The sequence below is a fragment of the Psychroserpens sp. Hel_I_66 genome, assembly GCF_000799465.1.
Lineage (GTDB): Bacteria > Bacteroidota > Bacteroidia > Flavobacteriales > Flavobacteriaceae > Psychroserpens.
Genome location: NZ_JUGU01000001.1, coordinates 1,780,685 through 1,838,355, shown reverse-complemented (window position 1 = coordinate 1,838,355; position 57,671 = coordinate 1,780,685). Strand labels below are relative to the sequence as shown.

The window sequence follows — 57,671 nt, the reverse complement described above, 5'->3', positions numbered from 1 at the left end:
AGCTGAAAGAAATTCGCTTCTGTTTTCTTCCGAAGTAATACCTAAAGTGGCATTAATGGAATGTTTATCATTAAAGGTTTTTTGATAGGTAAAATAGTTATCAAGAAACCATCTATAAGTATTAGTGTGTGTAACAGTAAGTCTTGTATTTGCTGGATTTTCTGAATCTCCTTCAAAGCTGCTTTCTGTATTGAAAGGGTTTTGAGCCAAGAAATTGCCTAGCCTATTTCTGAAGGAATAAAACCTACCATATTCTGTTTCGATTGAAAAGCGAGAGGTGAAAGTCAAATCTTCAAGTAATTGATAGTCTAATTTGAAAGCACCTTGTATTTTAAAGAATTTATTTTTATCTCTTTTAAAATCGTTACTTGCCTCTACTGCTGGATTAGCCACATTATTGATGTTGACCGATGAGCCATAATTACCATTGTCATCTCGTACAGGAATAATTGGTGCTTGTTTATAGGCAGAAGTGAACAATGCATAATTTTGCGGTGTCCCAGAGGCTAATTGTACACCTACATTATGTGAAAAGTTTATCTTATCGCTAATGGTATAATCTACATTACTTCTAAGTGTAAGTCTATTGAATTCGTCATTTAATAAAACGCCCTCTTCTTCATTGAAACCAGCACTAAAAAATGCTTTGATATTTTCTGACCCTCCAGATGCAGAAATATTAAAATTGGATATTAATCCTGGCTGGGTTATGACATCCAGCCAATTAGTATCATATCTTTGGTTAGTTGGTATAAAACCAAAAGTACTATCATCATTTGTTGGATCATTGTCCAGTAAATAATCTCTTCTTGCAGCTTCATTACTATAAGTGACATATTGGGCAGCATTAGCCATTTCCACCCGACTTAAAATATCTCTTACGCCAGTATATGTATCAAATTGAACAACCATTGTACCAGCTTTACCTTTCTTCGTGGTCACAATAATAACACCGTTAGCTCCTCTGTTACCATAGATTGCTAACGATGCAGCATCCTTTAAAACGTTTATAGATTCAATATCTGAAGTATTAATATTGTTAATATTATCTGTTAAAACGCCATCAACAACATATAAAGGGTCTCTGCCACCTTGAACTGTTCCCAAGCCTCTTATGATTACAGTAGATGCCTGTCCTGGCGCATCTGAAGCAATAATTTGAACTCCTGATGCTTTACCCTGTAGTGCTTGCGTAGCATTTAAAACGGGTTCTTTAGCAAGTTCTTCTCCTTTAATTTGAGAAACAGAACTCGTTAATATTGCTTTCTTCTGTGTACCGTAACCTACAATCACAACCTCATCCAGCTCGCTTAAATCTTCTTTTAGAATAATATTGTATTCGGTTTTGTCCCCAACGATAATTTCTTGATCTACATAACCAATATAGGTTATACTAAGTAAATCACCTTTACTTGCTGTTATACTAAATTGTCCATCAAAATCTGTTTGAGTACCTTTATTTTTAGATTTAATGGTAACGTTTGCACCTGGTAGAGGTATATTATTTACATCTGTAATTTTACCTGTTATTTCATTTTGGGCAGTCATTGCACAACATGAAATAAGACACATAAGACAAGTTAAAATTTGGATTTTGTAGCGCATATATATTTATTCAAATATTTTAAATATCCAGTTAATAATCTGAATGAATCAAAATTAGAGGAATAAATACAACTTATGGGCGAGTGCTAAAGATGTAGGATTAATTAATTTTTAAAAAACTGGTTTACAGTTGTTTATTTATTTAAAAAGATTAAAAATTAACAAATTGATGTGGTAATGATGGGGCTTAAAATCTGTTAAATTTAGGAAATTCGCATTAAAATTGCCTTAAAAATTCGATAAAACTAATATCGGTATCTAAATTTAGCTTTTTTCGTAATCGATAACGTTGTAGCTCTACACTTCTCACAGTAATACCTAATAAAGGAGCAATTTCTTTAGAAATTAAGCCTACTTTTATATAGGCACAAAGCTTACGATCTTTAGTTGTTAGTTTAGGAAATTCCTTAGAAAGACTTTTAAAAAAATCTTCATTGAGTTCATTAAATTTGGTTTCGAAAATATGCCAATCATTTTTGCTGTCTAATTGCTCTCCAGATCTGTGAAGTATGTTTTTAGTTCTGGTAATGTTGGGGGATATTTTTTCAAGTCTCTTCAATTCATTCCGAAGCAATATGATCGTTTCATTTTTTTTGACTATTGAAGCTGTACTGTTGGTGAGTTCTTTTTTTCTTGAATCTATTTCATTTATTAAATTGTTTTTTTCTAACAACTGAAGTTTTCTGTCTGCCTCTTCTTTTAGTTTTTGTTGTGTTTTTAAATGAGCTTTTTCTGCTTTATGTTTTTGGAATTTTCCCACAGAATAAATAGCAATTAAAATAAGGATTAGATAACATACTTTCATTACTGTGCTTAAATACCATGGAGGCAGAATCTCAATTTGAATTGTGGTTTTTTTGCTGGAATGTCCTTTTACAAAAACGTCTAAACTATAATTTCCTGCGGGTAAATTTTGAATGCTGAACCTACCTTTTGCGATATCATCATTTTGATTAATCTCTCCTGTAAGTTCGTATTGTAAAACAGTCTCAAAATTACCGGGAGTGTAAACTTCAAAAGTTACTAATTGTGCTTGTTTATGATTGAGCTGAATTGAATTTTTTTCAGAAATTTTAAATAAATTTTTGTTAACGTAGATTTTTTCAATTTTAGGATTAGAATGTTTTGATTCAATGTCCTTTTTTAAATCAACAGTTGAAAAACCGTCTTTTAGATTGAAAATTATTGTAGAATCATTTTTATAAATGATTTTTTCGTAACCAGTAACAAACTTTGAAACTAAGTTATTATTAATCAAAACAGAATTAGGCTGAAAATCTTCGTGATATTTAATAATACTTGAAGTTTGATAGTCAAGCATCCAAAAGTCATTTTTCCGCTCACTTAGTAGACTTTTATTTTTAAAATCAATTACAGAATTTGACGACTTAGTATTTGTGAGGTTTTTGTACCAATTATTGTTAATTACAAAATACAGTTGGTTTTTCAAACTTTCAATTTCAACTTTGTTTCCTGAAATAATTGAATTATCACTTAAGTCTATTAAATTCCCCAATACATTATTTTGAAAATTAATTTTAAACAAACCCTTGTAATTACCGGTAGCCCAAAGGGTGGTATCATTTTCAAATATTAATTTATCTATAGGAATATTTATGCCTTCAAGTTTTGATATCACAAATTGATTGTTGTCTTTTTTTAAAATACCAATACCAGAATAGGTAGAAACTAATAAATCTTTTGATTTTGGTATTGGCAAATAACTATAAACACCACTAAAAGAACCTTCAATTGGCAGAAGGCTATCTTCTTCTAAAATGAAAGCACCCTTATTATGCGCGCAGAATAATGTATTTTGATATTGCAAAAATCCCCAACAATGTCCTTCTGAGTTTTTTATCAAGGATAATTTATTATCGTAGAATGTATAGACTCCAGTATTGCTTGCCAAAAAGTACTTGTCGTTATAATAAGCAACATCATAAACAGCACCCAATGAACCAGTAATATCATTAAAATAGGAGTACTTGCTTTTTATGTTTATTCTGCTAATACCGTTATCTAAAGCTGCCCATAAGTAGTCGTCACTTAACTTTAAATCTAAGACCGTATTATTTCTTAACCCAGCCTGTTTATTAATTATCTGAAAATTATCTTCAATGAAATCATAAATAATTACTCCGTTTTTTACGGTACCAAATGAAAGTGTATGATTATCTATAAAAACTACTTTATTTAATGAATAGTTTTTTAGGGTTTTATTAATAGTATCTGATAATTTAGAAACTTTCTCATCTCCAATTAAATAGCCACCCTCATCTTGATCAAAAACAAATAATAAATTTTTAAATGATGAAACATGACTAACAGAGTTTAAATTATCTAATACTTTATATCGATTATAGGGTTTAATTTCAGAATTGGTAATTTCTAACAATCCACTATTTAAACTTCCAAAAACTAATTTTCCGTTGTAAATGGCTAAACTAGATATATTAAAATCATTAGCTATTTGTTTTATAACGAAGCCATCATAAGCGTAGATAGATCCAAAAGATCTGAAAATAATTTTATCATCATACTTTATAATTTGCCAAAATTCTTCACTTTTTTGGGGATAATTATCTTCAAACTTATCTTTTAATGAATGGTATTCTAATTTACCTAATGTATTGTTTTTCCAATACCCAAATTCTTCATAAGATCCCGTATAAATTTTGTCGCCATCACATAACACTGAACGAATAATCATATTTTTAGGCAACTTATGCATCTCCCAAAACTGTCCGTTGAAGGTTGATAAGCCTGAGTTATTGGCTACCGCTATAGATTGTTCCAAATTAACATCAATACTCCAATTTTGACTACTGCCAAATGAGTAATTAGTAATTTCAGGAAATAGGGTTTGGGCTATTGAAAAATTGCTTAGAAAAAAGCAAGAAAGCAAAATAGTTAACTTTAAGTTTAAAGTTGTTTCTTTTGTGAATGGTTGTTTCAATGGCTCTTTATACTTTAATCTAATTTTAGGTGTTTTGAGTATCCTTGTAATTATGATTTTAAAATTAAGGAAACTTTTTAAAAGTACTTATTAATATAAAGATTAAGAAATCCTGTTAAAAAATATAATTATTAAACTGAAACTTTCTCAAAAAGTACAGCCCCAAATAATGATTTTTAAAGGTTTAGGCATATTGTATGTTTTTAAATGAATAATAGCCTTGTAATTGTGTTAAGATTAGTGCAACAAGAATAGGTTTAAATCAATAGGTATTAATAATTGCAGTATAAAAAAATTAGAAGAACCATAAACTAAAGGTTTAGAAAAACTAAGCCTTTTGTTTCTAGCTGATTAAAAATGTAGCGAGAACGAGAATTGAACTCGTGGCCTCCGGGTTATGAATTTCAAAAAGCCATTTTAAGGATTTTTAAAATATTGGTTTTCAATTACTTGAAAATTACCGTGTTCTTAATCGTGTTCCAAAACGTGTTCAGTTTTGTGTTCACTTTTTGTTTGTACATTTCTTAATCAAATTTAAGAGAAATAATCATAAACTACTATTTTTTAGCCATATAATAATTAAAAGTATGCTTTAGCCTTATTTATAGTAATCTGATTCCGTACTTACATTGCCCATTATATTTTTAAATTGCTTAAAAATATAATTTGGTAAGTTGTTTGATAATTGATAATGATAAAAACGCTGTTGGTTTGATAAAAACTGTAGGTCATGATTTTTCTGAATTTTCTTTTAGAGATACAGATGAAGATCAAGATTGCGCTTTGAATATTATTTTAAAAGAAAAACCAGATCTTATTATAATTAATATTGAATCTTCTAACATAAATTTTTTAGAGTTTCTTTTTGAAATTCATAAGCTATGTGAGAAAAAACCTTATTTCATATCAACATCAAATTTAAAAGACCATGCGTTTGATTCTTACAGATATGATTTTTTAGATTTCATTCTTAAGCCATTGAGCGAACTCTCAATAAGAAAAAGCTTATTGAAATTCTTAAAAAGAAACCCAATTGTTCAAATAGAGACGATTTGTTTAAAATCATACAAGGACTATCAATATTTAAATATTGATGACATTCTTTACTTAAAGGCTGATAATAATACTACTGATTTTCATATGTGCGATGGAAGATTGATTGGAGCCTATAAAACTTTAAAAGTTTTTGAAAATTCACTGCCTAAAACATTTTTTAGAATACATAAGAGCTACATAATAAATAAAAAATGTATTTCAAGAATTCATTATGGAAAATCTGTTTGCATTTTAAATAATGAGCATGAGATTCCTTTCACAAAAACATTCATATCGAACATAGATTTAATCAACATTGAGTTGTCAAAAAACACAATGATTACTTTAAATTAATTTCCCTATCAAAAAGTAGTGTTTCACTCACAGACACCCATAGTTCACTATAAGTGTGGTTTAATTCTAGCTAACTCTTAACAAGCTAACTAATTTAGCCTTTGAATATTCAAACGTTCGATAAAAAAAACGTAAACAATTGTGCACAATTTTAATCAACTGAGCTATATAAATAGCTCAGATAACCATTATTAATACTAAAATTTTGTAACATGAAAAATCTAAAAATTTTATTTTCCTTAATAGTACTTTTAATATTAGTAGTCTCCTGTACTCCTCAAGCATTAGATGATGAGCAAAATAATATTACTGATAATATTCATTCAACTGGGGATGATGATGCAGTTGATGACGGAAGCAAAGATTAAAATCATTAATATATTATGATTAGATTAGCCTTTAATAATTTTATTAAAGGCTTTTTAATAGATTTGTCTTTAACATTTTAATTTTTGAAGTTTAATCGAAGATACCTACTCTTATTAACAATAGCTATTAATCTTTTTTTTCTATCATGTTTTGATAAAAAAGATAGTGGTATAGAAAAAGATGTTATAAAATTGAGAGACAGTGTTAACGTTTTGATGTCATCTTCAAAGAATAATTCCTACTCAATTTTAGAGAGGAAAAATTTCTTAAATAAATCTTATAATCTCATCAAATCTTCAGAAATAGATACTTTATTAGTAAGGAATCTAAGTGTATTAGCCTATCAAAATTTAAAATTTGGAGATACTTTATTATTTATGGAACGTAATAAAGAGGTGCTGCATATAGCGGAGAAAATAAAGGATTCTTTTGCTTTAGGCGATATACATTGGAATTTTGCTAGTTATTATAATAAAAAGCATGTTTTTGATAGCGCTTACTATCACTTTTATTTAGCTCATGAGTTTTTTGATAAAAGCAATTTTATTTTTGAGTCTGCAAAAACTCAGTATGGAATGGCTTATATAAAAGGTATATATAAGGACTATTCAGGAAGTGAAGTTTTAACTTTTAAAGCCATAAATAAATTCAAAAAAATTGAAGATAATGAATCTCTTTTTTCATGCTATAATCATTTAGGTGCACTTCAAAATGATATTTATGAATACGATAAGTCCTTGTTTTATTACAACAAGTCCTTAGGGTATTTAGATAAAATAGAAAGTAGCGAAATACAGCATGGAGCAATTCAAAACAATATTGGAAACACTTATTTAAAAAAAGGAGAATACTCTAAAGCTATAGAACATTTTAAAGTAGTATTAAATATAAATAATATTAGATCTAAAAATCCTAGCCATTATGCCAGGGTTTTAAGTAATAAGGCTTTTGCGGAACTTTTAAATAGAGATACAATTAATGTAGAAAGCACTCTACTAGAATCCCTTAAAATAAGGGACAGTTTAAAAAATAAGGGCGGAATTATAATTAGTAAAATTCACTTATCTCATTTTTATGACTATAAAAAAGATGTAGTAAAAGCTATCGAATATGCTACTGAAGCAAATATTCTAGCAAATGAAATTAAAAATAGTAGAGATTACTTAGAGAGTTTGATGTTGTTATCAAATATCGATACAGTAAATTCTTCCAAGTATTATAGAAGATACATACAATTTAATGACAGTATACAAATGATGGATCGTAAAATTCAGAATAAGTTTACGAGAATAGCATATGAAACTGATGAATATATTGAAGAAACAAAACGTTTAACAAAGCAAAACATATGGATTTTAATATCTAGTTTTGGATTAATTTCAATACTTGTTTTATTGTATTTAATTAAAATTCAAAAAACAAAAAATGAAAAATTATTATTGGAGAACGAGGAGCAGAAAGCTAATGAGCAAATCTATTTAATAACTTTAAGACAGCAAGAAAAATTAGAAAAGGAAAAAATAAATGAAAGAAATAGAATTGCAGAAGAATTGCATGATGGAATTTTAGGAAAATTGTTTGGTACTAGAGTTGGTCTAGGATTTCTAGAAATTGAAGGCAATAAAAATTTAAAAGATCAGCATCAGTTGTTTTTGGAAGAATTACAGAACATAGAGAAAGAAATAAGGGAGGTCTCTCATAAGTTAAGCGATAACTTTGAAACCATCCAAATTAGTTTTACAACTATTATTAAACAACTTGTAGAAAATAAATCAAAATTAGGCAACTTCAAATATAGAGTTGAAATCAATGAAAATATTCATTGGGAAAATATTGATAAGATTATAAAGGTTAACCTTTATAGAATAATTCAAGAGGCATTACAGAATATTATAAAATATTCATTCTCTAAGAATGTCAATTTAATTTTTTTCTTTGCAGAAAACGAACTTACAGTAACCATAAGCGATGATGGCGTTGGATTTGATATAAGACATAAGAAAAAGGGTATAGGTTTAAAAAACATGAATTCAAGAGTTAAAAAGTTAAATGGTTCATTTGAAATTCATTCGCAAATTAATAAGGGGACATTAATTAAAATTATAATCCCTATATAATTCAGTAAAAAATGGAAAAGAAGTTTTCAGTATTAATAATTGATGATCATCCATTAATAATAGAAGCCTATAAAACAGCTTTTAATTATTATAGTAAAGAAAATGACTCCATTCTATTTCATATTCAAATTGCTCAAGATTGTGACAGTGCGATTGATTTAATTAATGATATCAAAAAGAAGAATAAAAGACTGGATATAGTTCTTTTGGATATCAAACTACCTCCGTCAAAAGATGGAAAAATTTTATCTGGAGAAGATATTGGATTAAAAATAAATCAAATATTGCCAGATACAAAAATCATAGTTTCTACAACGTTCAACGATAATTATCGTGTTCATAGTATTTTTAAAAGTATAGATCCTGATGGTTTTCTCGTTAAAAATGATTTAACCCCTAAAGAACTTATAAACACAATTCATACTGTAATAAATGATCCTCCTTATTATAGTAAAACTGTTATAAAATTACTTCGTAAACAAGTTGCTAACGACTTATTACTTGACAATATTGATAGGAAAATTCTTTATGAACTTTCTATTGGAACTAGAATGAAGGATATGCCTGATGTTCTACCTCTATCTATTGCAGGAGTAGAGAAAAGAAAAAGACATCTCAAATATATCTTTAATGTAGAGGGAAGTGATGATCGAGAATTACTTCAAATAGCTAAGAATAAAGGTTTTGTTTAAAATTTTAGTAAATATAATAAGTAAAAAGTAAGGTCTAGCCTTACTTTTTTTATTGAACGTCATAATAGTTGACGATGCTATTTCTCTAAATTTACTAAAGGGGAAATGTAGTAAAAAAAAAGAATGTTTTTATCGTTTGAAGTTTACTTAACAATCTCAGAATTTCAGCCGATTAAAGTCAAATAAAAATTGACTCTACTTGTCTTGATATTATAAATCCTAAATCATAATACTACAAGCCTTATTAATCATTTAGGATTGGCTGGATTTTTTACTAAAACTAATAATTATAATTCTCCTAAGCATTAATGAATCAAAAAAACTTAAGGTGAGAGCAACCTTGCGAAGAATCAAATAAAGAGGATTTGTGGAATTTGAGGATACAAAGTGAATTTATGTATTAAACTAAGTTTCCATTAATGGAAATTATTTTAAAAAGTAATATTCATGGGTATAAAAAATAAGTCGGACTAACCGAAACAGCGACTTTAAATTTCTGAAAGTAGGTCAATTTAAATTCTTTTATTATGAATGCTAAAATTTTATTTTACAGCCTTTTCGCTTTGATGTTTGCGGGATCAATTAGTTTGACGGAAATGGACAATTCTAAACTTGCAGATGTCGTAACTGTTGCATCAACAGTAAGTTCTGATGAACTTCGTTCACCAGCAGAAAAAAGAGAAGAAGGCTATGAGCTTCAAGAATCTCAAGCTGAGTATGATCTTCCAGATGCAATTACTACTGCTCCTTAATCATTATTAATTAGTATGAACACAATACGATTCAGAAATGTCGTGCTTAAATCGACATTAAAAATCGTCTTATGTAAATTTTTAAATAGCTGTATTTTTTAAACATACAGCTATTTATATTTTAAATTAAATAGATGAAGACATTATTGAAAATAGTAGAAAAATATTTGATATGCATTTTACTAATTATTGTTGCATTAATTCAATTATATAACTCCCAGTTTGACAGCTTAACACCATGGAAAGGCGGAGGCTTCGGAATGTTTTCTACTAATAAAAGAGCAAACATTACTGCTGTTGGATACACAAAGAACGGTGATTCTATATTAATCAATGTCATAGGAAGTAAGTACGATGTACCCATATCAAGAAGTTTTCTAACATCAACTAAAAATTACCCAAAAAGAAAAAAATTAGAGAAGTTGGGTGGTCTAATAGTTAACTCGTATCTCACTCCAAAAAAATTAGAAATTCCAGTCAATATTGATACTGTTAGTGCTCAAATAATAGATAATAATAAAAGTTTCTATAATTCAATTTATGTTCCCAAATATTATCAAAGTCAAAAAATAGCAGAAACCGAAAAAGCTATTGAAGTTGAGAGTGTAAAAATTACCTTATATGAAACGAATTTTTTCGAAAAAGACCTTTTGTTTAAAAAGCGATATGTTGATGAAATACTTGTAAAAAAATTATAAAAATATGTCAAATAGAGTTTTTTCATTTGTTCAAAAATTTAATATAGTCTCTAATTCTTCTTCTGAGGATTTAATTTTAAAGTTTTCACTAATACTTTTAGTTTTAGATGGGACTACAGGTTGGGGACTAGATATTTTTTTGAGAATTATATGTGTATTAATGTTAGCTTTTAATCAATATACTTCAAACAAATTTCTTTGGCTTTTAATTGCCTGTCTTTTGCTTTTTTTTAATGGTCTTCAGTTTTACAATATAGATAACCATAAAATTTTATTTGTTTATTGGATTTTATTGTTAACTGTATATATGTGGACAAATAAGGATATGGATTACATTAGATCTAATTCAAAATTGTTGATAGGTTTGGTGATGTTTTTTGCAGCTTTTCAAAAGCTTATTAATGAGTTCACAATGCCAGGATTTCTTCATGGTTGTTTTTTGTTTGACAGTAGGTTTATGTTAATCACTCATTTTATGATAGATACACCTTATCAAGAACTCATAAATAATAGAAATTCTACAGCCATATTAAATTTAATACCAATTAATAATAGCTCTGTAAGTCTAACTTCTTCAACCTATATGGGCACAATTCTTTATGCGTTTCAAATCTTCGGTTTGATATTTGAAGGTTTAGTAGCAATGCTTTTTTTATTCAGTAAAAGGAAAAGTGTTATAAAGGATATAGCTTTAATAATGTTTTGTATTGGGACTTATTTTATTTTTCCAGTAATTGGATTCAGTTCAATACTGCTCATCTTAGGAATCGCTCAGGCAAATGCTAAATTTAGAAAATATTATATTTTCACATTTGTACTTCTTCAATTTATAATGGTTCCATGGCAAGAATTAATCTTTTATTTTCAAAACTCTTTATAAAATTAAATATATGTGGAATCGCCCAATTTTATCAATCATACTTGTTAGTATCAGCTGTTTCCTTAGTTGCAGTTCAGAAAAGGATATTTGTAATCTCTCAAGTGAGGAGGCTATTTCGGAAATAGAAAAAATAGAGATTCTTCTTAACGATAATTCTCCTTATATGAATATTAATAATGTTAGAGTCAAAAAGGCATTAGATATTTTTATTGACAATCTTAATGAAAAGGATAAAATAAGCAAAAATGAGTTTTCAAATAAACTCAAATCAGTACTGGCAGAGTTGGGTGATAGACATTTTTTATTGGAATATCAGGGAGAATGTAATAAAGAAATTAAATATTACTTACCATTTTCTGTAGCTCCTTGGGAAGGTGATAAAGCAATAGCGCTAATTAAAAAGCCAAAAATTACGTTTTCTTATTTTCTAGATAATTATCCCTTATTAATAAGTATTAATGATCAAGAAATTGAAAGTTTTTTAAAAGAGAATGATCCCGAGAATAAACACGCACCTAATTTATCTAAGCAAGCTTTGGGTATAGAGAAATTGAATGAATTTCATAAAATCAAATCTGGTTTTAACGTAGATGATAAAATTAAATTCACTTTTTCTAGTATGGATTCCAAATCAGACACTACAATGGTTTTGAGTTTGACTGAATCCAAAAATAAGTGGCGGGACGTTAATAGTTTTTTGTCTTACAGCGAGGGTAATGAAAAAATAAATAGCTTACTGTTCAAAAAATATGAAAATGAAGTCGCTTATATTAAGATCCCAGAAATGTATAGTTATTCAAAAGATGAAGATTTTTTTAAATGGCTGAATCAAAAAATGGATACAGTAAGGGATTCTAATGCTTTGATTCTGGATCTTAGAAATAATTCTGGCGGAAATAGGGATTTAATAGATTTTTTTTCCAAATACTTCATAGCACCAAATAAGAATGTCATAGGTAATTTATCTCGATATAGAGGAAATGTATCACAAGACACAAAAGAGGGTCTTCAATCAAGGAACTTGTTCGCATATGATGTTTTTAAGGATGATGAGTCAAAACAAGCAATTGATAGTTTTTCACAAATTTTTAAGCCTGCTGTTGGAATAGATGAAAAACTTTATAGTGAATATTATTACATGGTAATGAGCAATAAGGATAATGGTAATTCTCATTACTTTAATTATCCTGTCTATATCATGACGAACGAAATGACTTTTAGCGCAGCAAGTGTTTTTGCTTCTTCATTCAAGTATTTAGATAATATAAATATTGTTGGTGTGTCTACAGATGGGGCAAGTGGTATGAAAAAAACATATGAACTTCCGAATTCGGAAATACGAATTACTATGTCTCACATGCTATCTTACCAAAAAGATGGAGAGTTATTTGATGGCACAGGAACAGCCCCTGATATTGAAATTAAAAGATCAGTAGATCAAATACTTGGTCTTGAAGATTTTCAATTAAAAAAATTATTAGAGATCATTAACAGTACCGAGCAATAGAAATCCTACATGAAAAATTTTAAAACAAATCTGTTATTTTTAATACTATTCTTAATTATAACAGGGAGGTCTTTTTCTCAAGATCAAATATATACCATTAAAGGAAATATAGTAGATAAAAACGAAGATGTAGCCATCGAAGGTGCATGGGTTTCAGTCTTAGATTTAAAAAGTAATTTGATAATTAAAAAAATTGAGACAACATCTGAAGGTGTATTTGAAATTGATTTTGAAAAAGGAAAATATCACCTTTCTTTTGGTTCTGAAAAACACCAAACTTTATTGTTGCAAGTAGATTATTCATATTTTAAAGACAGGATTTATGATATGGGGAGTGTGAAATTGGAGCCCCTTGCATATACTGAGTTAGATGAGGTTATGATCACAACGAAAGACTACCGAATAGAAAATGTTAGAGGTAAAAAAGTTTTTCATATTGGTTCAGGTTTAAAAGATGTTGCAGGTTCAATGTCAAACCTTTTAAGCTATTTGCCATCAGTATTCGTTGATATTGAAGGTAAGGTGCAGTTAAGGGGAAGAGAGCCTATAATTATGATAAACGGTAGAAAATCTAATTTATCCAAATCTGAGGCTTTGCAAATGTTGCCTAGTGATATGGTTAAAAAAATTGAGATAATTTCCAATCCATCGACTAGAGAAGGTGAGACGGAACCAATTATTAATATTATAACAGATAAAAAGAGAAAAGGACTTATAGGCGGTGTTAACCTAGCAGCGGGTGCTCCTTCGACCTATAAAGGAGGTTTGCATCTTGCTTTAAATAAAAAAAAATTCAGTGGCTACGGTTTATACGGGGCTAAAAAGGAGATTGATATAAAGAGTTTTTCAAATGAAATTTTAGAAAGTAATACTGAAAGTTTAAATTATTTGGAAAAAGAAAGTAGTGAGAATAATAAAAACAGTTTTAATCATTTTGGAGAAGTACAATATGAATATCTTCCAAATGAAAGAAGCGAATTGGTAGGAAGTGTATCAATATATTCAGATGATAATGAATTTGGATATACAGGTTTAAGAACAATTAGTGAAAACTCAGTTTCATCAGATGAAATAAATCAACTTAGTAATAATACAGTGAAAACATTTTCTGTATCTAAGGAAATTGAGTACGAAATTAAGTTAAATGATGAGAAAGATTTATTTAAGGCAGAATTAGAGTACGAATATGAAGAAAAGAAAAAAATTGAAAGTTTTTTCGAAAATTCTTCTTCTCTGGATGATACAACAACTTCAAGTTCTTTTGATAAATTTAAAGGAGATGAATTAAAAATTCAAACTCGCTATGATAAAACTTTAAAAAATGAGGCTTACTTTACGGTTGGTTATAGATTAGATAGAAATGTCGTTAATCAAAATCAAACATTTGAATCAAGTAATATAGAATCAGTTTTTCTTGATAATAATGTGAAATATACTCAATATGATAACACGGGATTTGTAGATTATTCTGATGAATTTAAAGGGGTTTATTATAATTTGGGTTTGAGGTTAAAAAATACTAATCGTATTCTTGAAGACGAAAGTGCAGATGAGAATGCCAAACGAAGTTTTTTAAACTTATTACCTACCATAAATTTAAGTTATGAATATGGTGAAAATAATGAGCTTAGTTTTAATTACTATACTTTGTTGAGTCAGCCAAGGCTAAGCTATTTAAATAACTTTAATACAAGTACAGATCTACAACGAGTAAGGGTGGGTAATTCAGATTTAGATCCCCAAATGACTCATGCTCTAGAATTTCAATTTTTTAAAGAGTTTGAAAATTCTACAGTGACAACAACCTTATACTCTAAATTTACAAAAGATATAATTCAATATATTTCAACTCTAGATGAAGATACTAACATTACTTTTTCAAGACCAGAAAATATTGGAAAAGCAAATACTTACGGAGTTGATTTTTCATATAGCTTAAACTCTCCAAAATGGTTGAATACAATAGTTAAGCTAAACGGTAAATTCGGAACTATTTCAGGAAACGATAGAAGATCAGACGAATTTTATTCTTTAAATACATCTTTGATAAATATTTTCAGACTAAAGTCTTACAAATTAGAATTTAGTTGGTTTTACAATGCTCCCCAGCAAATTAATTTTCAATTAAAAGAAGAGTCTAATCAATATTTTAAATTGGGTTTAAGTAAAAGAGTATTTGATAATAATGGGAATTTAGTATTATCTGTATTAGACCCCTTTAATACGGGTAGAAGAATTCAAAATATCAATGGTTCAAACTTTAGTTATAGAAATGAGTATGATCCAAATCAAAGGAGAATTTTTTTAAGTCTTTTTCTAAGGTTCAGTGCCAAAAGTAGATTTAGAAATACTGAAAAAGACATACCAGAAAAGGGAGTGCTTCAATAATTATAGCACATACAATTTTAGTTAAAAGTTAAAAGTGAAATGAAGAAACTCATAGTTTATTATGATGACTGGTGTCCTAACTGTACAAAATTTATGAAATTCATAAAAAAACTTGATTGGTTGTGTTTAATAAATTTTAAGAAATTAAGGGCATTTGATAAAAGTAATTCTTTAGACGTTAAGCAAGCAGAAAATAAAATGGCATCTACTGTAAATAATATTTCATGGAATTACGGTTATTCTTCAATCTATAAAATATTTATAAGAACACCTTTACTCTGGATTTTCTTCCCTTTTTTGATTTTTTTAAAAATAACAAGATTGGGTGATTTTTTATATAACGAGCTAGCTTTAAAAAGAAATATTATTCCAATGCACTGTGATGAGCATTGCAGCATAAAGTAATAAATGTTTGCTTCCTACAATTAAAATTACGGAAAACTTGTAATTATTTTTACTTTCCTTTTGATACTAGCACGCTTTTTCTATCTTTAAACTCTCCCGATAAAATTAATGAAACTATTGACATATTTAAGATGTTTATAAATAGTTGTTAGATGGCAATTATTTATAAGGATTTCCTGTGATAAAAAACATAATAAATTGAAATAATTTAATGCCGAAAAACCTAACCAAAGCCGACATCAATTTCGAGCAAGAACTCTGGAAAGCAGCTAACGAACTTCGTGGCGCAGTAGCAGAAAACCAGTATAAAGATTACATCTTACCACTTATATTCTTAAAGCATGTATCTGAACGTTACGAGTTACGACGCGATATGTTAAAAAACTTATTGAACGATCCAGAGTCTGAGTACTACACCCAGGACATCGAAGAACAAAACTATGTTTTGGAAGACCCAGACGAATACCTTTCTAAAAACAGCTACATCATCCCAAAAGAAGCCACTTGGCAATTCTTACAGAATAATGCAGAACAGGATAATATCAAGGTCTTAGTTGATGATGCTTTTGATATTCTGGATCAAACCCTTGCAACATATAGACCAGATTTAAAAGGCATCCTGCCACGCATCTTTGTAAAAAGCCAGTTAACAGCCAAACAAGTGGCAGGCTTAATCAACCTCTTAGCCAATCCTAAGCTATCCGAAAAAGAAAATCCAGATAGTGATATCCTAGGGCGTGTGTACGAATATTACATTGGCAAGTTCGCCATTGCCGAAGGCTCTGGCGCAGGACAATTCTTTACACCTGGTAGTATTGTGCGTTTATTGGTTGAAATAATTGAGCCTTACGAAGGTAAAATCTTTGATAACGCCTGCGGTTCTGGTGGTATGTTTGTGCAATCGCTTAAGTTTTTACAAGCGCATGGAGTCGACAAAAAGAATATTTCCATTTACGGACAAGAACGTTACGACGGTACGCTAAGACTTTGTAAAATGAACCTCGCCTTAAGAGACCTGTCTTTTGATGTGCGTTTGGGAGATTCACTCTTACAAGATAAGTTCCCAGACCTAAAGGCAGACTTCATCATTGTTAATCCACCCTTTAACGTCAGCCAATGGCACCCAGAGGATTTACCAGAAAATGACCCACGCTTATTTGGACCAAAAGAAGAGTTTACTACAGATGGCAGTGCCAACTATATGTGGATGCAAACCTTTTGGAGCCACCTTAGCGACAAAGGGACAGCAGCTGTAGTGATGGCAAACGGCGCCATGACCTCAAATAACAAAGGTGAAAAAAATGTACGCCAGCATATGGTAGACAACACTATGGTAGATTGTATTGTGCGCCTACCAGACAAACTCTTTTTAACTACGGGCATACCAGCCTGTATATTTATACTCAGTAAAAACCGAGATGGTAAAGATGGCATCCATCGCCAACGTACTAATGAAGTCTTGTTTATAGACACCTCTAAAATGGGGACTATGGAAAGTAGAAAGCTTCGCATCTTTTCCGATGAGGACATCCAAAAAGTCACCGACACCTACCACGCTTGGCGCAACATTAATAAGAACGGTCATTTCGAGGACGAAGAACCAAAAACGCTCGAGGAAGCTAAAAACAGAATTAATAATATTCTCAATACTTCCGGAGCTTACAAAGATGAACTTGGATTTTGTTACTCCGCTACAATTGGTGATATAGCCAAACAAGACTACAAACTCACACCAGGCATCTACGTAGGCACCGAAGCCATAGAAGACGACGGCATCCCCTTTGAAGATAAAATGGAAACTTTAAAAGCACAATTGCAAGAGCAGTTTGCCAAAGGCAATGAATTACAGCAACAGATTTTAGAGAATTTTGAAAAATTATAAGAGGAAATGTTCAACTTAACAAGTTGTTCATGTAACATGAACAGTTAATAAAAATGAACAAAAAATTTTTAAATCTATGATAATCAATAAATGTTCAATATATTTGAATGTTCATGTTTCATGAACAAAACTAAAAAATGAACAAAATATGGATTTTGTATATATTATAGAATGGTTTGACAAATTAGATTTTAAAATAGATGTTATATATCAAAATTATGACAAAGAAAAAGGTGAAAGCGTCTATTTACTTAATGATGAACCTGTATATATTGAAACTAAAAACGAAGTGAGACCACAAAACATAAATATATTTGAAAAAAGCAGAAGTAAAAACCTTCCCGTTTTAGTGGCCTCAAAATATATTACACCAAAATCAAAAAAAATATTTAGAGAAAAGCATATAAATTATATCGATAGTTTCGGAAATGCCTATATAGATTTAAAAAATCTAAAAGTTTATATAGAACAAGGAAATGCTAAGCCATATAACAGTGAATACTCAAACATATTCACACAATCTGGTGGACAAATATTATTTCACTTACTTAAAAACCCAGAGTTAATTAATGAAACGCAAAGGCATTTAGCACATATCAGTGATGTGTCTTTAGGTAGCGTCAGTAAGTTTTTAAAAGGTTTATTTGATGAAGGTTACAGTGTAAAATGGAAAAACGAGCAAAAATACCAGTTGGTAAATAAAGAAGCATTATTAGAAAAGTGGATTGTAATACTTAATGAAAAAATACTGCCTGCTCATAAAATAGGCAATTTTACGTTTTCTAAAACAAATAATGAAAATTGGAAAAACCAATTGATGTATCCCAATGTATTGTGGAGTGGTGAGCCTGCAGCAGCGCTAGTAACAGAGTATTTAAATCCAGAAAAGTTTTCAATGTTTACACGTTTGCCCAAATCAGAAATTATCAAAGACTTAAAACTATTGCCTGACCCAAAGGGTGAGATAAGTATATACAAACCTTTTTGGTTAGAAAACAACACAATGGATCGTCTAATTAATTATATGAATAACCAAAACGCAGTTCACCCATTAATTATATACGCACAATTAATTTATAGCGGAAACAGCCGAAATATAGAAACAGCGCAATTAATTTATGATGAGCACATCAAACCAAACATATAAAGACTATTCTTTTCAATATCATGGAGAAGTCTATGCAATTTTGGAGCAAGTATTCGCCAAAAATAATATTGTTTATTATTTAATTGGTGCGAATGCTAGAGACGTGCATTTATATAAAAAAGGTATCAAACCTGCGCGAGGTACAGCAGATATCGATTTTGCGGTAATGATTCCAGATTTTCATGCGTATAATTTACTTTTTGCTGAATTATGCGCTCTTGGCTTTAGAAAAGTTAATGAACCTTATCGCTTAATTTTTGATAAAACAAACACGGTTTTAGACCTTATGCCTTATGGCGAAATCGAAGAACAATACACGGTAAACTTTACAGAAAGAGCCCTTTCTTTATCCGTTTTAGGCTTTAAGGAAGTAGGAGAGCACATTCAAAACGTTGAAATACCTGAGGAAGGTTATATAATTCCTGTAACACCTATAGAAGGCATTTTTATTCTAAAGCTTATCTCATGGCAAGATAAACCCAATTTTAGAACAAAGGATTTAGATGATTTATCATTTTTACTAAAACACGCTTGGGATATGTATGAAGAAGAAGCTTGGGCAGACCATCCAGATGTATTTGAAGATGAAAATTTTGATATGCAAACCGCAGCAGCTAAAATTATTGGTAAAAAAATGGCACCGATTTTAGCCAAAAACAGCATGTTGTTTACTACAATTGTCACAATTCTAGAGGAAGGAGTAAAAGAAGGTGGTAATGCAAAAAACCCAGAATTGGCGGTTGCACAACATCTAAATATTACCATAGAAAAAGCCAAAACTATATTAACCTACCTACTAGCAGGTATTACACAAACTACGGTCTAATGTCCAAAAACTGGAAAACATATAAACTCTCTGAAGTTACAACCAAAATAGGAAGCGGAGCAACACCGAGAGGAGGAAAAGAGGCTTATAAAGATTCAGGAACTTCTTTAATCAGAAGTCAAAATATTTTGGACTTCAAATTTACAACAGATGGTCTTGCTTTTATTGATGATACACAGGCTTCAAAACTAAACAATGTTACAATCGAGGAAAACGATGTGCTTTTAAATATCACTGGTGACTCTGTTGCAAGGGTTTGTTCAGTTCCTAAGGAGTTTTTACCTGCCAGAGTTAACCAACATGTTGCCATATTAAGAGCAGATAATGAGTCGTTAGACAGTAATTATTTGAAATATTCATTGCTAGAAATTTCTTACAAAAATTTACTACTGACATTAGCAAGTGCTGGCGCAACAAGAAATGCATTAACAAAATCCATGATAGAAGATTTTGAATTGTTTTTGCCATCTATCTCAGAACAAAAAGCCATAGCCAACATCCTCTCAGCCATAGACGACAAAATAGAAAATAACCTAGCCATCAACAACACCTTAGAAGACATGGCGATGGCACTTTACAAACATTGGTTTGTAGATTTTGGACCTTTTCAAGATGGTGCCTTTGTAGAGAGTGAACTTGAGTTAATCCCTGAGGGATGGGAGGTGAAACGAGTTAAAGATTTTGGTACTGTAGTTTGTGGTAAAACACCATTAAAAAAGAAACCGGAATATTATGAATATGATGATTATCCATTTATAAAAATCCCTGATATGCATGGTAATGTTTGGGTATTAAATACAAATGAATATATATCAGAAAAAGGAAACGAATCACAGATAAAAAAACTATTACCTGCCGAAAGTATAAATGTTAGTTGTATTGCTACCGTTGGTTTGGTGACAATGAATATTAATCCATCTCACACAAATCAACAGATAAACTCTATTGTGCCAAGTAATATAGAGTTTAGATATTATTTGTATTTAACAATGATTAATTTGAAAGAAACTTTTCTAAATGAAGCTAGTGGAGGTTCGGCAACATTAAATATGAATACCTCGACTTTTTCAAACGTTGAATTAATTAATCCAAATCATGAAGTCATCTCTAACTTTCATAAGGATGTATCACCCTTATTTGATAATATTAAAAACAATCAAATAGAAAATGAAACCTTAACCAAGCTTCGCGACACTCTATTACCAAAACTAATCAGTGGAGAAGTGCGTTTAAAGGAATTTCAAGAACAAGTAGAAAATATAATTTAAAACATGAGTAAAGTCAACTTAGTACGGCCAAAAAAGTTAAGCCTCAAAAATCACAGTTCACTAAATGAAGCTTGGTTGCAAGACGTCATTGCAAAAGAGCCTGAGATTTTAGGTTTAGGTGACTTAATTCTTAAAGATAAAGAACGTAAACAACCTCGAGCGGGAAGATTAGATATATTACTGCAAGATCCAGAAATTAATAAACGATACGAAGTTGAAATTCAACTGGGTAAAACCGATGAGAGCCATATCATTCGAACTATTGAATACTGGGATATAGAAAGAAAAAGATACCCTCAATACGAACATTGTGCAGTAATTATTGCGGAAGAAATTACTAGTCGTTTTCTAAACGTCATTGGCTTGTTTAACGGTACAATTCCTTTAATTGCCATTCAACTGACCGCTTATCAATATGGAGAAGATATTTTCTTAACCTTTAATAAGGTACTGGATGAAATGAATTTAGGTTTGGTGGATGAGGATGAAGAGGTAAGTGTGGTAACTGATCGAAATTACTGGGAGACTAAAAAGGGAACACCAAAAACCGTAAAGATCGTAGACGAGGCGTTAAATTTAATCAAAGAGATCATCCCTGAGTATAAATTAAAATATAATAAATTCTACATTGGCTTAGAAAAAAATGGTCAAACAGATAATTTTATAATTTTTAGGGCTCAAAAAAATAATGCTCGCTTTGAAATAAGGCTAGAACAATCGGATGTATTAGAAGCTAAAATTGAGAGAGCGGGCCTAGACTTAATGGATTACGATAAACGAACTGGAAGATATCGTATTAAGATAAATACTAAGGATTTAAACAAAAACAAACTGTTTTTTCAAGAATTGATTAAACTGTCAAAGGACTTAGATAAAAGTGTATTAGTTGATCATGGGTAAATTCATGAGTTGAAAGAGATATGACCACAGAAGCCACCATAGAACAAGCCACCATAGACTGGTTATCCGATTTAGGATATACGCACCAATTGGGCACAGACTTAGCACAAAACCATAAAGAAGTTGTGCTAAAGGACCAGTTGCTGGTCTTTATAGAGCAGCAGTATCCGCATATTCCTAAAGAGATTCAACAGTTTGCAGTGGCAGAGTTTACCAATAATGTGGGTGCAGACCTAGAGCATCGCAACCGTACCTTCCATTTAAAATGTACCAAAGGCATTGAGTTTGCTTATGAAGATGCAAACGGCCATGAAAAAGCGGTGCATATCTATCCTATAGATTTTTCAAACGCTAATAAGAATAGCTTTTTAGCTGTCAACCAGTTTAGCATCACTGGCAAAAACAAACGGCGTCCAGATATCATTATTTATATCAACGGTTTGCCTTTGGTACTGTTTGAACTCAAAAACTGGTATGATGAAAATACCAACATTAAAGAAGCATACAACCAGATTCAGCATTATAAAAAGGATATTTCTTTGTTATTCGAGTACAACGCGGTAACCATTATCAGCGATGGTAACGAAGCCCAACATGGTATGTTTAGTTCGGGTATGGAGTGGTTTTCAGCTTGGAAAAGCATTAATGGCATAGACACAGTACAAGACGATGATTTCCAAATGCACACGCTCTTGTTTGGGGTGTTTCCAAAAGAGCGGTTGTTGAACTATATTAAAAATTTCATCTTTCACGAAGATCATAATGGCACACTTATCAAAAAAGGAGCCAAGTACCATCAGTTTTTCGGAGTTAACTTTGCTGTAGAAGCGGCTAAAAAATCGGTACGTCCTTTTGGTGATGGGCGTATTGGTGTCATTTGGCACACGCAAGGGTCTGGTAAAAGCATCTCTATGGCAATGTATACAGGGATTTTGCGGAGTTTGCCAGAGTTAAAGAACCCAACCATCGTCGTGCAAGTGGATCGTAGTGATTTAGATTTACAATTGTATGAAAACTTTGTTCTTGCCAAAGATTTGGTAGGCGATGTGCAGCATGCAGAAACTACAGAAGATTTACGCACCCTATTAAGTGCAGGAGCTGGTGGTGTTATTTTTACCACCATAGAGAAGTTTCGTTTAAAGCAAACCACAGACGAAGCGCTTGGTGAATTAGAACATCCTGTATTGTCCGAGCGTGAGAATATTATCGTTATGGCAGACGAAGCGCATCGCACCCAATACGGCTTGTTAGATGGTTTTGCCTCTAACTTGCGCAAAGCCTTACCTCAGGCGTCCTTTATTGGGTTTACGGGAACACCTGTAGATTCTAAAGATGCCGATACCCAAGAAGTGTTTGGGTCTGTCATTCATACCTATGATATTAAACAAGCGGTTGACGATAATGCGACCGTCAATATTTTTTACGAACCACGCTTGGCAAAACTGCATCTGTGGAATGAAAATATTGATAATGATGTTGACGCAGTCACAGAAGGTAATGAAGATAGCGACAATTTAAAATGGGCAGCTATTGAAGATGCGGCAGGAAGCAAAGACCGTGTCAATAAAATAGCGAAAGACATTTTAACGCATTTTATCAACCGTACCAATACCTTGAAAGGAAAAGCCATGGTGGTCTCTATGAGCAGACGTAATTGCGTAAAAATATATGATGCCTTAACCGCTTTAGAAGATTGTCCTGAAGTGGCTGTAGTGATGACGGGTAATATCTCAAAAGACCCTATTGCTTGGAACGAGCATATCAGAACAAAAGATGCCACCGAAGGCTTAAAAAAACGCTTCAGAAAAGAAGACGATCCCTTACAAATTGTGATCGTTAGAGATATGTGGCTCACGGGTTTTGATGCGCCTTGTGTACATACCATGTATGTCGATAAGATTATGAAAGGACATAACCTAATGCAAGCCATTACCAGAACCAATCGTGTGTTTAAGGATAAGAGAAATGGCGTTATTGTAGATTATATTGGTATTGGCGATAATTTAAAAACAGCCACTAATAAATACACAGGAAGCGGAGGTCATGGGCAACCTACCATAGATATGGAGCAAGCCTTAGAACTGTTTTTCAATCAGGTTGAGGTATGCAAAGCCATGCTTCCAGATACCATTGAGTATTCCGAATGGAAACGTTTACGTGATGCCGATAAAGTCTTATTGGTTAAGCAAGGCTTAAATGCCATAATTAAGTACGATGAAGATGCAGAAAACTTCATGAAAGCCGAAAAAACCTTGTCCAGCTTGTTATCCATTGTTAAAAGTCAGCCACAAATTCAAGAATATGCTATAGATGTCTTGTTTATACAACATGTCTCAAAAGCCGTACGTAATGCCAAATCGGTAAAGTCAAGTAGAAGTGAGCAACAGGAAAAAATTAAGGATTTAATCAGTCAGAGTATAGATTCAGAAGATATTGTGGATGTGTTCGCCATGGCAGGTATTGAAAAACCAGACATATCAATTTTGGACGAAACCTTTTTATTAGGCGCTAAGCAAGAAAAAGATAGTCATGCCCTAAAAATAGAATTGATTAAAAACATTTTAAAAGACGAAATCAAATTACGACTTCATAAGAACATTAAAAAGTACACTTCGCTAAGAGAAGAAATTGAAAAGGTAATAGACCGTTACCATAACAATGCCTTAGATAGTTACGCCACCATTGCCGAATTGATAGAACGCGCCAAAGACTTACAAAATGATGACAAACGTACCGAAGAATTAGGCTTAAGCGAAGAAGAATTGGCGTTTTATGATATCCTAGCCGCCAAACAAGATATTATCAAAGAAGAAGGTCTAGTCAAAGACATTGTACATGCCGTTGTAAAAGCTGTGAAAAGGAACTTGCAACTCGACTGGACAAAGAAAGAAAATGCAAAAGCAGGCATTCGTTTAGCGGTTAAAAAAGAACTAAGAGGAAAAGTGTCCATAACAAAACTCAACGATATCCTAGCGGAAATTATGGAACAAGCTGAGGGGCAGTTTAGTGACTGGAGTGCTTAATTAAAATAGAAACAAACAAACCTTAACAAAACCAAATCGATAACTTACAATGAGTACATTTTTAACAGGAGACAGCCTTAACAACGCTATTGATGGTATTATAACAAATGCGAAAAAGTTTATTATTATTACGTCACCATACATAAAGCTAGACGATCATTTTAAAGAACGGTTTAATTTAATTAAAAATGATCCCTCTATTTATCTTCAAATCTTATTTGGTAAAAATGAAGATAATTTTTACCGTAGTATGAAAAGTGAAGACTTAGAGTATTTTAAATCTTTTCCAAACGTATCCATTATTTACGAGCCAAGACTTCATGCAAAAAGTTACATTAATGAGTCTGATGGTATTATTACTTCAATGAATTTATATGATTACTCTGCTGAAAATAACGTAGAATATGGAGTGGCTTTCTCTAAATTAGCGTTAACCGAAAAAGTGTATCAAGAACATAAAGACCATCATTTTTTTCTATTAGAAGAAAGCGCTCATTGTATATATATAAAGCGTCCTGTATTTAAAAAGGCATTGTTAGGTTTAAGCAAAAATTATCTAAGGTCAGAAGTTTTATTAGATCTATTTGAAACTTTCGATCCAAGTAATAAAGAATATGAGCGTGTTGTTTATCAAGATATAGATGTTATTAGCTTAGATGATAAAGATGTAGTTCCTGTATTGAAAACTAGATCACAAAAGAGGTTGGAAAGAGATCCTGAATTGGTTTCTGAAACTAGAATAAAGAATGAAAACGTGGATTTTAAACCTTATAATCAAAAAGTGGGTTATTGTATAAGAACTGGCGAAGAGATTTCTTATAACCCAGAGCGACCATTTTCATATAATGCTTATAGAACATGGGTTCAGTTTGAAAATTATGATTTTCCTGAAAATTATTGTCATAAAACAGGAAAGACTTCAAATGGTAAAACCAGTATGGCTAATCCTATTTTATATTAATTTTTTATGCGGAAATAGATGTATAAAATTACTTATTTATAAAAAGTTAAAATATAAAATTAAAGAAATGTTATTATGTTGGAAATTCTTATTTAGCAAATTGCTAGTTAAGTGTCTTTTTTTAGAGGATAGGAAAATTTGACTCGTCTTGATTAAAGGTTAGAAGATTTTATACACTATGCACAGAAATGAACAAGCATTTAGACCAATTTAAAGGAAAAAAATCACTCTAATCATATTTGAAAATTTCCATTTGAAAAATAAAAATCACCTTAATTGAGTATAAGGTAATTTATAAATGCTTTTTTATTAACAAATAATTACGTAGAACTACGTATATGATATTTCGTTTATTTTCAGTTTCTTGTATGCTGAATAAAATGAAATCATAAACAAACAGTTTATGATTTATATAAAATGGATATAGGTAATTGTCTATATCTAATTGTTGTAAGTCATTAAAAACAACCATAATATGAAACTAAAAATTGTAATTCTGATTCAACTGATTTCAATATCAGTATTTAGTCAATCACACACAATTGATTTGTCTAAAACAATCAACGAAACTCAAAAAAGGACTGTTATTCATAACAAAACCTTTGAAATATCAATAGATAATAAAATACCTTTAAAAGAATACAATATCAGCATCACCAAAAAAGCAATTCCAATAGAAGAGTTAATTATTCCTTCAGAAGCTAAAGAAATTGAAACAACTGGAGGTGGAATGACAATGTGTGCAGGTTTTATTACAGAGGTTTATGAAATTTATGAACTTGATAATGAAGAAGAACTATCTTCAAAACTAAAAGATATTAGAAAAAGAATTAAGGAAATAGAAAAAGTCCTTGTCGAAAGAGATACCACAGATGAAGGATGCTTAAAAAGTCATCTCAAAGACGCAAAAGCAATAATTGAATTAACAAAAAATAAGATTTGGGAAGGTAGTCTTAAACGTGGAGAACAATTGGAAGTTGTAATAACTCGAACTAATGAAGATGGTAAGACTTTAAAGTGGACACAAATTTATTCAACAGAATCAAGAGGTCAATGGCAAGTTTCATATGGATTTTCATTTATAACACAAGGATTTAATAAAGAAAATATTTTTTATGCTAAAGAAATGGATTCAGTTTATTCCATTACTAAAACGAATAACCGAAAATCAATGAATTTTGCACCATCAATATTTTTCACTTGGATGCCAACAAAATCTATAAATAAACCTTGGAATATCGGACTTTCTGGAGGTCTTGGTTTTGATTTTGAAAGTCCAACAGTATTTTTAAGCCCAACAATTTCTTATAATCAAAATTTAAGAATACATATTGGATTAGTTGCTCATAAGCAAAACGTCTTGTTAGGACAATATGAAGAAGGACAAATAATAACTGAAAACTTGAACAAAGACCAGCTTCACGAAGAATTATATAAACTAAATCCTTTTATATCTATTTCTTTTAGATTCAATCAAAATCCATTTAACCAAAGTGATAAATAACGCCTTACAACACCGTATATAATTTATTGCTGGCTTCTTGCCTACTTGTGAAAGTCCTCGCGGACTTTCTTGCTCGGTAATTACTTACTAAATTAAGTGCTAAAAACACGCAACAAACCATATACAACAACGTTACCTGCAAGCTAAAAAAAACAAACTGAATGACAGAAGAATTAAGACTAGATTATGATGCTTTTTTAAGGTCTTTTAAAAGAAATACTGATGTTCCTCATTCAATCTTGTTAGGAGCTGGTGCTTCAATAAGTTCAGGAATTCAATCTGCATATGACTGTATTTGGGAATGGAAAAAAGACATTTATCTCTCTAAGAATATAAACGCATCTGATTATTATAAAAATTACAAAGAGGATTCTGTTAGAAAAAGCATACAAAAATGGCTGGATAGTCAAGGAGAATATCCTGAATTAGACTCTAATGAAGAATATTCCTTTTTTGCAGAAAAGGCATATCCAATTAGTGATGATAGAAGAAAATACTTTTTAAGTCTAATAGAAAATAAAGAGCCCTATATTGGATATAAACTATTATGCTTACTTGCAGAGCATAATATCATCAAGTCTGTTTGGACTACTAATTTTGACGGACTTATTGTTCGTTCAGCTCATCAGAACAAGCTGACACCAATAGAAATAAATCTAGATAATGTAGACAGAATCTATCGGAATCAAAGCAATAAAGAACTTCTTGCAATCGCTCTTCACGGTGATTATAAATTCAGTTCATTAAAAAACACAGTAGAAGAGTTAGATTCACAAAATGAAGTGTTTATTGAAAATCTATCTAATTATCATCTAGATAAAAATTTGATAATTACTGGTTATAGTGGAAGAGATAAATCTTTAATGGACGCATTAACAAAAGCTTTTACTCGAAAAGGGGCTGGAAGATTGTATTGGTGTGGTTATGGAAGTGAAATATCGGACGAAGTAGCTAGGTTGCTTAGAACTGTTCGAGATTCTGGAAGAGAAGCTCATTACGTAACAACAGACGGATTTGATAAGACTATAATTCATTTAGCTAAATCAGCATTTGAGGATAATGATTCTCTTTCACAAGAAATTCAAAATGCACTTGAAAGCTCAGAAAATGAAGAGTATTTAAAAACAGAGTTTCATTTAAATTTTTCAAATACAGGGAAATATATTAAAAGTAATTTACACCCTGTTGTTTTTCCAAAAGAGATATTTCAATTTGAAATTGACTATAAGGATGAAAAACCTTGGAGTTTTTTAAAAACCATTTGCCAAGCAAATAATATTTGTGCAGTTCCCTTTAAAAGAAAAGTATTTGCAATTGGAACACTAACCGATATTTCAAAGGCATTTAATGGTCTTTTAAAAAGTGATATTAAAAGAGAATCTATAAGTAAGTTTGATGTAGAAAATGTATCAGCTTTCAAGTCTTTAATGCTGCAAGCAATTTTGAAACATTTTGCCAATGACAAAAGAATTTCCACCAATAATAAAAATAAAATATGGTTGACTTCAAATGAAAGTGAATATAAAAGCATCAAAATTCATAAAGCGTTATTTCTTTCATTTTACTTTGATAAAAACAAAAGCTTTGGCTACTTAACTTTTACACCAACAATAAACTTAACCTCTGACCAAGAAATTTCAAAAACAGACAAACTAACTATTAGTAAATACAACTTAGAGAAATTATATAACAATAAGTATGACGAAATATTAGAAAACTGGAATAAGCTTTTATTTAATAAACCTAGAATAAAATTTGAATATCCGCTTCAATCTGGTAGTGGTCTTGAATTTCAAATATCTTCAAGTACAGCGTTTGGAGAAATAAATGTTCTAGACCCTAAATTTAGAGGTTACGCACCAAAAGAATACGATAATAGACAAACTCAATTTAAAGGTGTTCAATTTTTAGAACCACAACTTGTTTTCCGTAACATTTCATCAGATATGGAGTTCAAAGATTACCATCCAATGAGAGGTTTAGTAAATAATCGTCCTTATGATGTTAATCTAAATGGATTAATCTTATCTAATGAAATAAACTTATCTGTTATTTGTGGAGGAAAATATTCAAATAAGTTTTATGCCTTTCTTTCCCAACTACAAACAAAACACTCAACTGACAATATAAACCCTGATTACTTAATAGATTACCCAGGCTTTTCATCAATTTATAATATTCCCTTAAACATTCCATACTTTGAGAATGATGGAAGTTGGTTGGATATTGATTTTAGAGGTGAAAATGAACTTGAAGCACACGAAAATGCAATTAAACTCGCTAGACTTATAACTTCAAAAATTGAACAAATAGCGAATACCCAAAGTCAAAGTACAATCGTTATTTTTATTCCAAACGAATGGCAAAATTTTGAAAGTTTTGTAAACAAAGAAGAAAGTTTTGACTTACACGATTATGTAAAAGCATTTGCTGCTTCAAAAGGAATTGCGACACAATTAATTAGAGAGAAAACATTAGAAGACAATTTAACTTGTCAGATTAATTGGTGGTTATCATTATCATTTTATGTGAAATCTTTAAGAACACCTTGGATTTTAAATAATCAGGAAAAAAACACAGCATATGCTGGAATTGGGTATAGTATTTCAAAAATAAAAGATAAATCAGAAATTGTTATTGGTTGTAGTCACATTTATGATTCAAACGGTCAGGGTTTAAAATATAAGTTATCTAAAATCGACAACTATTTCCTTGATAAGCAAAACAATCCTTTTTTATCATTTAAAGATGCTTTTCAATTTGGAGTTTCAATTAGAGAGCTGTTTTACGAATCACTAGATAAACTTCCTGAAAGAGTAGTTATACACAAAAGAACAAAGTTTACACAAGATGAAATAGACGGAATTAAAGCTAGTTTACATAAGGCTGGAATCAAAAAAATAGACCTTATTGAAATCAGTTTTGAACCTGATGCACGTTTTGTGGCAATGAGCGTATATAATAAAGAATTACAAGTAGATAAGTTTCCCATTTCAAGAGGAACCTGTATTGTAACGAATAAACACACTGCCCTATTATGGACTCACGGAATTGTGCCTTCTGTTCGACAACCGAATTATAAATTCTACTTAGGCGGTAGAAGTATCCCAGCACCAGTAAAAATAACTAAGCATTACGGAGAATCTAATATTGACTTAATTTCAACAGAAATTTTAAGCTTAACTAAAATGAATTGGAATTCATTGGATTTATACTCAAAGCTTCCTTCAACTATCGACTCATCAAATAAGATTGCGAGAATTGGAAAATTACTTTCAAGATTTGAAGGTAGAACATATGATTACAGATTATTTATATAAGACAAAAAGCCAAACTATGGAAAATTTATTATACTATCCTTACATAAATATTCCAAGAACGGATTGGACAACTCGTTCTCTATTATATTATGAAACAGTAGGTTCGATTGTTCCTCAAAACTACTTTTACGAACCTAAAAACTATGAACCATTTATGCGAGAATTGGTTCAAAATGAATTAGTAATTCCAATAAATCCAATGGAGGTTTTAGATGAACCATTCCAATTATCAAAAACTTTTATAGATTATACAAAAAGTGAAAATTTCAAACTACAGTCACGTTTACATAGATTTGAAAGAGGTAGGTATGGAAGAATAAATGAAAATAAATTTAGGCTTAATGGACCAAGAATTAGCGTAAATAAATTTGACAATGAAATCTTTAATCACCTAGAAGAGATAGGTTTAGCTGAAAGGGAAAACTACGAATGGTTTATTGTTGAGCAAAAGACAGCTAACGAAATGATGACATACTTGGCTTCAGTAGTTGGTAAAAAACTCAATTATTTACCAACCACCGATGTTTTTTACAAACGGTTTACACTCGCAACAAAATCGAAGAAAGTTTTTAAAACCAAACAGAAAGAACAACATAAAAGAGAAACTATTTTAGACCAACTAATACCATTTCCTGAAAATATTGATTTAATGCAACTTAGAAAGTTTAAGGATAAGCATAGAGATATTTTGAACGCTTTTAAAACTAAAGTCGAATTAATCGCTTTAAATCCAAATATAGAAGAAGAAAGTCCTTTATTCATAGAAACGATTAAAGACTTAGAGCATAGTAAATTGGAACTAAGTGCAAAAATGGGAGAAAGCAAATTTGGTCAAGTCTTTTTCGGTACTGTGTGCGGAATTGTTTCAAGTTCAATTGGTTTAGCTACTGCTGGAACAGATGGAGCTATAATTGGAGGTGCAACTGCTTTAGCTGGAGCAATATATGCTGCTACTCAAATTGAAAATGATACTGATATTCCAAATCAAAATGGAATGAAATATTTAGCTTTAGTTGATAAGAGGCTGAGGAAAGCCAGCAGGTGGCAACGTGTATAAAACATAGCTATTATAGGCTTTCCGAGAGGTTTTTGCTTATATACAAAGTACGCCAAATTTTTATTTTTATATATTTATAAAGTAAAATTTAAACATAAAAAATAAAAATTCGGCTCGTTCTAAATCCAAAAAGTTAGCGTTTATTTATCCGCTACGTTTCATACACAAGACCGTTAGCAACAAGGCTAAAGAAACATTCGAATATTAATTAATGTTAGAAAAATTATTTAAAAATTGGGAATTAGATACTTGGGCAAATGTTCTTGAGATTGTTGGTTTTGGAATAACAATTATTTCTTTGATTGTAGCATTATTTGTTAAATCGGAACTATCTAAACTTAAGTTAAGTTACATATTTGATACACGAATCAAGGGACATTTAAAATCAATTCGTCAAATAGCTGGCAGACTCAATAATCTAACAAATGATTACGATGAAAATCGAGATGTAATAAAAAAAGAGCTTCGAATTTGTAGTTCAGAATTAAGAGATTTAAAAAGTAAAATGGGCTATTGGGAAAAGAAAAAAGCTAGTAATCTCGCAAAATTCATAGAGAAAAGATTAGAAAAACCTTTTGCTCAAAAAAACAACGAAGAGAAAACTTTTGTTTCGTACATTAAAAAATATCCAAATAGACTTTATAAAACAACATACGATGATGTTTGGGAAATTTATGGACGCCTTTATGAAGTTATAAATCAAGTGGATAATATTAGAAAGAATAAAGACAAATCATTATAAATATGACTAGCAAAGTATCTAGAACTGTTTTAAAGTTAAACGACTTGACAAAAGCAGACGAAATAAAATGGAAGTTATGGACTATTCCAATTGACTCATTATCTGGAATGGAAAGATTAATTGGAAATCCTTATGTAACAGTTGTTTCAGATAAAAAATTCAGAATTTACAAATATGAATTCCGACACTATACTGATGAAGATAATTGGGATTGGGTTCCTAGATGTAGATTAGAATTTATTGATGAAAACGGAAAAGGCGGATGGCAATTTCCCGATGACGAACGAATTGTTGATTTAATGGAAACTGTTTTATTTAAAGTGTCAGGAGCTTCTGATTTCTTTGATAACTTTTTAGCTGATGAATAAAAGCCCAGTTGCTAACACCGTATATAATTTATTGCTAGTTCTAGCCTACTTACGAAAATCCTCACGGATTTTCTATTCGGTTTTTATTTGCTAAAGTAGGTGCTTAAACCACCCAACAAACCGTATACAACAACGTTACCACACATTTGAGAAAAACTGAATGAATATCGACAAGCAAATAGAAATCCTAAAGAAAATATCCATTCGCGGAAGATTAGCTTACGGAATGAAATGCTTGGAACAATATGTAAAAGAGAATGAGATTAATGATGAATTGATTGATAAAGTTTTTGATATTTTATGGGAGTTTACGACTTCCGATGAATTAGATGTTTGGGACGAAAAAATAAGCGACTTCAATCCTAAACATATTCTGAATATTAAACCAGAAAAAATAGAATCTGAATACCCAACTATTACTATAAATGAATATTATGAATTGAAGAAGTTTTATGAAAATTCTGATACTGACTTTATAAGTATGATAGAAAAAGTAATAGAAATCGGAACAGGAAATCTTTATGGCGGAACTGACGAATATAGTAGTTGGACACTCGAACCAACTTTGGAAGTAATCAAAATGTCTGAATTAAAATTAGAACACATTCCAGATATTACAAAGTTTAAGTCCTTTGAGTATTCGGAAGATAAAGGTTGGGGAAAGAAAATTAATAGAGTTACTTGTGAATAAAAACGTGTGGTAACAATGTATATAAAAAATAGCGTAAGTCATTGCAAATACAAAGGCTTATGCATTTTTAGAAAGTCGCCAAATTTTTAAATTTGACGATTTCCAACAAAAAAGATAAATAGTAAAATTTAAAAATCTGGCTTGTGCTCAACCGAAAAATTATCGCTAATTTGCACGCTACGAGCCATATACAAGAACCTTAGCAAAAATTAAAGACTGAATGCAAAAACAAGAAATAATTAGAGACACAATAGTAAAAATTATTGAAAAAACTATTCATCCAGTTTCTGACAATTCAGAAATTTATAAGGAAATTATTAATTCTCAGAACCAAACATATAATTTAATAATAGTTGTTTTTTTAGGAATAATTGCTCTGTTTGCAGGAGCAACTTGGCTGTATAACAAAAAGATTGTTAAAACGGAAATCATTAAAGAGACTGATAAAATATTTCAAGAAGAAAAGGATAAATTAATACAGGAATTTAAAGCAGAGTTTGAAGGAGAATTAAATTTCGTCAAAGGAGAAAGTGCCAGATTGTTTGCTAATAGCATCAAAGGGAAAAAACCTGGAGATTATTCAAATAAGTTTTATTGGTGGATGCAATGTGTAAAATATTACAAAGCAATTGACAAAGGAAAAGGTGTAAGAATATCAACCGAAAACGCCTTACATGCTTTAGAGAAATGCATTGAAACAACGGAAGAATCCAAAAAATTCATATTAGAGACATATCCTGAATTAGCTTCTAATTTTTATGACATAATAGAAATTATTCCTAATGAATTGGATAAAGAGAAATCTGAAATAAAAAAATTAACAGACGAATTATTAAAATAACTATTGCTAACACCGTATAAAAATAATTGCGGTTTAGTGCTCAATCAAAGGGCGTTGCGTGTTTGTAACGTCTGATTTCTTCGGAAAATCCTCGCATACAAACCCGCAACTATTCTTATACATAAACGTTGGCAGTAAGTGAAGAGAACAATTTCCGAAATCAAAAAAATTAAATAGAAAAAATAATGTTAGACCAATCCTTTTCAAGTAGTAATTTTAATAAATTATTTTTAAAAGAAAACAGAAAGGGAAACTTTGATAAATCTCATTTTACTCAAGAATATTTAAATAAACATCAAGAGTTTAAAAATACTGTTGGAGAAAAATTAAGCCTAAAGAAACAAAAAACACTTTCTAAAGAAGAATTAGATGATTTTGCAGAAAGATTAGAAGTAATAAATAACGAAAAAGAAGAAATTAGGCTATCTATTTTTGAAAATTACTCTAATACAATTAATAGCCAAAACACTCCTTTTCAATTCAAAATAATATATAATTCAACAAAAGAAGTTTATACAGTTGAAAATGATCCTGCTTCATATTATGCTGTAAAGCAACTACAACTAAACATATTTAAGACTTTTAAGGTAATACAAGCAGACAGAAATAAGATTATAAAGCAAATATTTGATATTGCTTCCGATGGATTTCCTAAAATAATTATTAAGACTGATATAAAATCATTTTATGAGTCTATACCTCAAGATAAGCTCTTTAAAAAAATAGAGAACAACACTTTACTTTCTCCATTTTCTAAAAAATTGATAAAAAGACTTTTCTATGAATTTGAGGATAAAAAAGACAAAACTAAAATACCATTGGGAAAAGGTGTTCCAAGAGGTATTGGTATTAGCGCATATTTATCTGAATTATATATGCGAGATATAGATAATGAGATTAAAGCATTAGAAGATGTAATTTATTACGCACGCTATGTTGATGATATAATTGTAATTATTTGCCCTAAAACAGAATCAACAAAAAGAGATTACTTACACGAAATAAAAAATATAATTTGCGTTAAAAACAATCTTATTCTTAAAGATGGTAGTGATGGAGAATCTTCAAAAACAGAAATAATCAATTTACCCAAAAAAGGTAACTATAATAAATCATTTAACTACTTACGCTATTGTTTTAATTTAAAAAGAACTGAAACAACAGATAATAAATCAAACTTTCAATTACTTCTAGAAATTTCAGATAATAAAATTGAAAGGTATAACGAGAGATTAAAAAAATCAGTCACAAACTATAATCAAAATTCAAAATATAACGAAAAAGAAGCCAGAAATATTTTAATCGCGAGATTAAAATTCCTTACCGGAAATTTCCATCTTAACAATAACAAAAGAAATGTAAAGGCAGGCGTCTATTACTCTAATCAAATGCTGAAACTAAATAAGGTTACTTATAATAGTTTAAAAATATTAGACAGAAAACTATCTACAGCATTACGTGATTTAAATCCACCTCCTAAAATTGGAATTGATAAAATAAAATTGAAACTTTTCTTAATGCAGAAATATAGTTTCCAAAAAGGATTTAATAATAAAGAAAAAAACTTTTATTCTTTTAAACTAAACCCAAGAGAAACAAGTTTTTATTTTAAAAAATTCAAAAGAGCAACAAACAAGTTTGAGGTAATTAAATCTATTTGGAAGTAATGAGCAAAAAGAAAAAACATATAAAATACACCATAGAGAGAGCCATTATTTCTGACGTACTACCATATGAGGTTCCTATTACATTTTCAAACAGATATTTGTATCGGTTTCTAGTCAATAATGAATTAGAATTTAAAAATAATACGATTAAGTATAAAACAAATTTTAAGGATGATTACTTTGATGCTTTTAAAATAATTTTAAAAATATTATTTTCTACAAATATTTCAGACCCTAATACTAGAAAAATTCCATTTACTTATAAAATAGGTCATAAAGAAAAAGACTTTAGAGAACTTGCATTAGTTCATCCAATTAACCAATTAGAGTTGATAGAGTTTTACGAGCAATATAAAGAATCCATTATTTACTCTTGTTCTTTAAGTAATTATAGTATAAGAAAACCAGACAATGTAGCTAAGTTTACTTTCTTTAATGACAAACTTCATCAAACAAATAAAGGGGACGTTTCTGATTTTTTAGAACTAAGTGGGAAAGAATATGAAAACTTAAAAACTTTTTTTTCTTATAGCAAATACACTAACATCTATCAATTCTTCGAACATTATAGGTATCAAAGAGCAGAAAAGAAATTTAATCATTTATTTAAATTTGATATTTCTAAGTGCTTTGACAGTATTTATACTCATTCAATTTCTTGGGCTGTATTAGGTTTAGATGTTGTAAAAGAAAACGTAAATAGTTCTAAAAATACCTTTACAGGAAAATTCGATAAATTTATTCAATATGCGAATTACGGAGAAACCAACGGTATCTTGATAGGCCCAGAATTTTCTAGAATATTTGCTGAAATTATTTTACAAAAAATAGATATAACAATAGAGAAAAAGTTAAAAGAAAATAATTTTTTACTTAAAGTAGACTATGAAATGTATCGTTATGTTGATGATTATTTCTTGTTCTGCGATGATAACGTTTTAAAAGACGAAATTTTAAAATTACTTAAACACGAATTAAAAAAATATAAATTATCAATTAATAATTCTAAAACAGAAGAATATAACAAGCCAATTATAACTGAGATAACAATTGCAAAAAACAAAATTATTGATTTATTTTCTGATAACCCTAAATTTAAAATAACGGAAATAGAAGAAAAGGAAATAGACAAGAAAGATGAAGATGATGAAGTTTCTTTACTAAACCACAAATTTGAATTATCATTCAATCCTAATAAATTAGCAACACGTTACAAAATAATCATAAAAGAATCTCAAGTTGATTATAAAGATGTTTTGAATTACAGTTTAGCTCTTCTTTCGAGCAAAATTGAAAAGAACTTAATTTCTTTTGAAAATATATTTTTTAAATATCTTGAAGATAATGAAGACAAAGCATTCTCTAAATCTGATTTACTAAAACTTAGAAAAACGGAAAGTTTATTTACTTCCCATATTGAAGGTGTAATTGATTTTATTTTCTTTATTTATTCAGTTTCTCCAAGAGTAAACTCAACAATTAAAGTGAGTCTAATTCTTTCAAAAATAATTCAACTTTTTAAAGAAAAAAATAAAGCAACTAAAAAATTTAAACTTAGTCAAAATAACAGAGAACGTGTGTTCAAAAAAATACTTGATGAGTCAAGTTTTATTTTAAGGAAAAATGCTCTGAATGAGTATGCACAAGTAGAATCTCTTTATCTATTTACACTATTAAGGGATATAGGAAAAGAATATAGATTACCAGAAGAAATATTAATAAAATTCTTAAACGTTTCACAAGAAAAAGATTTAGAAAAAATCATAATTAATAATAATACATTAAATTATTTTTCAATAGTTGTCTTGTTTTATTACATAGGACATTCTCAAAAATATAAAAAGGTAAAAGAAGCTTTAATAGCATATACTTTCAATTACATAAGAGAATACCCAAATGAAAAAAGAGGCAAATCTTCGGAAATGGCACATTTAATACTTGACTTATTAGCTTGTCCATATTTAGAATTAAGAATAAAAACAAAACTGCTAGTTCATTATCGTGAGGATAAAAATTTTTCACAAATAAAAAAGACAATTTCAGACTCTGAAAAATTACTTAAATTCCATAAAAATCATAAATATTGGTTTACTAAATGGGAAAGGTTTAACTTAGCGAAAGAATTAGAAAATAAAAAGAGTCAAGAAGTTTACTCTTAACAATAATGCCAATGCCAATCTCCAGGTTATATCAAGCATTTATGTTAGATATAATTATTTTCACACACTTGCAGAGGCAACAGTCCTTGGTAAAAGAGGTCAAAAACAAAAAGGTAGCTGGAGATTTTGCTACCTTTTTAACATTTAGAACATCTGAACAAAACACCTACTGCCAACACCGTATATAATTAATGGCTAGTTCTCGCTTACTTACGAAAATCCTCGCGGATTTTCTATTCGGTTTGTATTTGCTAAATTCTATGCTTTGCCACGCAACTAAACACACACAGAAACGTTGCCAATAATGCTGCCCCGTCCTGAATAAAGGCTACATAGTCTTAATATAAACCAAAATACCATCCACTAAATCAAAATAAGGATATTCACCTTTAAAGTTCGGATTCATATTAGTTATTAAATGATATCTACCATTCAATTTTTCCACTAGTTGAATTAGATCACCTTTAGTGGCAGGTTTATTGGATTCTTTTGTGAATAATTTTGTTAAGGCTTGTGCAGCTAAAGTTCCAGTAGCAGCATTTCCAACACCAGCCATAGACATACCCTCTTTTTTAGGAGCAGGGATATTATCGGGAACTGAAATTTTTTCGGATTTGGTTAAGCCTGAAACTTTTTTTGTCTTCCTCGCATGATGAGCTTTTGAACGACAAGTATTGCTGCAAAACTTCTGTACTCGTCGTCTTTTTGGAGTAAATTCTTGATAACAATACTTACAGATATAAAATTCAGAATCTTTCATTTAGCGTATAATAAACGTTTGTTTGACGCTAAATTAGTAAATTTTTCTAAATTATTCGAATTATTGACTACAATTGTACTCAAAAATTACAGCTTAACACTAAATACAGTCTCCAACAAAAATTCATCAATCTCTTTATCAGTAAAAGATTTTTTTCTCTTCCTTTCAGCGATAGTTTTTATCTTTTTTGATTTTTTATGCTTTTCAAAAACGATAGGATTAGTTGTTTCTATAGATTTTGAAAACTGAGATTTTAACGTTTTAAAAATATCAGTATCAGTAATTGTTGGTTCTGGTTTCTCAATTCGAAATTGATGTTTCACTTTTAAGCAGTGTTGAGTGAAATAATCTGCCTGAATTTTAAAAGCATTTATAATTATGTCGTTTACATCTGGGAAAACAGATCTAATATTTTCATGCATCCAAGTGGTAATGTATTGGTGACCGTTGATGTATTTTATGTAATCTTCCAATATCATGTCAAATACAGCAGGACTAATTTTTGATTTGGTATCCAATAAGAGCACCAAGTTCTTTTTTAAAATTCTTTCCTTGGTAAGGATTTCAGGTATAATTATGCTTTCCAGATCATTTGAAATCGCATTTCCTTTTTCCTTGTAATATACAATATCATCATAGCCCTCTTTGGGTATAAAACCTTTTAATACTGAATTTTCAACTTTTGAATGTACAGAACTAGGTATATAAAATAAATATTTCTGGATGATGTTGGCGTTTAGAATATCCGTAGTATCAATCATTATTCAAATGTTTAGAATAGTCCTTTGGTAAAACAGCATCAATATCTCTCAAATACTTTTCTAGAGCATCCATGGTAGAATGTCCAGTAATCCCCATCAACTCACTTTTAGCTGCATGAGGAGATGAGTTTTTGACAAGAGATTGGTATAAAATCGTAATGAATGTATGTCTAAAACTATAAAGGGTTTGATCTTTATCTAGATTAAAATGATCCTTTACAACATTCTTAAAACGCTTAGAGAAATAATTACTCTTATTTACATCCGCAGTATCCCATTCACCGCCAATTTTTATAGGAGTGAATAGAAAAGCATCTGGATTTAATTTACTTAAATCGGGTAATTCTTCTAATATGATCTGCGGAATTAGTTTAGTCTTTAACGGACTATTCTTAGCTTTAAATTGCAGTGTTTTGTCCTTTACATTAACATCCCTTACCCTCAATCTGCAAACTTCCACTGGTCTCAATAAATTATAACTGATAAATTTAATATAGAGTAGTAGTATAGGGTCTTCACCTTTTAAATAATCAAAGATCTTTTTATGTTCTTCGGTGGTATAGGATTTATTACGTTTGGGAATACTTCGCAATGCAGGAATCTTTTTAATGGGATTGGAACTAATTATCTCATTATCCTCTAGTGTTTGAAAAAGGCTACTCAAGTGAAGTCTGATATTATTTCTGTTTCTAGAACTAGATCTCAACAATACAGAGTTTAGAAAATCCAGTGCAGCTTTTTTGTTGATCTGCTCAATAGATTTGAGTTTAGGTCTGTTTTCTTCGAGCCATTTAACTAAAGCGTTACTCGTGTATTCATAATCTTTATGCGATCGAGCACCAATTTGTTTTTCCTTGATTTTTAAACTAAAATCAAGTGCTTCTCTAATTGGCATTCCTAAATCCTCTGGTGTATCTTCTTTTAATTCGGTTTTAGAGATAGTTTCAGAAGGTTTGAGGTTAGCTGTGGCTTTTGGATATTCAATTTGCGGTACAAATGACTTTTCGGCTTTTTCAGCTAAAGAATTTTTTAGATCGGTTTTAAGCAACTGAGATTTATGAAACTCGGTATTATCTATGTTCGGGTTGTAACCTGCCTTAAGTAGTTTTAAAAGTCTTCTACGGTAGCGTGATAACAATGCCAACCTATCTTCCTTATTTGTATAGTTATTGGCATTGCCATAAATGTTGTTTTGTCTTTCAAGTTTGCCAGTATCTGGATTTCTAAAAGAGAAACGCACATACCATCTCTTAGATAGATCGCCATTGGCGCTATATATCTTAGGTACGGAAAAATCTTTTTTGTGTGCCAAATCGTGTTCTGAATCGTGTTCCAAATCGTGTTCAAAGGTAATAAAGTCATTTAATGTAATCATAAAAAAAAGGTTTAGAGTGAACTAAACCTTTTGTTTGAAACCGATTAAGACTGTAGCGAGAACGAGAATTGAACTCGTGACCTCCGGGTTATGAACTCATAGGTGTAAATATCTTAACGTATTTACTGGGGTTTCTAGCTCATAATACAGAAAAACGTATGCAGAATCGTATGTAGTTTAAACTTTCAATTATTAATTAATTTCATTGGGAATATAGATAAATTAATTGATTCTGGAAAATTTGATTAATCTTAGTAATTATGTTAATCATATACTTTGAAGTTTTGATTAAAACTCTTAATACTTTTTTTTGCAAATTGTAAATTGAAACTAGAGGTATAAAATGCCGTTGCTATAAATTAGAATAATTTTTAACGAAAATATATTCGAAATTATAGCATATAAAGATTGACAGCTTCGGCTGTTGGTGATTTGGAGACATAGTGTTTTTGAAATCGAGAGTTTTTACAATAGGTAGGTGGGAATTGAAAGCTGAACGTCGTCAATAAGAATTTTTTTTGGGAACTGGTATTTTTCAAAATTATCTGAGTTAAAATTCTAAAAAAAAATCGCTCCGCGAGAAGGTGTTAGAAGCTAGCGTTATGAGCGGTTTTGGCTATGATTTCGTTGCGGAAAAATCCGCAGGATTCTTTCCGCCGTAGCCGAAAGATAGCAAAATTGTGGTGAATTCCGATTAGGAATTCAGCCGCAATGAATTATAGCCGTTGTTGCCTACAGTATTTATTTATTCCGTTTTTTAGTCAATTCGTATTGCTTTTCCACAAAGTGATATATGTCATCCAAGTTTTTGTCAGTCAAATTCGGAAACGAAAACATTAACGCCCAACCTTGATTTCTTAATTCAATCGCAATGCTATCGCCATTTTTATACATTTCACTTGAGTTTCTTGTATAGTTATAAAGCCATTCTTTATTACGCCTTTCTGTTATTCCGCCTAATGCTGGTGCGGTCGCTATTTTGTTCATTCCGATATAATGGCAAGCAACACAATTCTCTTTGAATAAGGTTTTCCCTTTTTCGAATGAATTGTCTTGTTCCGATTTTTGATTTATCATTGCTAAATTCGGTTCGTAACTTTTTTTATCAGAGTTGCAATTCCAATTTAGAATTCCAATTATTAATATCAAAAGAGCTTTTTTCATATTGTGGGCAACGTCTCTGTATATGGCTCGTAGCGTGCAAATTATGAAATTATTTTCAGATGAAGCACGAGCCGAATTTTTTAATTTTCTTATTATCTTTTTTACTCAATAAGCCAAATTAAAAAATTTGGCGGACTTGCAAATAAGCCTTAACTTTGATTAATCAACTAACTAGCTATGAGATATATACGTTGTTGTAACACGTTTTTTATCGACTGTATATTAATGAATTCTCAATTCCTTTTACGGTTTGAAGCCAACTTTCATCTTCCAACATAAACATTTCTAATGGTAATTCTAAAGTTTCTCCATCCATAGAATTCTGTATAGTATGAATACAAGCAGTTCTCGAATTATCTGTATATGTGTCAAGTACATATCCAAGTACTAAAATACTCTCGTTATTTCGAACCATTGCATATTGATAAACTTCTTTAATCACATCAACTTTTGCGAAATTCTGCTGGAACTTTATCAGATTTTTTGCAGAAATCGGTTTCATTGGCGTTCCAACTTGTACTTCTGTTTCTTCTTGAATTGTTTCAGTTTTTACATTTTCCTTATTTCTCTCTAAAATGAACATTGTTGATGAATCTGAATCGATTACAATTCGGTCAATTCCGTGAGTTTGGCAAAAATCAATCGCATCTTTTGCGTTCATCGCTGTGTATTCAGTTTCTTTCTTTGACCATTCCAAAAGTTTTTCTGGTGTTGTAAAAGCTCCCAAAACTTTTAAGCCATCTTGATTAAAAACAGAAGTTAATTTTAATGTCGAATCTTTTTTGAGTGTTTTCCATTCGTTTTTGTCATTTCCATCATTAATGGAAGGAAGGATTAAGAAAGAATTCCCGTCAACTATTTCATTAAAAGCTTTTTGATAATTTTCTTTACTTTGGTTCTTTCCATAGCTTTCTAAAAGACTAATTAATTTGTCATTATTTGGTATTTTAACCTCAATTTTGGAATCGGTTTTTTTAGAACCAAAAAGCTTATCAAATATTCCCATAGTTTTTTTGAAATGTGTTACAACGTTAATGTGTAAAGGACGTTGCGTGCTTGCTTGCGAGGATTTTCCGCAGGAAAATCGGAAGCTGGCAAACACGCAATGCCCAAACGATTGAACTAAAATAAGCAATGTTTTTTACACGGTGTTGTACACAGTACTTTTTCGTTACCATATTTGTCCATTGGTTCGCTTTAAAGCTTTCAAAAGTGGTTCTTTGTCTCCATCTTCACTGTTATTCAGTAAATTATGTATTCCAACAAGTTCAAGCTCGTTAAGTGAATTAAGGAATTTGAACGAATCGATTTCTTTAGCCTCTAATTGTAAGTATTTCAACCTCGTTAGTTTAATCAAATACTCGTTGACTTTAAACAATTTTGGTGCTATATAGATATAGATTTTTTTAAGTTTAATATGGTTTTCTGTTATTCCTTCAAGACTTAATAAACTCCTGTTATGAAATAACTCCAAACTCTCTAATTCAGGGAAACTCTCTAATCCCTTCAGAGATGTTAATTTACTTCCTCTGATTGTAAGTTGTTTCATTTTTTTGTTTCCAGAAATTTTGTTTAAGTCCGTTTCACTATATTTATTCATAAGACTTAATCTTTCTAAATTTGTTGTCATCGATAATTTGTCGATTATATATTTGTCAACTATATTTATTCCAACAGATTTTAGATTTTCAAATTGAGTATAATCAATATTAGAGTTTTTAGAACTTATGGCTTTTAAGTTTTTCAAACTATAAATACCGTCTATGTTTTTGATTGAATCACTCAATATATCAATAGATTCAATAAAACTCAAATCATAATTTTTTAAAAAATCAATATTGTCAAGTTTGTAATTATGAGTAGTTAATCGAATGGTATTAATTCCATCTTCGTTCAATAGATTAATTACATCTTCTTTTATTGTGTCAGAATAAATAAAAATTATATTTCTTTCAATAAGATGATTTTCATTAAACCTTGGGGGTTTGCAAAATCGTGTATTGTTTTTAATATATTCTCCTTCTAACATTCAGTTTCGGGTTTGAGTGGGTATTGTGTACAACGTTTGTGTATAAGAACAGTAGGGCGGAAAATATGCTGTTACCATTCGGTTGAACACAAGCCGAATTTTTAAATTATTCTTATTATTTTTTTTTGTCAATAAGCCAAATTTAAAAATTTGGCGACATCGCAAATGCGCCCGAACCATTCGGTTTTGCTACAATTGCCCTATTGTTTTTATACGTTGTTGTGCGCTGGCTTTATTACCAATCTAGTTGCAAAGCTTTATCAGAATCAGGTTCTACTTTTAATTCTTCTCTACAGTATTGAACGGTTTTGTTTATTATTTTCTTTATTTCTCCAAAATTGTCAATTCGTTTTCCGTCAAACTTTGGTGTAACATCTAAGTTTGATTTTATTGAATTAAATGTGTTTTCATAAAGTTCAGCCGTTTTTTCGTCATTTCTAAGTATAACATACGAAACTCTAATCGCATCAAAAGGTCCGTCATTGTGATAAACTTCTTCTCCATTTATTATTGGAAATAACCAAAGTTTTACATCATCTCCATTTTCCGTTTCGTTTTTGATTGCGAAATAGTCATCAGTTTGTTCAAATCCTAATTCAGCAAGTTTTTCAAATTCTCTACTGTTCGGAATAAAATTAGGGTTTTCAAAACCAACAATTAAAAACAAATCTCCGAAAGTCGGTTTGTCCGCATTAAATTGAAAATCTATACTTATTCCCTCAAATGCTAGAGTTTCTAAATCCGCAATTTGTGATTCCATTTTATCTTTTTTTTGATTTCCATTATTACAACTTAAAAGTCCGAAAATCAGTATTATGAATGTTAGTCGATTCATTTTTTCAGCTTACGCACAACGTTTATGTATAAGGAAAGTTGCGTGTTTGTGTGCGAGGATTTTCCGAAGGAAAATCAGAAGCTAGCAAACGAGCAACTAACTTTGGTTTAGCTAAAACTAGCAATTTTTTTTATACGGTGTTGTGCATAGTATTTTATTCAGTTTTCGGTGTGTAATAAAATCGGAAGTTTTCAAAAGGCGTTCCCTCAACAGCTTTTCCAGCTGGAATAAGAGTTATGCTTTCCGCTTTTAAATCCGCTATTTTTCCATTTATTTCTCCATTGTCACGTTTCGTGTAAATGATTTTTTCATCGCTATTATATTCCCACGTTCCAGTCATATAAGTTTCATCCTCGTTGAAAAGAAGATATTCTCCATTCTGTTTGAATTCGTAGTCATTACTTGGTGATTTTGGAAGTCCGCTTATTTTTTCTCCGTTTACCATTCCGTAATCCAATTTCCAACGTTGGAAAAGTTCTTTTGGTAATTCAGAATTTGAGTTAGATTTCACATTTTTATTTACTCCGCAAGAGTAAGTAAAAAGTAGAATTCCGATTAGTAATATTGTTCTCAAAGCTTGGTTTTTCATATTATGCACAACGTTTTGTGTATGGTTAGTTGCGTGGTTCAGCAACTAATTTAGTAAACAAATACTTGCCATAGAAAATTCCGAAGGAATTTTCCAGATAAGCACTTGCCATAGCAATTAATTATACACGTTGTTACCCATAGGCTTTTTCTTTTATTTCAGTTGGAAATGTATGTGGTCATCGTGTCTTACTGCTTGACATCCGTGAAACCGTACTTTTCCGTTGTTCAAATTCAGTCGGGTTTTTAAATGCGGTTCGATGAATAATTTACCAATATTATCTTCTTTTAAAATCAGTTTTGCCAATTGTCGAGTTCCTTTTTCGGAAAACTCAATGTCTTTATTGATGGTGCCTAAAGTCAGATATTTCGGAAAATCATATTGCCAATTTCCTTTAACCTTACAAACTTCGGCTTGGTCATATTCTTTTTCCGTTGGCATTTCATAAACTCCATATCCACTAATTGATGGCTTTTTATTTGTCAATTGTCCGTTATCATTTTCGTAAATCAGAGAAACGTCAATTTTTTTTCCATCGTTGTGGCTCAAATGAGGCAAAAGAGGAAATTTGTTTATGAAAGGAAAATTGGCATCGAGATAAACCATTTTTATTCCTGTGTTCTGTATTTCAAATTCGGTTGCAATTTGTCCGATAGTTTTGTTCAATTCTGGTCTCACATAGTTTCTATTAGCAAGTTTGTAAAATAAAGAATGAGCTTTTAAAAATTCCGATTCTTTTATTTTTTCACGCCCGAAAATCGGTGCGACATTTGGAACGATTAAAAATGTTGTAAGCAAATATAGAACTGCGAAAATTCCAATGCGTTTCAATCGTTTCTTTTCCGCACTTTTCTTAACCAGCAAAATTGCAATCAAATATATTATTCCACCAATTTGAGTTACAACAGTCAAAAAAACAATAATTATTATGTGAAGTAGTATTTTCAATGGTTGGTTCAGCTTATGGGTAACGTTGATGTATATGGGCTGTGGCGTGTCTCGGCACAGACCTTTCCTGATAAAAACTGACTTTGGAAAATCCGGAGGATTTTCCAAGTGTGGACTGACCAAGCCATAGCTTATATACGGTGTTGTAAAACGTTTTTTTCTAACACCATTCTATTATTTTCGTTTCAAAATCGATTGGTGTCGGTCCCCCAGAACATCCTCCAATTTCCTCCGCATTTTGGTCATTTTCAGTTTCTCCGATAATCCACTTTCCAGTTTTGTGTTTTAATAAAATTCCCTCAATTAATATTTTTCCACCTGTCAGAGGATTTTTTTCGTTATTATATACAATTATTTTATTTCCAGTTATTTTTATTTCTACAGGCAAATTGTCCATTCGCCCACCAAATTCCGAAAAATATAATTCATAATCCATTTTTCTTTGAGGAATAGTGTCCGTTAAAATTAATTCGGATTTAGGATTCTGTTTTTCGGAAATTAAATACTCTGTAGAGGTATATTCTGTATTACCACCTCTTTTTCCTAAAGCTGTTGCAACGAAAATCGTAAAGGCGATAAGCAATAAACTTCCTATTCCAATCAGTATTAATAATATGTTCCAGAGTTTCTTCAAAATGTTTTACAACGGTTTTGTATATGGTTTGTTGCGTGGTTTAAGCACATAATTTAGAAAATAAAAACCGAATAGAAAATCCGCGGGGATTTTCGTAAGTAGGCTATAACTAGCAATAAATTATATACGGTGTTGGCAAACGTATTTATTTCGGTTTTATTCCGTTTTCTTTCATTATTTCAATCAGTTTCTTATCAGGTGACTTGTCAATCCTTATCCATTTCGTTGTGAATTTTAATCCAATTCCGTCTGTAAACGTAGTTTCTGTAAATGAGCTATTCTTCTCATATTTGTCAAGAACTATAGTTTGCGTCAAGGAATCAAATTTGCTGGTTTTATTTATAGTTTCTAATTCATAACCAGATTTTTTCCACGTTATTTTCGATAATTTGTTTCCACCAGGATGAGATTCCGAATAGATATATTGATAATCAAAATTCCGATATAAATATTTCACCGTATTTAATTCAGTCGTAGTTTTAAAAACTCCAACTTTTAATTCTTCAGGATATCCTTGAGAACAACTTTGTAAAGAAGCGAAAAGAACGAATGTTAATATTAGTAGATTGATTTTTCTCATATGTTTGCCAACGGTCTTGTGTATGAGCTGTGGCGTGGGTTCGTTACGGACAATTCCAAACCGATACTTGCCAGAGGAAAATCCGCAGGATTTTCCAAGTGGGCGAGGACAAGCCATAGCTTATACACGGTGTTACCACACGTTTTTTATTTTTCAGATTCATATCCGTGAACATTCCAAGTTTTTAAAAAATCATAACCTTTATGTCTCAAATATGTTATTCCGTCCAATTTGAATTTTGTTTTAGTTAAAGATTCGATTTCGGTCGTGTCAGAACCTCCTAAACCAACAAATTCCAGTTGGATTTTACTATTTAATTTTATTAATCCAGCAATTGTTCCACAAGAAGTCATTGGTAGTGCTTCAGTTCGTTTAATTTTTTCTGTATAAGGTATTGTTTCCCAAGTCGCGAAATTCTTCTCTTTATGAAAGTCCAACCACAATATGTTTTCTCCGTTAATATTGTTTTCAGGAATCCAAAATCCGTTTAGGTTTTCACGTACAGAATCTAAATCGGTTAAGTCAATTTCATAGTCATTAGCAACCAGAATCAAATTCTGATTAGCATTTTGTCTAACATCTTCTTTTACTCCTTTTGCAAAGTCAAACATTTGAAATCCAAAATATCCAATTCCGATAATTATAATGCCAATTATTGTTATTAAAATTCCTTTTCTCATCGGTTTTGCCAAATGTGTGGTAACGTGATTGTGTATGGTTAGTTGCGTGGTTAAGCAACTAAGTTAGTAAACATTTACGAACCCGTGAATATTCCGCAGGAATTTTCGCAAGTAGGCTAGAACCAAGCAATTAATTATACACGGTGTTGCCCACAGTTTTTATTCCACGTTGTAATTTCCATTCGCCCACTTTATTGTCGGTTCAATCCATTCATTTAATGGTTTAAATAAAAATCCGTGTCCCATTCCTGTATTCAGTTCGATTTCTTTAAAGTGTTTTATTTCGCAATTCGAGATTTTCTTTCGTTCCAATGAAGAAACTCCAAATGGGTCGGACTTTTCGTAAATCGTTAAAATATTTCCGCAAAAATTGATTTCAGGTATATTTTGAATATCACTATTCCTAAAACTTGCAATAAATACAAAATTCAAATCTTGATTATTTGCTAAAGTCGAAACGTATTGAGCAATATATCCGCCTTTTGAAGTTCCAACCACAGTTATTTTTCTCGGTTCTATTTCGTTCTTTATTAAACTGTCAATTTGGGTTACGATTCCGATTGCGTATTCTCTTGCGTTAACATTTCCATTCCGTTTTTCGGATATTACTTTAAGTCCTCCTTTTTTAAATTCAGCAATAATTTCGTTATATTCAGTCCGCCCAAATTCGGGATGCAACTCATTCAGTTCGTGTTCTTCTAAAAATCGATTGTGAAGGAAGAAAACAAATCTGTCATCATTTTTGTTTCCGCACGCAAATAAAGTTGAGCCAAAAAGAATTCCAATTAATAGACTTATTTTCATTGATTTACGATTTTTCTCAAATTGTGGGCAACGGTAACGTATAACCGTCAGTTACGGGTTGGTATGCGTTAATTTTCGGTTTGGCACAGACTTTAGCAATTCCGAGTGGATTCGGACGTATCCGAATCCGCCGTAATTGCGGTTATACAATGTTGTAGCACGTTTAATATGTTACTCTCTGGCTGACAAAATTTTCTTCTTGGTTATAACAATACCAAAGTCCTAAATGTTCGTCTCTTTCCTGTTTAACGCAATTAAGATTGTCCTCAAAGCCGAATAAAGATTCTAATTTTCCACCAGTAGAATCAAAAAACTCCCAATCGTTACGAGGAATGCTAAAGTCTATTTCTTCATTTTCATCACATCTGGTGGAAATGGTCGTCTTTACAGGAACAAAAGATCCCTTAGCTTTTAATTCTCCATTTGGATAATAGAAACTCCAAGTTCCGATCCGATATTTGTATTCAATTTTTTCAATTCCTCCAGGACCGCAATCCTCAAAAATTCCTGTTTTATAATCACCAACTGCTTCACTTTCTGATCCTGTAGATTGTGCTTTTCCATTGTGCTGAGTCGTGCCGCACGAACTTAAAAGTCCTAAAAAGAATAAAAAAATTGTTTTGAACATTTTATTTTGTTTAATGTGCTACAACGTTTGGTATATGAGCTGTGGCGTGTTTCGGCACAGATCTTTCCTAATAAAAACTGGCTTTGGAAAATCCGCAGGATTTTCCAAGTGAGGACTGACCAAGCCATAGTTTATATACGGTGTTGTGCAACGTTTTTTACGTTCAGTTTTTCAGAATTCAAATTCAAGTTACGTTATAAATTAATAATCCGCCAAATAAAAATGCAAAAGGCGAGATAAATTGGAAATAAATTGGTTTAAGAATATCTGCACTTTTCATTGAAAATTTGTGATGTATTTTTCTCGGGACAATATAAAGTATGAGAGATGTTATGAGCATTATCCATCCAAAAACTTTAAACGCAATAGGGAATTTAGAAAATTCCGAACATAATATCAAAGCTATTGCTGGAATCAATCGAAGTGTTATTTCTGCGTAATTGATGAAATTTGTACTACCAGCTTTTCTCAATGTATTTCTCGCTTTTATTGGATTAATAAGCATTACAAACCCAATGAAAATTATAAAAATTCCGAAAAGTATCACAACCCATTTTGCAATTTCAACTATCATAATTGAGGTCGTTTTTTTAGAATTTGTTCTATTATTGAACATTTTTGGTCAAATGTTGCACAACGTTTGGTGTATGGTTAGTTGCGTGGTTAAGCAACTAATTTAGTAAACAAAAACTTGCCAGAGAAAATTCCGAAGGAATTTTCCAGATGAGCACTAGCCAAAGCAATTAATTATACACGGTGTTAGCAACTGGCTTTTATTCCATTTCATATTTCCAATATAAGTTAGAATAAATTAGATAAGTAACAATTAATCTTTGCGTTTCACTTTTAAAATCTACTTTACCTATTAATTCGGTCAATATTTTTTTGTTCGGATAGGAATTTAGTTGAACCTTGTCCTTTGTTTCTAAAATAAAGTCATAATGTATTTGGTTCTTGAAGGAACTCATAACACAATCATAAAATAATTCTTCAAAAAACAATGCGGTCATCAGATTATTCTCTATGAAATAATGACTTGATTTAAATTCCTCAAACTCTTTTTCAAGAAATTCAGCTTGGTCAATTTCAGTGATTAATGCTAAATATCCATTTTTATTTAATTCAGATAAGTGTCCTGTTTTATTTAAATGATGTTCAAATTTTTTAATTGAATCAAATACACTTACTGAACTCGCTATGTCAGATTCCGACGTTTCCACTGGGTAAAGGATTCCTCTATCAAAAGTTTTGTCATTTATGCATTTTTGGTATCCAGATTCCAATTCATTCCGTTTGTCATTACAAGAGAAAAAGGTCAGAATGATTGATAATGCGATTAATAATTTCAAATTTCAGAGTTGTTTTTTCAGCTTGTTGCTAACGGTCTCGTATAACCGTCAGTTACGGGTTTAAAGTTGCTGTTTTTTCGGTTGAACACTGGCTTTAGCAATTCCGAGTGGATTCGGACGTAGTCGAATCCGCCGTAATTGCGGTTATACATTGTTGTGTGCAGTATTTTATTCAATTTTCGTTATTTCACTTTTATAGGCAAAGTCATTATCAATGTCAAATTTTGATTCTTGCGTATACTTGTTTCCATTAACATTTGTGATTTTTACAATCAAATCAGGTGTCGGTTTGTCTTTTGGTCTCGATTTCCAAAACGCTTCATTTCCGTCCAAAAATTTCAGTCGATAACTACAACCATCAATCCAGATTATTTTCAGCGTTATTTTCTTTTCTCCATATTCTTCAGTTTGGATAGAGTCATTCCTTTGAATTTTAGCTTTTAAAATTCCGTTTTCAATATTCTGAAATTCACCTATTTTAAATTTATCACAATTTTCTTGCGAGTAAGAAAGTCCGTAAACCAGAATTAAAATCGATAGTGAGATTATTCTTTTCATAAGTTTTGTTTTCATATTGCACACAACGGTTTTGTGTATGGTTAGTTGCGTGGTTAAGCAACTAATTTAGTAAACAAAAACGAACGCGAGAAAATTCCGAAGGAATTTTCCAAATAAGCACTTGCCAAAGCAATTAATTATACACGGTGTTACCATACGTTTTTATTCTGCTTTTTATTATCCAGATATTAATTCTTCAGGGATTTAATTGGTACAACAATAGTTTTTGCCCATAAATCACCAACTCTTTGATTTAAATCAGTATTCTTAATTGTTATAATTCCAACCAACCCAAAAAAGAACATATCAATAGGGTCAAGCAAATGTCTTTTAAAAGATTCGCCAAAAGTCAGTTTTCTTTTTATTCCGTTTTTAGGAATCGGTTTTAGTCCAACTAATGAATTTCCGAGTGTTGCTCCGAATCCAATTTCAAGCGCAACAGTCATAAACAACCATAGTAAAATTGGCAAATAACTAAATGTTCCACTTAATGCCAATCCGCCATCGTCTGTTCGATCTCCAAGAAAATAAATTAAAAATAAGGTTCCGAAGAATATTATTCCATAATCAATTAAGCCAGCAATAAATCGTAGAATTGTATTAGGTTTAGTTTTAATTTTAGAATGCAAGTTTGTTTGCTTTATGGGTTTACTTAAATGTATGGTAACGGTCTCGGCTATGAGTAGTTGCGTGGTTTAGCACAAAACTTTGCAAGTACACACCAAACTGAAAATCCGTGAGGATTTTCAGAAGTGGCGAGAACAAGCAATTACTTATAGCCATTGTTGTGCAACGTTTTTTATTTTCTTTACCACGAATGAAAGTAATACATAAAACTTCCATCGTTTTTTAAATATAGTGTAAATCTTTCTCCTTCAGAATACATATGAGCAACAGTTGCAACAGAATTATATTCCATTGGATTTTCGGTGAAATGTAATTCGGTTAAATTTCTGTCCGACAATCCTGTAATTGACTTTTGCCAAATTATATTTCCGTTTTTGTCTTTACTCGCAAGTATTGTTTTATCATCAGCTTTTGAAACAGTTAAAGTTCCAAATTCAGTTTCCTGCATTTTAGTTGGCTTTAATTCCGATTCCACATTATAGTCGACTCCATAAAAAGGTCCATCATCGAAAGTTGCTGTCATTTTCGGCAAATAATCTACGCTTTCTACTTGAGAATAGAAGTCAGTTCTTATGAAGTCAATTTTTTCAGAGATTGATTTTTGTTGAAATTCGGTCGAGTCAATTTCTCTAATTTTCAGATAGATTTCTGAAATTTTATTAAAATAACTCGTATCAATTTCTTTATTACAATTCGGATGATATTCCTTTAATTGATATACAATCATTGGAATAATGAAGTTAGTTTTAATTTCAGATTGACCTCTGTCTTTGTCAAAATCCATTTTCGATAGTCCGTCAAGTTCAGATTCTGGCCATTTTATAATTTCCATTTCGTCTAAACCAAAAAAGTCAAGATACTTTATTTCATAACAGTCTTTTGAATCTTGTCCAAATAAAGTCAGATTTATAGCTAAAAATAATATTGTTAAAATTCGATTTCTCATTTTTTGGTCAAATGTTGCACAACGTTTATGTATATGAGCTGTGGCGTGTTAAAGCACGAACCTCGCCAAATAAAAACTGGCTTTGGAAAATCCGCAGGATTTTCCAAGTGTGGACTGACCAAGCCATAGCTTATATACTGTGTTGTGCAACGTTTATTTCTTTTTCAATTCGGTTAGTTTCTGACTCAACTAATGGTTTTAAATTAAGTTCTCTAACTTTTTTAATATATTCAGTCGCCTTATTAAAATCTTTTCTTAAAAGTTCAATATTCGCTAAATTCAACAATACAATAGATTTATCATTTTCAGTTCTTAAACCTATATTCAGAGCTTGAGTCAAGTCAGAATGACTTTTTTTATATTCCTTTTTCTCTAAAGCAATAATTCCAGTTGTAAAATAATAATAGCTTTTGTGTCCTTTAGTCAGTTTTTCTGGATTCTTAATTTTTGAAATTAGTTCTTCGGCTTTATTTATGTTTTCCTTTTTCATTTGCTGGAAAGCAGCATACACAGTTCCGTATTTAAAATATCCATAAATGAAAAGTCCGCCCGCAATTAGCATCATTGACATATTGGTAAAATCCTCTTTTGAGTAAAAGTATGCAGCTGCTATTAGGCTAAATATAACAAGAACGATTCTTATAATTGGTGTAAACATATTTTTTCAGAATTATTCAGCCAAGTTAATTTCTAAATCAATATGTTTTTCTTTTTGCCATTCAGGAAAACTATCTCTAAAATGCATATGACAATTATCATTATTTTCGATATGATTTTTGACCGTCTCAAAAAAATCACATAATTTTAAAATATCATCTTTTGATGAAAAGATAATTCCTGATTTTCCTTGGTCAGGAAAAAAATCGTCATCATCAGAATGAGATTTTGAAAGGTATATTTTCATATTGTCTATATGTTTTTCAAATGTTGCACAACGTGCTTGTGTATGGTTAGTTGCGTGGTTAAGCAACTAATTTAGCAAATAAATCACAGATAGAATATTCCGCAGGAATGTTCTTAAGTCGGCAGTGGCCAAGCAATTAATTATACACGGTGTTACCACCAGTTATTTTTATTTAAGTTCAACCTGAATTTTATTAAGTTCAGGCTGAATTTTAATCCAATCTGTATTTTCTTTTTCAGGAATGCAGTCTATTAAACTCAATCCGTTTAAATAATTCTCAACTGCTTTTTTTCCAAGTTTTATTTCGATTTCATAAACTCCTTGTCCATCTTCTCCAATCCAAGCACGAGTCAATATCGATTTGTTTTTCTTTATGTTATCTTTTGATAGTGATTTTAAGTCAAACGGAATTGGGTCAACTCCGTCGCACCAAAACCTTTTTACACTTTCGATTCCTAAATTTTCAAAATGAAGTTTCCATTCCAAATGCGTGCAAAAATCATTGTTATAAATCGGTTCATCAAGATTATAGTTAAAGGCTCCGCATTTCGGGCATTCAGTGTTTTGGCTTTCCAGCTCGTCAAAATCACATCGCTGACATTTTCCGTTTTCCGCATTCAGATGTGTTACTATTATTTTGGCTTCTTTATGACTAAATCCGAAATCGTCAATTAGTTTTTTAATAGCAAACAGATTTAGGTCTTGCTTAACCATTCCAATAACCTCAAATTTCTGTTCTTCAGATAAATTCAGCTCATTTATTTCGTTTTTGCACTTTTTGCAGTAGAATTTCACTTGAGTGGTTTTAATTGGTGGTAACGGTTCGGTGTATGGTTAGTTGCGTGGTTAAGCCACTAATTTAGCAAATAAATCACAGATAGAATATTCCAAAGGAATGTTCGTAAGTCGGCAGTGACCTAGCAATTAATTATACACGGTGTTACCTGCTGGCTTTTATTTCTTTAAATTTCACTTCAGTTAGGATTTCGACTAATTCCAATTCGATTACTTTATTAGGAATATGTCGTTCATATTTTACCATACCAATATTTTCAGCATAAAACGTATTTTGGTAAAATCCATATTCATCGTTTTGGTCAATTGCATTGATTAAATAGTCATCTCTAAACTTTACTGCTCGGTATTTCTTTCCGTTTACAGTAATATTTTCAAGTCCAGATTTAGCTCTTTTCTTTTTAAAATCAAAGCGACCATATTTATTTACATACTTAACAGAATAAGTGTATTCATTATTTCCATTCCACTTGTAAACATCTTTATCTATTACTTTGGCTTTGATTTCTTTTCTGTCTCCATTGTCATTCAATTCAAAGTCAGAATAAGCAGTTAATTCAGCTCCGGTTTCTGTTATAACTTCGTCGAAAGTGTTATAAATATTGAAATCAGAATCATAAGAAATTGTTTTCAATTCATTCGTTTCTGGAATTGATATCACTTTCCAATACTCAATTTTTGTCGAGTCGTTTTTATCTACATATTTGTAAACTTTGGTTTCTGTTTTATTGGAAAACGGATAATAAAAGTCTTTTAAATTTTCTTGTGCAGAGCAGCTTGAAATTATAAAAATTAAAATCAGAAGTATAATGTTTTTTGGCATTCTCAATGTTTTTTCAGCTTGCAGGTAACGTTTTGTGTATGGTTAGTTGCGTGGTTTAGCAACTAATTTAGTAAACAAAAGCTTGCCAGAGAAAATTCCGAAGGAATTTTCCAGATAAGCACTAGCCAAAGCAATTAATTATACACTGTGTTGTAGCCAGTTTTTATTTATTATTATTCAGTTCGTCAAAAAAATTAGTTGGATTTTTTAAAAATCGGTCGGCATCTGAACCTTTTATTATTTGTCTTAAATCCGAAATATTTGGGTTGCATAAATTTCCGTTTCTGTCCATTAAAATCCAGTCATTTTCTTTACAGATTTTTAGCATTGAGTTTAGGAAATTCAGATTAATATCGGTTAAGTCAGTGCGAAACATAAATTCATCTATAAACTCATTTGTATTGTTTAATCCAATACTCACGTCGTGGTCAAATTCGGCTTTTTCACTTTTCCAAATTCTGTCGTCAGTCCAACTTGCACGAGTGATTATTTTGTCAATTTCCGTTTCTAATTCCGTTATATTAATCTTTGTTTCTTTCCACCAATTAATGGTTCTCGCATCTTCAAAATCAGGTTCCAAATCTTCTTTGTCAGATGAAGTATATTTTTCCCAAAACTTTTCCCATTCGGAATGTTTAATTTCCAACTGACTTGGTATCTCTCCAAATTTTGCTTCAATTGCCTTTTTTGGTAGTATGTAAGTTATAAATTGGTTAATTGCCATAGGGTTTTCTTAAATTGGCTACAACGTTTATGTATAAGATTAGTTGCGTGTTTAAGCACCTAATTTAGCAAATACAAACCGAATAGAAAATCCGCGAGGATTTTCGTAAGTAAGCTTGTACTAGCAATTAATTTTATACTGTGTTGTAGGTAGTTTTTTTATTCCACCATACATATCCAATCAGTCCAATTCCAACAACTGTCATTCCTGCTATTCCAATTTTCAGTCCTAACAGTGGATTGTCATATAATTTGTCGTTAAACAGACCAAAAATTAAAGAAATTAATCTTGTCGGTAAAAATGCTAAACTCATTAGAATTGCCAAGTATTTTGGATTTGCATATTTTGTCAAAATCGAATGAATTATTGGTGCAATATGAATTTCCGAAATTCCGAGAAAAACCAATGAAATTAAATATGTAATTGTATGATTTTCTGTTGGGATTTCTGGAATTAGAAATAATATTCCAAGTGATATTGCTCCAAAAATAAAACCAACCATTAATTTAAAAAATTGAGAACTGTAGAAAAAAGTCCAAAGAACAATTGCAACTAATGAAATAGGAAGAGTGAAAATGGAACCAATAGTTTGCCACATACTTTTAGAGATATTCCACGCTGAAATTTCGCTGAATTGCATTTGTAAGTCAAAAATCCGAATATTTGATATTTCGTAAATACCCCAAAATAGTCCAACCACAATAAAAGCAATTAGAATGTTTAAAATTCTTTTGCTTATTGATATATCGCTTTTTTCAAATTCTTCTAAATTAATTTCTTTTGAAATAATGATCGGAACAATTGACAATAACATAAGTATACCAGATAATATAAACCCAATATTGTAGCCAAATTTTTCTCCAGAATAACCAATTAATGAAATTCCAAGAAATGAGCCTAAATTTATTGCGAGATAAAAGATTGTAAATCCTGAATCCAACAATTTAGTTTTGTTCAAATATGATTTCCCAAAATTTGAAAGGATATTTGGTGTGAAAAATCCGCTACCTAAAACGACAAGAAATAACCCTAAATAAAGAC

The 57,671-nt window shown here is 30.7% G+C and carries 53 protein-coding genes (2 of these 53 running past the window's edge); 26 read left to right on the top strand and 27 right to left on the bottom strand.

All coding sequences use genetic code 11. The features are described from left to right. Both GQ40_RS08360 and GQ40_RS08355 read right to left on the bottom strand, forming a co-directional pair. On the bottom strand, positions 1–1,572 hold the 5' portion of the coding sequence (locus GQ40_RS08360; RefSeq protein ID WP_047551729.1) for a SusC/RagA family TonB-linked outer membrane protein. The gene continues 1,401 nt to the left of window position 1, outside the view; 1,572 of the gene's 2,973 nt are visible here — the first part of the coding sequence; its start codon is at positions 1,570–1,572; the stop codon falls past the left edge of the window. A gap of 250 nt (positions 1,573–1,822) precedes the next feature. Further along, on the bottom strand, positions 1,823–4,564 hold the full coding sequence (locus GQ40_RS08355) for a hypothetical protein (protein WP_047547452.1): 2,742 nt from the start codon (positions 4,562–4,564) through the stop codon (positions 1,823–1,825). A gap of 711 nt (positions 4,565–5,275) precedes the next feature. Here GQ40_RS08355 and GQ40_RS08350 point away from each other — a divergent pair. The 26 genes from GQ40_RS08350 to drt3b all read left to right on the top strand — a co-directional run bounded on the left by GQ40_RS08350 (position 5,276) and on the right by drt3b (position 38,117). Continuing rightward, entirely contained in the window at positions 5,276–5,953 is a 678-nt protein-coding gene (locus tag GQ40_RS08350) for a LytR/AlgR family response regulator transcription factor (RefSeq protein ID WP_197052660.1), read from the top strand. A gap of 212 nt (positions 5,954–6,165) precedes the next feature. Continuing rightward, positions 6,166–6,321, top strand: coding sequence for a hypothetical protein (locus GQ40_RS17590; protein ID WP_156115555.1), 156 nt, complete (start codon positions 6,166–6,168; stop codon positions 6,319–6,321). Between the two features lie 84 nt (positions 6,322–6,405). Next, on the top strand, positions 6,406–8,439 hold the full coding sequence (locus tag GQ40_RS08345) for an ATP-binding protein (RefSeq protein ID WP_047547447.1): 2,034 nt from the start codon (positions 6,406–6,408) through the stop codon (positions 8,437–8,439). A gap of 11 nt (positions 8,440–8,450) precedes the next feature. Beyond that, positions 8,451–9,131: a response regulator gene (locus GQ40_RS08340; protein WP_047547445.1), complete on the top strand. Its 681-nt coding sequence runs from the start codon at positions 8,451–8,453 to the stop codon at positions 9,129–9,131. 527 nt (positions 9,132–9,658) lie between these two features. Then, positions 9,659–9,883, top strand: coding sequence for a hypothetical protein (locus GQ40_RS08335; RefSeq protein WP_047547443.1), 225 nt, complete (start codon positions 9,659–9,661; stop codon positions 9,881–9,883). A 134-nt stretch (positions 9,884–10,017) separates the two neighbouring features. Then, on the top strand, positions 10,018–10,581 hold the full coding sequence (locus tag GQ40_RS08330) for a hypothetical protein (RefSeq protein ID WP_047547441.1): 564 nt from the start codon (positions 10,018–10,020) through the stop codon (positions 10,579–10,581). 4 nt (positions 10,582–10,585) lie between these two features. Continuing rightward, on the top strand, positions 10,586–11,461 hold the full coding sequence (locus GQ40_RS08325) for a hypothetical protein (RefSeq protein WP_047547439.1): 876 nt from the start codon (positions 10,586–10,588) through the stop codon (positions 11,459–11,461). A 10-nt stretch (positions 11,462–11,471) separates the two neighbouring features. Then, positions 11,472–12,968, top strand: coding sequence for a S41 family peptidase (locus GQ40_RS08320; RefSeq protein WP_047547436.1), 1,497 nt, complete (start codon positions 11,472–11,474; stop codon positions 12,966–12,968). 9 nt (positions 12,969–12,977) lie between these two features. Next, positions 12,978–15,356 (top strand): outer membrane beta-barrel family protein, encoded by a 2,379-nt coding sequence (locus tag GQ40_RS08315; protein ID WP_047547434.1) that lies wholly within the window; start codon positions 12,978–12,980, stop codon positions 15,354–15,356. Between the two features lie 39 nt (positions 15,357–15,395). Next, positions 15,396–15,761, top strand: coding sequence for a DCC1-like thiol-disulfide oxidoreductase family protein (locus tag GQ40_RS08310; RefSeq protein WP_047547433.1), 366 nt, complete (start codon positions 15,396–15,398; stop codon positions 15,759–15,761). A gap of 211 nt (positions 15,762–15,972) precedes the next feature. Further along, entirely contained in the window at positions 15,973–17,643 is a 1,671-nt protein-coding gene (locus GQ40_RS08305) for a type I restriction-modification system subunit M (protein ID WP_047547431.1), read from the top strand. A 148-nt stretch (positions 17,644–17,791) separates the two neighbouring features. Then, positions 17,792–18,790, top strand: coding sequence for a type IV toxin-antitoxin system AbiEi family antitoxin (locus GQ40_RS08300; RefSeq protein ID WP_047547430.1), 999 nt, complete (start codon positions 17,792–17,794; stop codon positions 18,788–18,790). Continuing rightward, positions 18,765–19,616, top strand: coding sequence for a nucleotidyl transferase AbiEii/AbiGii toxin family protein (locus GQ40_RS08295; RefSeq protein ID WP_047547428.1), 852 nt, complete (start codon positions 18,765–18,767; stop codon positions 19,614–19,616). The genes GQ40_RS08300 and GQ40_RS08295 overlap by 26 nt, the downstream gene beginning before the upstream one ends. Continuing rightward, entirely contained in the window at positions 19,616–20,884 is a 1,269-nt protein-coding gene (locus GQ40_RS08290) for a restriction endonuclease subunit S (protein ID WP_052184199.1), read from the top strand. The genes GQ40_RS08295 and GQ40_RS08290 overlap by 1 nt, the downstream gene beginning before the upstream one ends. A 3-nt stretch (positions 20,885–20,887) precedes the next feature. Continuing rightward, entirely contained in the window at positions 20,888–21,784 is an 897-nt protein-coding gene (locus GQ40_RS08285) for a hypothetical protein (RefSeq protein WP_047547426.1), read from the top strand. A 20-nt stretch (positions 21,785–21,804) separates the two neighbouring features. Next, on the top strand, positions 21,805–24,807 hold the full coding sequence (locus tag GQ40_RS08280) for a type I restriction endonuclease subunit R (RefSeq protein ID WP_047547424.1): 3,003 nt from the start codon (positions 21,805–21,807) through the stop codon (positions 24,805–24,807). A 49-nt stretch (positions 24,808–24,856) separates the two neighbouring features. After that, positions 24,857–25,768 carry a phospholipase D family protein gene (locus GQ40_RS08275; RefSeq protein WP_047547422.1) on the top strand — a complete coding sequence of 304 codons (912 nt, stop codon included), beginning with the start codon at positions 24,857–24,859 and terminating at the stop codon, positions 25,766–25,768. A 475-nt stretch (positions 25,769–26,243) separates the two neighbouring features. Then, a complete protein-coding gene (locus GQ40_RS08270; RefSeq protein WP_047547420.1) occupies positions 26,244–27,272 on the top strand; it encodes a hypothetical protein in 1,029 nt (342 codons plus the stop codon). Positions 27,273–27,433: 161 nt separating this feature from the next. Continuing rightward, complete coding sequence (locus tag GQ40_RS08265; protein ID WP_047547418.1) at positions 27,434–30,592, top strand: SIR2 family protein; 3,159 nt, start codon at positions 27,434–27,436, stop codon at positions 30,590–30,592. 16 nt (positions 30,593–30,608) lie between these two features. Further along, entirely contained in the window at positions 30,609–31,649 is a 1,041-nt protein-coding gene (locus GQ40_RS08260) for a hypothetical protein (protein ID WP_047551723.1), read from the top strand. Positions 31,650–31,860: 211 nt separating this feature from the next. Next, complete coding sequence (locus GQ40_RS08255) at positions 31,861–32,391, top strand: hypothetical protein (protein WP_047547416.1); 531 nt, start codon at positions 31,861–31,863, stop codon at positions 32,389–32,391. A 2-nt stretch (positions 32,392–32,393) separates the two neighbouring features. Then, positions 32,394–32,759, top strand: coding sequence for a hypothetical protein (locus tag GQ40_RS08250; RefSeq protein WP_047547414.1), 366 nt, complete (start codon positions 32,394–32,396; stop codon positions 32,757–32,759). A 160-nt stretch (positions 32,760–32,919) separates the two neighbouring features. Next, positions 32,920–33,450 (top strand): hypothetical protein, encoded by a 531-nt coding sequence (locus GQ40_RS08245; protein WP_047547413.1) that lies wholly within the window; start codon positions 32,920–32,922, stop codon positions 33,448–33,450. 220 nt (positions 33,451–33,670) lie between these two features. Next, positions 33,671–34,291, top strand: coding sequence for a hypothetical protein (locus GQ40_RS08240; protein ID WP_047547411.1), 621 nt, complete (start codon positions 33,671–33,673; stop codon positions 34,289–34,291). A 185-nt stretch (positions 34,292–34,476) separates the two neighbouring features. After that, positions 34,477–35,958, top strand: a complete 1,482-nt coding sequence (gene drt3a / locus GQ40_RS08235; RefSeq protein ID WP_047547410.1) for an antiviral reverse transcriptase Drt3a — start codon at positions 34,477–34,479, stop codon at positions 35,956–35,958. Next, positions 35,958–38,117 (top strand): antiviral reverse transcriptase Drt3b, encoded by a 2,160-nt coding sequence (drt3b, locus tag GQ40_RS08230; protein WP_047547408.1) that lies wholly within the window; start codon positions 35,958–35,960, stop codon positions 38,115–38,117. The genes drt3a and drt3b overlap by 1 nt, the downstream gene beginning before the upstream one ends. Before the next feature lie 328 nt (positions 38,118–38,445). On the opposite strand, the gene GQ40_RS08225 is transcribed toward drt3b, so the two are convergent. From GQ40_RS08225 to GQ40_RS17120, 25 genes are all read right to left on the bottom strand, one after another. Then, on the bottom strand, positions 38,446–38,877 hold the full coding sequence (locus tag GQ40_RS08225; protein WP_047547406.1) for a hypothetical protein: 432 nt from the start codon (positions 38,875–38,877) through the stop codon (positions 38,446–38,448). A gap of 86 nt (positions 38,878–38,963) precedes the next feature. Beyond that, on the bottom strand, positions 38,964–39,638 hold the full coding sequence (locus tag GQ40_RS08220) for a hypothetical protein (protein WP_047547404.1): 675 nt from the start codon (positions 39,636–39,638) through the stop codon (positions 38,964–38,966). Further along, a complete protein-coding gene (locus GQ40_RS08215) occupies positions 39,631–41,013 on the bottom strand; it encodes a tyrosine-type recombinase/integrase (RefSeq protein WP_052184197.1) in 1,383 nt (460 codons plus the stop codon). The genes GQ40_RS08220 and GQ40_RS08215 overlap by 8 nt, the downstream gene beginning before the upstream one ends. A 741-nt stretch (positions 41,014–41,754) precedes the next feature. Next, positions 41,755–42,177: a c-type cytochrome gene (locus tag GQ40_RS17125; protein WP_052184196.1), complete on the bottom strand. Its 423-nt coding sequence runs from the start codon at positions 42,175–42,177 to the stop codon at positions 41,755–41,757. A gap of 208 nt (positions 42,178–42,385) precedes the next feature. Further along, positions 42,386–43,183 (bottom strand): SseB family protein, encoded by a 798-nt coding sequence (locus GQ40_RS08205; protein WP_047547402.1) that lies wholly within the window; start codon positions 43,181–43,183, stop codon positions 42,386–42,388. A gap of 165 nt (positions 43,184–43,348) precedes the next feature. Beyond that, a complete protein-coding gene (locus GQ40_RS08200) occupies positions 43,349–44,206 on the bottom strand; it encodes a hypothetical protein (protein WP_047547401.1) in 858 nt (285 codons plus the stop codon). A gap of 235 nt (positions 44,207–44,441) precedes the next feature. After that, positions 44,442–44,966, bottom strand: a complete 525-nt coding sequence (locus tag GQ40_RS08195) for a hypothetical protein (protein WP_156115553.1) — start codon at positions 44,964–44,966, stop codon at positions 44,442–44,444. A gap of 229 nt (positions 44,967–45,195) precedes the next feature. Then, entirely contained in the window at positions 45,196–45,630 is a 435-nt protein-coding gene (locus GQ40_RS08190; protein ID WP_047547397.1) for a hypothetical protein, read from the bottom strand. 153 nt (positions 45,631–45,783) lie between these two features. Then, positions 45,784–46,578 (bottom strand): hypothetical protein, encoded by a 795-nt coding sequence (locus GQ40_RS08185; RefSeq protein ID WP_047551716.1) that lies wholly within the window; start codon positions 46,576–46,578, stop codon positions 45,784–45,786. A 160-nt stretch (positions 46,579–46,738) separates the two neighbouring features. After that, entirely contained in the window at positions 46,739–47,212 is a 474-nt protein-coding gene (locus GQ40_RS08180) for a hypothetical protein (RefSeq protein WP_047547395.1), read from the bottom strand. Between the two features lie 145 nt (positions 47,213–47,357). After that, the gene (locus tag GQ40_RS08175) at positions 47,358–47,909 is read right to left on the bottom strand and encodes a hypothetical protein (RefSeq protein WP_156115552.1); all 552 of its coding nucleotides are present in this window, start codon (positions 47,907–47,909) and stop codon (positions 47,358–47,360) included. Positions 47,910–47,938: 29 nt separating this feature from the next. Continuing rightward, a complete protein-coding gene (locus GQ40_RS08170) occupies positions 47,939–48,472 on the bottom strand; it encodes a hypothetical protein (RefSeq protein ID WP_047547391.1) in 534 nt (177 codons plus the stop codon). Positions 48,473–48,631: 159 nt separating this feature from the next. Then, positions 48,632–49,276 (bottom strand): hypothetical protein, encoded by a 645-nt coding sequence (locus GQ40_RS08165; protein ID WP_047547345.1) that lies wholly within the window; start codon positions 49,274–49,276, stop codon positions 48,632–48,634. Between the two features lie 163 nt (positions 49,277–49,439). Beyond that, on the bottom strand, positions 49,440–49,904 hold the full coding sequence (locus tag GQ40_RS08160) for a hypothetical protein (protein ID WP_047547389.1): 465 nt from the start codon (positions 49,902–49,904) through the stop codon (positions 49,440–49,442). Positions 49,905–50,088: 184 nt separating this feature from the next. Beyond that, on the bottom strand, positions 50,089–50,520 hold the full coding sequence (locus tag GQ40_RS08155) for a hypothetical protein (protein WP_231565557.1): 432 nt from the start codon (positions 50,518–50,520) through the stop codon (positions 50,089–50,091). A gap of 157 nt (positions 50,521–50,677) precedes the next feature. Continuing rightward, positions 50,678–51,253: a hypothetical protein gene (locus GQ40_RS08150; protein ID WP_156115551.1), complete on the bottom strand. Its 576-nt coding sequence runs from the start codon at positions 51,251–51,253 to the stop codon at positions 50,678–50,680. A gap of 168 nt (positions 51,254–51,421) precedes the next feature. Next, complete coding sequence (locus tag GQ40_RS08145; RefSeq protein WP_156115550.1) at positions 51,422–51,811, bottom strand: hypothetical protein; 390 nt, start codon at positions 51,809–51,811, stop codon at positions 51,422–51,424. Positions 51,812–51,999: 188 nt separating this feature from the next. Further along, the gene (locus GQ40_RS08140; RefSeq protein ID WP_231565558.1) at positions 52,000–52,440 is read right to left on the bottom strand and encodes an RDD family protein; all 441 of its coding nucleotides are present in this window, start codon (positions 52,438–52,440) and stop codon (positions 52,000–52,002) included. Positions 52,441–52,619: 179 nt separating this feature from the next. Continuing rightward, positions 52,620–53,384, bottom strand: a complete 765-nt coding sequence (locus GQ40_RS08135; protein ID WP_047547381.1) for a hypothetical protein — start codon at positions 53,382–53,384, stop codon at positions 52,620–52,622. 130 nt (positions 53,385–53,514) lie between these two features. Beyond that, positions 53,515–54,042 (bottom strand): hypothetical protein, encoded by a 528-nt coding sequence (locus GQ40_RS08130; protein WP_047547379.1) that lies wholly within the window; start codon positions 54,040–54,042, stop codon positions 53,515–53,517. A 12-nt stretch (positions 54,043–54,054) separates the two neighbouring features. Beyond that, positions 54,055–54,288: a hypothetical protein gene (locus GQ40_RS08125; RefSeq protein WP_156115549.1), complete on the bottom strand. Its 234-nt coding sequence runs from the start codon at positions 54,286–54,288 to the stop codon at positions 54,055–54,057. A 168-nt stretch (positions 54,289–54,456) separates the two neighbouring features. After that, a complete protein-coding gene (locus GQ40_RS08120; protein ID WP_156115548.1) occupies positions 54,457–55,083 on the bottom strand; it encodes a hypothetical protein in 627 nt (208 codons plus the stop codon). 145 nt (positions 55,084–55,228) lie between these two features. Next, entirely contained in the window at positions 55,229–55,906 is a 678-nt protein-coding gene (locus GQ40_RS08115) for a hypothetical protein (protein WP_047547371.1), read from the bottom strand. A gap of 163 nt (positions 55,907–56,069) precedes the next feature. Further along, positions 56,070–56,630 carry a hypothetical protein gene (locus GQ40_RS08110; protein WP_047547346.1) on the bottom strand — a complete coding sequence of 187 codons (561 nt, stop codon included), beginning with the start codon at positions 56,628–56,630 and terminating at the stop codon, positions 56,070–56,072. A 133-nt stretch (positions 56,631–56,763) separates the two neighbouring features. Further along, positions 56,764–57,671 carry the 3' portion of an MFS transporter gene (locus GQ40_RS17120; protein WP_052184195.1) on the bottom strand. The gene runs 307 nt beyond the window's last position, so only the last 908 of its 1,215 coding nucleotides appear in the window; its start codon lies off the right edge, out of view; the stop codon is at positions 56,764–56,766.

What these genes read in the sequence shown, in the direction of transcription:
- GQ40_RS08310 (WP_047547433.1), top strand. Translation starts at nt 15,396, where the DNA reads ATGAAGAAACTCATAGTTTATTATGATGACTGGTGTCCTAACTGTACA.
- GQ40_RS08245 (WP_047547413.1), top strand. Translation starts at nt 32,920, where the DNA reads ATGAATATCGACAAGCAAATAGAAATCCTAAAGAAAATATCCATTCGC.
- GQ40_RS08330 (WP_047547441.1), top strand. Translation starts at nt 10,018, where the DNA reads ATGAAGACATTATTGAAAATAGTAGAAAAATATTTGATATGCATTTTA.
- GQ40_RS08270 (WP_047547420.1), top strand. Translation starts at nt 26,244, where the DNA reads ATGAAACTAAAAATTGTAATTCTGATTCAACTGATTTCAATATCAGTA.
- GQ40_RS08215 (WP_052184197.1), bottom strand. Translation starts at nt 41,013, where the DNA reads ATGATTACATTAAATGACTTTATTACCTTTGAACACGATTTGGAACAC.
- GQ40_RS08340 (WP_047547445.1), top strand. Translation starts at nt 8,451, where the DNA reads ATGGAAAAGAAGTTTTCAGTATTAATAATTGATGATCATCCATTAATA.
- GQ40_RS08145 (WP_156115550.1), bottom strand. Translation starts at nt 51,811, where the DNA reads ATGAAAAGAATAATCTCACTATCGATTTTAATTCTGGTTTACGGACTT.
- GQ40_RS08155 (WP_231565557.1), bottom strand. Translation starts at nt 50,520, where the DNA reads ATGTTCAATAATAGAACAAATTCTAAAAAAACGACCTCAATTATGATA.
- GQ40_RS08135 (WP_047547381.1), bottom strand. Translation starts at nt 53,384, where the DNA reads ATGAGAAATCGAATTTTAACAATATTATTTTTAGCTATAAATCTGACT.
- GQ40_RS08110 (WP_047547346.1), bottom strand. Translation starts at nt 56,630, where the DNA reads ATGGCAATTAACCAATTTATAACTTACATACTACCAAAAAAGGCAATT.
- GQ40_RS08265 (WP_047547418.1), top strand. Translation starts at nt 27,434, where the DNA reads ATGACAGAAGAATTAAGACTAGATTATGATGCTTTTTTAAGGTCTTTT.
- GQ40_RS08295 (WP_047547428.1), top strand. Translation starts at nt 18,765, where the DNA reads ATGAGCACATCAAACCAAACATATAAAGACTATTCTTTTCAATATCAT.
- GQ40_RS08280 (WP_047547424.1), top strand. Translation starts at nt 21,805, where the DNA reads ATGACCACAGAAGCCACCATAGAACAAGCCACCATAGACTGGTTATCC.
- GQ40_RS08195 (WP_156115553.1), bottom strand. Translation starts at nt 44,966, where the DNA reads ATGGAATCACAAATTGCGGATTTAGAAACTCTAGCATTTGAGGGAATA.
- GQ40_RS08320 (WP_047547436.1), top strand. Translation starts at nt 11,472, where the DNA reads ATGTGGAATCGCCCAATTTTATCAATCATACTTGTTAGTATCAGCTGT.
- GQ40_RS17125 (WP_052184196.1), bottom strand. Translation starts at nt 42,177, where the DNA reads ATGAAAAAAGCTCTTTTGATATTAATAATTGGAATTCTAAATTGGAAT.
- drt3b (WP_047547408.1), top strand. Translation starts at nt 35,958, where the DNA reads ATGAGCAAAAAGAAAAAACATATAAAATACACCATAGAGAGAGCCATT.
- GQ40_RS08130 (WP_047547379.1), bottom strand. Translation starts at nt 54,042, where the DNA reads ATGTTTACACCAATTATAAGAATCGTTCTTGTTATATTTAGCCTAATA.
- GQ40_RS17590 (WP_156115555.1), top strand. Translation starts at nt 6,166, where the DNA reads ATGAAAAATCTAAAAATTTTATTTTCCTTAATAGTACTTTTAATATTA.
- GQ40_RS08335 (WP_047547443.1), top strand. Translation starts at nt 9,659, where the DNA reads ATGAATGCTAAAATTTTATTTTACAGCCTTTTCGCTTTGATGTTTGCG.
- GQ40_RS08285 (WP_047547426.1), top strand. Translation starts at nt 20,888, where the DNA reads ATGAGTAAAGTCAACTTAGTACGGCCAAAAAAGTTAAGCCTCAAAAAT.
- GQ40_RS08125 (WP_156115549.1), bottom strand. Translation starts at nt 54,288, where the DNA reads ATGAAAATATACCTTTCAAAATCTCATTCTGATGATGACGATTTTTTT.
- GQ40_RS08325 (WP_047547439.1), top strand. Translation starts at nt 10,586, where the DNA reads ATGTCAAATAGAGTTTTTTCATTTGTTCAAAAATTTAATATAGTCTCT.
- GQ40_RS08160 (WP_047547389.1), bottom strand. Translation starts at nt 49,904, where the DNA reads ATGTTCAAAACAATTTTTTTATTCTTTTTAGGACTTTTAAGTTCGTGC.
- GQ40_RS08300 (WP_047547430.1), top strand. Translation starts at nt 17,792, where the DNA reads ATGGATTTTGTATATATTATAGAATGGTTTGACAAATTAGATTTTAAA.
- GQ40_RS08220 (WP_047547404.1), bottom strand. Translation starts at nt 39,638, where the DNA reads ATGATTGATACTACGGATATTCTAAACGCCAACATCATCCAGAAATAT.
- GQ40_RS08170 (WP_047547391.1), bottom strand. Translation starts at nt 48,472, where the DNA reads ATGAGAAAAGGAATTTTAATAACAATAATTGGCATTATAATTATCGGA.
- GQ40_RS08250 (WP_047547414.1), top strand. Translation starts at nt 32,394, where the DNA reads ATGACTAGCAAAGTATCTAGAACTGTTTTAAAGTTAAACGACTTGACA.
- GQ40_RS08255 (WP_047547416.1), top strand. Translation starts at nt 31,861, where the DNA reads ATGTTAGAAAAATTATTTAAAAATTGGGAATTAGATACTTGGGCAAAT.
- GQ40_RS08225 (WP_047547406.1), bottom strand. Translation starts at nt 38,877, where the DNA reads ATGAAAGATTCTGAATTTTATATCTGTAAGTATTGTTATCAAGAATTT.
- GQ40_RS08275 (WP_047547422.1), top strand. Translation starts at nt 24,857, where the DNA reads ATGAGTACATTTTTAACAGGAGACAGCCTTAACAACGCTATTGATGGT.
- GQ40_RS08115 (WP_047547371.1), bottom strand. Translation starts at nt 55,906, where the DNA reads ATGCCAAAAAACATTATACTTCTGATTTTAATTTTTATAATTTCAAGC.
- GQ40_RS08305 (WP_047547431.1), top strand. Translation starts at nt 15,973, where the DNA reads ATGCCGAAAAACCTAACCAAAGCCGACATCAATTTCGAGCAAGAACTC.
- GQ40_RS08240 (WP_047547411.1), top strand. Translation starts at nt 33,671, where the DNA reads ATGCAAAAACAAGAAATAATTAGAGACACAATAGTAAAAATTATTGAA.
- GQ40_RS08315 (WP_047547434.1), top strand. Translation starts at nt 12,978, where the DNA reads ATGAAAAATTTTAAAACAAATCTGTTATTTTTAATACTATTCTTAATT.
- GQ40_RS08260 (WP_047551723.1), top strand. Translation starts at nt 30,609, where the DNA reads ATGGAAAATTTATTATACTATCCTTACATAAATATTCCAAGAACGGAT.
- drt3a (WP_047547410.1), top strand. Translation starts at nt 34,477, where the DNA reads ATGTTAGACCAATCCTTTTCAAGTAGTAATTTTAATAAATTATTTTTA.
- GQ40_RS08175 (WP_156115552.1), bottom strand. Translation starts at nt 47,909, where the DNA reads ATGGCTTGTCCTCGCCCACTTGGAAAATCCTGCGGATTTTCCTCTGGC.
- GQ40_RS08290 (WP_052184199.1), top strand. Translation starts at nt 19,616, where the DNA reads ATGTCCAAAAACTGGAAAACATATAAACTCTCTGAAGTTACAACCAAA.
- GQ40_RS08200 (WP_047547401.1), bottom strand. Translation starts at nt 44,206, where the DNA reads ATGTTAGAAGGAGAATATATTAAAAACAATACACGATTTTGCAAACCC.
- GQ40_RS08205 (WP_047547402.1), bottom strand. Translation starts at nt 43,183, where the DNA reads ATGGGAATATTTGATAAGCTTTTTGGTTCTAAAAAAACCGATTCCAAA.
- GQ40_RS08190 (WP_047547397.1), bottom strand. Translation starts at nt 45,630, where the DNA reads ATGAAAAACCAAGCTTTGAGAACAATATTACTAATCGGAATTCTACTT.
- GQ40_RS08165 (WP_047547345.1), bottom strand. Translation starts at nt 49,276, where the DNA reads ATGAAAATAAGTCTATTAATTGGAATTCTTTTTGGCTCAACTTTATTT.